The organism is Thauera butanivorans NBRC 103042, assembly GCF_001591165.1.
GTDB classification, from domain to species: Bacteria; Pseudomonadota; Gammaproteobacteria; order Burkholderiales; family Rhodocyclaceae; genus Thauera; species Thauera butanivorans.
In genome coordinates this window covers 1-42,179 of sequence record NZ_BCUG01000053.1, presented here as the reverse complement: position 1 = coordinate 42,179, position 42,179 = coordinate 1, and the positions used below count along the sequence as shown (strand labels likewise).

The window sequence follows — 42,179 nt, the reverse complement described above, 5'->3', positions numbered from 1 at the left end:
TCGTTTACAATGCCGCAGCCGATGCTGCCGGATGCAATGCCCGGGTGCGATGAGGGCACTGATATACTCGCGCCATTCTCCGTTCCAGACCCGGACCTTCCCCCGGCATGCCACTCAATATTCCCAATTCCCTGACTTGGGCCCGCATCGTACTCATTCCGATCTTCGTCGGTGTGTTCTACCTGCCGGACAGCCTGCTGTCCGTGCACAGCAAGAACCTGGTCGCGACCGCGCTGTTCGCCGCCGCGGCGATCACCGACTGGTTCGACGGCTATCTCGCCCGTGCGCTCGGCCAGACCTCGGCCTTCGGCGCCTTTCTCGATCCGGTCGCGGACAAGCTGATGGTGGCGGCGGCGCTGATCCTGCTGGTCGAACTGTCGCGCGTCGATGCGATCATCGCCGTCATCATCATCGGCCGCGAGATCACCATTTCCGCGCTGCGCGAATGGATGGCGCGGGTCGGAAAATCCGCCAGCGTGGCCGTGGCCTATGTCGGCAAGCTCAAGACTGCCGCGCAGATGGCGGCGATTCCGCTGCTGCTGTACGACGCGCCGCTGCTGTCGATCGACATTCGCATGCTGGGCAGCGTGCTGCTCTACGTCGCCGCCGCATTGACCCTGTGGTCGATGGGCTACTATCTGCAGCGCGCCATTCCATTGCTGACCGGCGGGCAGGACGGCAAGTAGCGGCCCCGGGGCGGGCAGGGTGCTGATTTCGTACTTGACAGCATGAAATCGCCGCCTATAATGGCGCTCTTTCCCGAGCGGGAATAGCTCAGTTGGTAGAGCGCAACCTTGCCAAGGTTGAGGTCGCGAGTTCGAGACTCGTTTCCCGCTCCAAGCATTCCGGCGGTAGGTCGACGATCTGCCGTACAAGCCAAAAGGCGCGATGGCAGAGTGGTTATGCAGCGGCCTGCAAAGCCGTGTACCCCGGTTCGATTCCGAGTCGCGCCTCCATAAATAGCAGTTGATTCAAGTATATAGCCCGCCATGAGCGGGCTTTTTGTTGCCCGCAATCAGCGTAAAACGGTATAAAGCAGTCCTGTGCCACTCAAATTTGATGGCAAAACCACGCGGCAGCATCACGATTTGCCGTGTACGCGAGTTGCTACCATGGCCACCAAACGTCCCCGCGGTTCTTCCTGGGAGTTCGTCGTCCGCCGCAAGGGCGTGCTCGACAAGCCGGTGTATCTGACCTTCGCCGATGAGGCCGAAGGGGATGCGTACTGCGCACGCCTCGAGGCGCTGCTCGACCGGGGCATTGTGCCCGACGAACTGCGCCGGCAGACGGGCGGGATCGTGACGATCGCGGACGCCATCGACGGCTACCAGGCGGCGCATGCGGTGAAGCCCTCCGACGACGACATCCTGCGCATACAGCGCGAGCGTGTGGGTGCGGTGCGGATCGCGTCACTGGATTATGCGTGGGTCGAAGCCTGGGTGCAGAAAATGAAGCGCGAGCAGGCGCTGGCGCCCTCGACGATCCGGCACCACGTCGGCGCGTTGGCACGGTGCCTGGACTGGCTGGCCCGCAAGCACCCCGAGCGCTTCCCGGGCAACCCGCTGCGGCTGCTGCCAAAGGGCTACGCCAGTTACAACGAGCACGATGCGATTGCCGTGCGCGCGGTGGGTGACGATGCGCCCAAGGACGAAGAGCGCGACCGCCGGCTGCAGCCCGGTGAGGAAGAGGCGATCAGGAAGATTCTGGCGGGCGAGAAGCCGGAAGGCCGACAGCGCCCGCTGGAGCTAAAGGAGGGCGCCGCGCTGGTGACGCTGTTCGACCTGGCGCTGGAAACCTCGATGCGGCTGTCGGAGATGTACACCCTGTCGTGGGCGCAGGTAGATTTCGCCGGCCGCACGATCTACCTCGACAAGACCAAGAACGGCAGCAAGCGCCAGGTGCCGATGACCTCCGTCGCGCTGCGGGTGCTGTCGGCGTACCGGCCGGAGGCGGAGCGGGTTGGGCTGGTGTTTCCTTGGTGGGATGGGCAGCAGACGCGGCTGTCTCGTCGCCGCACAACGTCGCTACTGTCGCGCCAGTTCGCGCGGATCTTCGACGCTGCCGGCTGTGTGGATCTGCGCTTCCACGACCTCCGGCACGAGGGCATCAGCCGGCTCTACGAGCGCACGACGCTCGAGAGCACGGTGATTCGCAAGATGGTGGGGCACATGAGTTCGCGGGCGCATGATCGGTATCTCAATCTGCGGGCGTCTACGGTAGCGGATCGGTTGTGGTGATCAGACCCGCTTGAACTCGACGACCCACACCCACGGGTTCGCGAGCCACGAGCCGGGGCCGTTGATGGACTCCCACAGTGACCTGTAAGAAATCTCTGCGGTGCTGCAAGGCGTCAGGCCAGCGGCCTCTTGCTCAATATCGGCGCAGTAGCGCCTCCACCCGTCTCCTGTGACGGTTTGCTCAATGCCCTCTGCGCGCGCATCCGCCTCGCTGATGTCCTGCAGCCGCTCGACGCGGACGGCGGTGATCTCGAGCAGGATGCGACTGGCCCAGCGGGGCATGTGGATGGACGGGCGCCATGTCTCCACGTGCGGCACGTCGTCCCATGCAATTGTGTCGATCAGGTAGTCATTGCCTTTCGGATGGTCCCGCCCGATTGCGATATTCCCTCCCGCGCGGTATGCGATTACCGGGGTTCCGTCTTCTCTGTCGGTTTCCGCCCACGCCTCACGCACCCACAGTCGGTCGCCGGGCTTTCCAAACGGGCAATGTACGCGCTTCGTTTTGCTGCTTGGGATCGGCGATGCGATTGCCTGGATGTGCGGGCCATTGAAGTCCTGGCCAAAGTTTCTACCGTTCCAACAAAAGTTTCCTTGATCGTCGATGTACGGCTGAGGCTTCACAATTCGCCGCGTCTGCGTCTTCCGACCTTCGAGTATCGCGCGCACCATCGGCGCGCTGAACAGGATGGGGCGCTCTTTCATGCTGTCGCCACCCCCAGACTCGGCAACCGCCCCCGACGCCCGTAGCGCGACTTGGCCGCGCCGCTTGCGGTCTTGACCGCCGGCCGCTCGCTGCGAGCCATCTCGCCGGCTGCGATCCGGCGGGCGTACTCGCGCCGCTCGGCGGTCTGGCGCTCGATCTCGGCACGCAGATAATCCCGCAGGTGCTCAATGTGGAACACGTAGGCCTTCCCGATCTTGCCGGCGGGAAGGCTGCCGACATCGACAAGCTCTTCAAGTGTTTCCGGGCTGGTGTTGAGGTACTCTGCAGCCTCGGTCAGGGATAGGGTTTCCTTGATCATGGTGATTCCTTCTCGATCTCTTTCGCCCATTCGGCCACGATCAGCCCGGCGTCGACCAGCTCGGCGGCATGCTTTGACATCGGGCCGTCGGACAGGCCTGCGTAGTAGTCCATAGCGGCACCGACCTCGATCATCTCGGTGCTCAGGGTGCGCAGGCGTGTGATGATTTCGGTCCTGGTCATTGGGGCTCCAGGCGCATCGCCCGCAGGATGGCGCCGGGGTACTGCTGTGCGGCGCTGATCGATGCATGGTCCTGCTGTGGATACCACGTGATGATGCGGCCGTCCTCACTCATGACTGCCCACCCGTCCGGCGGCCGAGGCGCGAGCATCTTGATAAGGTGTGCTGCCTGGCTGGCGGCGTCGCTCAGGGCATTGTGGTGGGTGCCGATGCGCTCGATCGGCACGTCCCGGTGCATTGCCTTGACGGTGCGATAGCAGCGGTCGTTCCACCAGGACCAGGGGCAAGTTTGTCCGGCGCGCTGGTAGGCGCCGCGCAGGATCACGTTGTCGAAGCTGGCACCGTTGCCCCACACCTGCACACCTTCCTCGCAGGTGTTGCCGATCCATTCCGCGGTCTGATGGAGTGCGTCGGCGATGCGCAGGCCACCGGGGCGTGCGATCTCCTGCCGGGCTTCGGCCCCCTGCTGCAGCCACCAGGACACGGTGCCGGCATCGATGACCCCGCCGCCTTGGACTGAGGATTCCAGCGAGACGCGGTTGTAGTAGCCGGGTCCGAGTTCGCCGCCCTCGATGTCAAATGTAATGACGCCGATCGCAACGATCGCGGCGTCGGGGCCGTTGCCCATTGTCTCGAGGTCGAGCATCACGTTGCTGTAGATCTTGCTCATGCTTGGGCCTCCAGCATGTCGAGGGTGTTCGGGCAGCGGCATCCGGGCGGGTCGTCGGCGGGTTGTCCCTTTCCTCCGGCCGCAGCGCGGCCGCTGGTATTTGTCTTTGCCTTGGCTTTTCTCGCCGCGGTAGCGGCCTGTTTCTTGGGGTTTGCCATGGACTGACCGCCAGCCGGCGCAGCCTTTTCAGCGGCGGCCGTCTTCTCCTCGCCGCTACCTTCGCCTCCCTGCGGAGCTGTGGTAGGGGGTGGAGCAAGATTCGCAGTGGGGGCGTTACCCCGTTTCGGGCTCGATTTTGCCCGGACGGATTCAGGGTCGAGGCCCGCGCGCCGGACGGCATCCAGCAGGGGCTCTGGCGTCGAGATGTTCTCAAGATAGGTGGGGACATCCAGCGTGCCGACCAGCGACAGATCCAGCAGAAGCAAGACCAGTTGGCCTTCGCTCAATTCGCCAATCATTTCGGTCATGCGGCGGATGCGGCGGTAATCGTCGTCTTGATAAGACGAGTCGTCTTCCCGACGTTCCGGAACGTCGGGCACGTACATCCGGGCGAGCTTTTTGCAGGCGTCCGACCCGCGCGATGCCCAAAACTGGCGGGTGACCAGCGCGAGGTCTTCACGGGACAGGGTCGGCTTCTTCGACATGTTGATGGCCGTCCGGCTGGCCTGGTGATGTGCATCGAACAGCGCCCGGCGGAATGCCAGCTCTTGCTTCCGAGCCTTTTCCCGCGCCAGGTCTCTCGGATTGCGGGTGCTGTTGCTCACCTCGATCCCGACGGCCTTCAGCGCCTGGTTCAGATCCTTCCGCGCCACGGCCGGCACCAGCGCGCCAGAACGGACGTCCTCGATCATCACGACTGGCACGTCTTGCCCCTTGATGGCCTTCCTCGCCGTTGTTTCCTTGTCGCCGTAGTAGCTCTTGTGATCCAAGGCGACATACTCGTTGCCGATGCTGCCGCCGTAGATGCCGTGGGGCGCCAGCTTTCTCGCCGCTTCGCCGGTGATGACCCGATGCCCTTGTGCTTCCTTCGCCTTGGCCTGCTTCTGGATGTGTTCGGCCTTCTTGTCGGCGTAGCACTTCGGGTCCGTGCATACGTCTGCACCGACATCCGGGAAGAGCTCCGGGCTATTGCCGGCGCGCTTCGGACAATGGGTGCAGTCGCCAGCGGTGCTGACCAGGGCCGCATCCTTCACGGGAAATGGCGCTTTCTTCAGGTCGAGCATGTAGTGGTTCTGAACGAACTGCGCTGCCGCACGGTAGGACAGCGGGCCGTTCCACCCGTCGAGAATCCTGTCGGCAGCTTCTTCCTGGAGTGCCGGCACGGGGATGCGGGCGATCAGCAGTGCGCGGCTGGCATCCAGATCGCCGGCACGGTAGCGCTCGCGCACCGTCTCGCACAGCGCGGTCAGCTTCAGCCGGCCATAGATGTAGGCGCGGCTCTTGCCGACCTTCTCGGCGAGCTGGTCGGCCGTGTAGCCGTGGTCGCGCATCATGAGCTGGTAGCCCTCGGCTTCTTCCAGCTCGGTCACGTCGCGGCGCTGCAGGTTCTCAACGATCTGCGCCTCGAGCACCTGGCGGGTGTTCAGCGGCCGCACCAGGGCGGGGATGCTGTCCAGGCCGGCGAGCTGTGCGGCCCGGTACCGCCGCTCGCCCGCCACGATTTCATAGGCGGGGCGGTCGGCGCGGCCGTCGGGTGCGGGGTAGTCGTCCGGCCACAGCCGCACCAGGATCGGCTGCATCACGCCTTGCTCGCGGATCGATGCGGCCAGGTCGTCGAGGTCGGCGAAGGTCTTGCGCGGGTTGGTTGGGCTGGGTGCGAGCCGCTGCAGCGCGATCTCGGCGAACGGCGAAAGCGTCTGTTCCATGGTACTCACCTCATCACGTGGCGCGTCACGGTGGCGCCCGGGGCCTGGGTCACGGTCTTGGTGCCATGTGCTGTGGGACTCGTCGTGGCGGCGCCCGGCAACATGGCATCATCACGCTCGGCCAGCGCAGTGGGTTCTTCAGGTGCGGGGAGGGCGCCCATAAAACCGGTGCCGCGGCCGCGCGTGATACGCATGTGCTCCAGCTCGACCTTGGCGGTGTTGATGATCGTCTGCGAGATTTCGCCCACGGCCTTGGCCCGGTCGACGGGCATGGGGTTCTCCGGGTCGTTGAGGCGCTGCAGGGTGTCGAACAAGACCGAGCGCAGGGCGGTGATGTCATTGTTCATGGCTGCTCCTTTCGAGGTAGGTGAGTTTTCGGGAGAGTTGCCGTTTCAGATCCACGACTTGCTTCAGATCGGGCGGCAGGCGGTGCACGGTGTTGCGCCGCATCAGTTCGGCGCGGGTGATCAGCTCGAGATTGTTGATGTCGAGGTTCAGGCGGTCGCCATCGCGGAAGACCAGCGCATGGCCGGCCGGCACGGCGCCGCCGTGCATGCGCCACACCAGGTGATGGATGTGGGCGTAGTCGCGGCGGGTGCATCCGGTGTCGGCGGTCTTGCGCTGCAGATAGCCGTCCTTGGTGACACGGGTGTGGCCGATCGGGTGCCAGGTGTGGGGGCGGTTCCCTTTCTTGAATCGGGTCTGTGCTGATTTGCCGCCCGCCGTGTAGCGGACACCCTTGTTCCATGGCTGTTGTCCTGCCAGAAAGCGGCCGCTGTTGGTGCCCTTGCGCAAGCCCAGGGCTGTGATGCGATTCCTGACTGCGCTACGCGTGCGCCCCAGGTGCCGAGCCACTACGCTGGCCGACAGCTCGGTGTAGAGGCGGCGCAGCGCATCATCGTCGGCTGTGGTCCAGGGGCGCGTTTTCATTGGAAGTTGGCCGCCTTGCACACCAGGCTGCGGATGCCCTGGGGACTGTTGCGCTTGCCGATGAACACGTTGCGCGGGGTGCTCTCGCGGTAGAGCAAGTAAGCGGTGGTGCCGCGCTGGTCGCGACGCTCGACCACGAACAGGCCGTGGTCCTTCGCGATCACCTTGGCTTCCTTCAATTGCTGAAGAGCGGAATGCTGGCGAGTCATCGTGTGGCTCCGGTGTGGGCGAACATCGCCCGGTATGAAGAAAGCGATTCGCTGTAGTCACGGGCGCCAGACTCATGGCGGCGCAGGCGCTGTAGGTAGCGGTAGCGGATGTAGCGGCCGGCGGAGACATGGGCGGGCCAGGCGACATAGCCGAGGAAGGGCACGCCCGCTGCGACGGGGGCCAGGCGGATCTTGTGCGGGTGGATCGTCAGGCCTTCTTCGGCCAGGCGCTGGGTGATCTCGCGGTCGATGTGCCGCAGTTCGTCCGCGGTGTCGGCGATGATCACCAGGTCGTCCACGAACCGGATGTAGCGCTTCACGCCCAGATCCTGTTTGACCCAGTGGTCGAAGTCGCTCAGGAAGATATTGGCCAGTAGCTGGGACGGGAGGTTGCCGGGAGGCATCCCCTTGTCGACGGTGCTGCGGTAGGCGCCGCCGGCCGGAAACAGCTCGTCATAGCGGCCGTCGGTGCGCCACGAATCGATGAGGTCGACGATCAGCCGGCGGATGTCCTGGTCGCCGATGTAGCGCAAGGCGCGTGCCTTCAGCGGGCTGTGCGGGACGGCGTAGAAGTACTTCGAGATGTCGAGCTGCAGGACGAAGCGGGCCGAGGGCGATCGGCAGAAGTTCGCCAGTCGCCGGACGGCTGCATGCGTGCCTCGTCCGGGAAGGTTGCCGTAGGTGTCGGCAATGAACCGTGGCATCCAGATCGACAGCAGATAGTCGTACAGCATCCAGTGCACGATCCGGTCCTTCATGGGGGCATCGACCACGTCGCGGAATTTCTTCTCCTTGACGGTGAATGAGCGGTAGGGGCCGAAGGCATAGGCGCGGCTGCGGAGCTGGTCCTGGATCGTCTTCAGGTACCGCAGCGGATCCTCGCCGAAGCGCTGAATACGGGCGCTGCCGCCCTTGTTGCGGCGGGCCTTGAGCCAGCACTGAAACAGATGGGGCAAGGCGGTGAGCTGCAGGAAGTGGCTGCCACGTTCCGCCGCAGCGCCCGTGGGCCACGCGGCGGTTCCTGGCTGGGCGTCCATGCGCCGTGCTTTCGGGGCGGCTGCCCCCGGAGACTCTCGACCAAGAGTTGGCCTCCCGTGGGCATGCCCATCGTTCAGGCGGTATTGCCTTGGGTCAGCGGAAGCCGATGTTGTCCCACTCGTTGCTCGGCCAGTCGTTGTTGAGGTTGAACGCGCCGGCATTGCGCTCCGAGTTCCAGCTGCCCCCGCGGATGAGGGCATTGCCGGACCTTCCAGAAAGTCCCCGATGTCGATCATGGCGCGCTCCGGGCGGCACGGAGAAGTCCGCCGACCAGGCGGCCAAGCTCGACGGCTAAGCCGGCTCGATGCTCGAAGTTGAGCTTGAGGTGGCTTAGCCGCGGGGTCTGGCTCAAGTAGTGCTTGATGAGGTCGATGTCGGCGGACAGCGCGCACAGCAATGCGGGCTTGTCGTCGGCCAGGCCATAGGCCATGGTGCCGTGGACGATACGGGCCATGCAGGCACGCAAGGGTTCGCCGAACACCGTGCGGATGTCGCGCGGCATCTTCAGAACGTCCTGCAGCAGCAGGGTGTCCAGGTCCTGGGCACGCGCCTTCAGCATGAACCCGGTGTTCTCCGGATTGGTCAGCATCTGCTTGGCAGCGGCTTTGTTCAGTTCGCCACGCTGGCGCAGTTCGACAATGACGTCCTGCAGGATCTGGTCGGACACGGCGTCGAGCACGTCTGCATTGGCTGTCGGCTGGCTGGAGACATAGATCGTGCGGCCGGTGGCCTGGGTGCCGAGCGCGACGGCATAGGGGATGCCGATTTGCGACACGATCGGCCACAGCCGCCGCTTGAAGTTGCCCGCGGGAAACCCGACACGCAGGTGCGGGTCTGCCGCGGTACCGACCAGCTTGAGCTGGTAGCGTTTGAGCGTGCTCAGGGCGTAGGCCGTGCGGTCGTAGCCGTGCAGGAACGTGCCTGCCTGCACCAGGATGAGGTGCCCCGGATACCGGGCTTCGAGCTTGCGCGCGATCTCTGCTGTCGGGTCGGCCTGGCCGAGGCCTGCGTCCACGCCCTTGAAGGCGCGCAGCGAGAATTCGGTCAGTTCGTCGGTGGTGGGAGTGTGTTCAGTCATGGTGCTTTCCCGGTGCGCCCTGGTCACCGCTACCGCGATGCCCAGGGACAGGAGGCCAGTGTCCAGATACCGTCAGCGGGTGCAGCGGAAGCCGACGCTGCCCCACTCGTCGCTCGGCCAGTGGTAGTTGAGGCCGAACGCGCCGGCACAGCGCCCCGAGCGCCAGCAGCCCCCGCGGATGAGGGCATCGCCGGACCAGTCGCCGCCGGGCTCGGGGCGCCAGCCCATGCCCTTCTCCATCGACGGGAAGGGCGCCTGCAGCGAGATGGAATCCGTAGCGAAGGGGCGCGCGATGAGGCCGTCGGCGTCGCCCTGAACGTCGTCGTGGATCCACGTGAAGGCGTTGCCGGCCACGTCGAACACCCGCTCGCCATTCGAAAGGACGAACCAGCGGCGCTCGTCGGGATCCGGCGATTCGTAGGTACCCGGCTGGGCGCTGTTCACGCTCCATTTGTGCAGGCCCTGGTGGAGCGCACCTGCACCGACCGCCCCGCCGGTCCAGTTCTCCGGCTGTTGGGCGACGTTCCAGGCCAGCGCCAGGGCCTGGCGCTCGGTGATCAATGCGAAGCTGGCATCCCGGCAGGCCTGCACGGCATCGCGGTAGTTGATTTCCACCCAAGGGGCGGCATCGGCGGTGACTTGGGCGCGGCCGTCTGCGCTGCGGCTGCAGAGGTAGCGGCCGACCTGGAAGGCAGGGACGATGCTGCCGTCGGGGAGGGTGGTATCAGGGACGATGGCGAAGGGTGTGGGTGCAGACGTCTGCATGGTGGGCTCCAGGTGGAGTGGAGAGGGGGGGGCGTGCTGCTCCTGTTCGGCAACAGCGAGTCCTCGGGAGAAAACGGTGTCGATGAAGGCGTGTTCGTCGAATGCCTGGGCCTGGTCGCGTTGCTTGGCGAGCAACAGTTCCAGGCGGCTGGCTTGGGCCGGGGTGAGGTATGCGGTAACGGGCACCATGTCGCCGTCCGGCTGAACAAGGGGGGCAGGAATCCAGCTCATTGCAAGCACACCAGGATGGCGAGGCCGACGACGGCGAGGACGATCAGGTAGCCGCGCCAGAAACGGGCAATCGCACGACGGGTCGTGGTATCCATGACCTTGCTCCCCATCAGGCCAGCAAGCTGGTCTTGGCCCGGTGCTCGACGGCGCGCCGGATTGCATCGGCACTGTCTGGCAAAGGGGGCAGGCCTGCGCGCGCCCGCAACTGGTCGACGCGGGCGCGCTGGTCGGCGATGACGATGGGCGCCCGCGCTTCCAGGAACGCCAGGTCAGCCTCGGCGGCCTGCAGGCGCAAGCGGCGCGCTGCGTTGATCAAACGGGTGATGGCGGTCATTGCGGTAGGCCTCCGGTCAAGTCGAGGGTGATGCGGCGGATGCCGCAGGCGTTGAGAAAAGCGACGGCGCGGCCGACGTTGGGGAACAGGCGGAACTGCCCGCTGGTGGAATGGAGCCAGCGCGGACGGTCTGCCGGGCCGACGGCCACGGCGTAGCCCTGCGGGCTTGCAACGAGGGTGATGGGCGTGCCGTCGGGCACGTGTCCTAGCGCCGGGGGCGTGATGGCGGTCCGGGCGTCCATGTCAGGCGCGCTCCACCGTTGTGGCGGTGGCGATGGCCGCCCGCAGCTTGCCGAGCGCCACTGCCTCGGGGTCGGTGCTGCTGGCAAGCCAGCCCTGGCGCGCCAGTACCGCCTCGGCCGCCCGGGCGGCATCGAGCAACTGCGGCGCGGCGGCGATCAGCGCCAGGTTGGCGTTGATCTCGGCATTGGTTTGATCGCGGTCAGAAAACGCGAAGCCCCAGCCCATGTGCTCGACATCCAGAATGGTGTGAACCGCGTACTGCCTGGGGTCCGGATCGGCCGGCTGCAGGCTGTAGTCGTTCCATTGCCAGGGGCCCGGGGTGTGTCCAGGCGTGTGCACTGCTTGGGTTTCCATGTGACGCCTCGCTGTGTTGTGCGGGGTCACTGCTGACGCAGCGACCCGAGACCAGGGATCAGGCACCAATGGGGAGGGTGCAGCGGAAGCCGATGCAGCCCCACTCGTTGCTCGGCCAGTCGACGCTGAGGTAGAACGCGCCGGCATTGCGCCCCGAGTTCCAGCTGCCCCCGCGGATGAGGGCACTGCCGGACCAGTTGGCGCCGACGGTGGGGCGCCAGCCCATGCCCTTCTCGAGGCTGGGGTGGGGCGCTTGCAGGGAGATCGAATCGGGCGCGAACGGGCGGGCGACAAGTCCCTCGGCGTCGCCCTGGACGTCATCGAAGATCCAGGCGAACGCGTTGCCGGCCACGTCGAAAATCCGCTGGCCGTTGCTGAGCTGATGCCAGCGCCGTTCGTCCGGATCGTCGGACTGGTAGTCCGGTCCCTGGGCGCAATCCACGTTGCCCTTGTGCAGGCCCTGGTAGAGCCGGCCTTCGCCGACCTTGCCGCCGGTCCAGTTGATGTCCTGTGCGGCGATGTCGAAGGCGATGGCCAGCGCCTGGCGCTCGGTCAGCAGCTTGGTGCCGGCGCGCTCGCACGCGGCGATGGCATCGCGGTGGCTCACTTCCACCCAGGGCGTGCCGTCCGCGCGCTTGCTGCACAGGTACTGCCCGACCTTGAAGCTCGGCACGATGCTGCCGTCCGGCAAGGTGGTTTCCGGCATGGTCACGAATTCACCGAGCACGATGGGGTCCGCGATCAGCGTGCGCAGGTCGCGGGCGAGCAGGGGGTAATCGTCCTCGCAGGAGTCGATATAGGTCCGCACCGCTTCTTTGGCGTGCGCGTCGTGGTCCAGATCGAGCACGAAGTAACGTGCGCCGTGGCGGTCGCCGCCGGGGGCGTCCCGACCGTCGAGGCGGCTGACAGAGAACTTGTTGAGCAGGCCCTGCTCGGTGGCGGGGTGCGGGGTGTGTGCAGACGTCTGCATTGCGGTCTCCAAGAGTGGAGGCCCGCCTACCGGCGGGCCGGTAGGGTTAAGCGGTCTGGAACACGAAGGACGAAGCGCGGTAGCCGTATTGGCGGGCTGCGTATTCCAGCCCCTTGGCGATGATGAGCGCGTACTGCTTGACCATCTCGGCCGAGGGCTTGCCGTTGCCGCTGTAGCGCTTGGTGTCGCGCTGGATCAGGCGGACGAAGCAGTCGGCGCCGATGGTGCCCTTTTCCGGCGTGACGACACCCAGCTTCAGCGGGCGGCCGCAGTGCTCGCAGTTGCAGTCGCGGGTGTAGCCGGTGATTGAGAGGGTGTTCATGTTGGCTCCATCTCCTGAGCGCCGGCCCGGTGGGCGCGGTGCGGTGGGGTGCGGTGGGGTGCGGTGGGGTGTTGGTGTAATTATCACGATCGCGATTGGTGATGTCAATCGCTATCGTGATAATTTTCGGCGACATGGCTCAGACGCAAGAAAGCCCGCACTCAGCGGGCTTGCATTTTTATATAAATACTTAGATAATCTAGTGCATGAAAACACTGCGCTTCGTCGGTTCGAGCCTGGACGATCTGAAGAATTTTCCGGCAGAGGCTCGCCGGGATGCAGGCTTCGAGCTGGATGCGGTGCAGCGCGGGCTGATGCCCTCCGACTTCAAGCCGATGCTGGCGGTCGGGCCGGGGGCTTACGAAATCCGGGTGCGGGTGCTGGGTGAATGGCGGGTCATCTACGTCGCCAAGTTCGAGCGTGCGGTGTATGTGTTGCACGCCTTCCAGAAGAAAACCCAGAAAACGCGCAAGGAAGACATCGAACTTGCGGCGCGCCGTTACAGGCAGATCGAGGAGTAAAACATGCAGACCGAATCCGTCGTCGAGTCCTCGGGCAACGTGTTTGCCGATCTTGGTTTCTCACCCGAAGAGGCAACGCTGCTGGCAATGCGTGCCGAGTTGATGGCGCACCTGCGAGAAACCATCGCCCGCGAGGGCTGGACTCAGGCGCAGGCGGCGCAGCGGCTGGGAGTGGGGCAGTCCAGGGTGTCAGACTTGGTGCGTGGCAAGTACGACAAGTTCAGCCTGGATATGCTGGTGACGCTTTCTACCCGCGCCGGGGGGCGTGTGGAATTGGCGGTCGGCTGATTGGCTGTATCTCGTCCGCCCATGTCCGCAGGCCTATGCGGCCAGCAAGCTACCATTGACGGGGAGTTTGAGTGACTCGATCTGAGGGGGGGGATTCAGGCGAGGGTCGAGGATCAGCAACTCGCAGCCGACGCGCTTGACTTGGGCCGAGTAGTTCAACTGGCTGCTGTAAAGAGGGTAGCGTGCGTACAGTTCGCGTATCTCCGGCGTGTCGTCATAGGTCACGATCCACCGCCGCTCGATTGAATGAACAGCCTTTGCCAGCACTGCATGATCGTCTTTCTGGTAGGCATTGGTGTAAAGCTCCTGCCCTTTGTTGAAGTAGGGCGGGTCCAGATTGACCAGTGTGTTTTTCCCCGTTTCTGGCAAGACTGTGCTGATGAACTCGACCGCATCGAGCTTTGACAGGCCGATGCGTTGCCGGTTGGCAGCGATACGCTTTATCTTGCGGATCAGGTCCTTTCTGTTGAAGCGGCAATCCAGTTTGTAGTTGCCATCCTGCTTCAGTCCGCCGATGACGCCTGCCTTCAGAATGCCGGAGCGGTTGGTTCGGTTCAGAAACAGTGTCGAAAACCCTCGGGCGAGTAGGTCATGCCCGGATGTTAAATGGATTTCCCGCTGGCGGTGCCACTCGTCCATGTCTACCTTGACGGTTTCGACCAAGGTGCATAACTCTTCGCTCTGGTTCAGCACCGAATGCCAAAAAGCATAGATGGATTCGTCGAAATCGTTCAGATGGATGCGATGGACGTAGCCGTTCAGCAATAGCGTCATGGCAATGCCGGCGCCGCCGGCAAAGGGCTCTGCGTACTCGCCATAGAACAGGCCATTGCTGCGCAGAACCTCGACGATCAAAGGGGCAAGTTGGGACTTGCCGCCAGGGTAGCGGAGGGGAGTGTCGGTGGTAGGCATGGCCGGATGCTACTTCTTGTCAGTGCGTTTGGCCAGCCCCTTACTCGATCTCCTTGAGGACGTGCCTGATCACCTCTTCAAGGGAGTCCCACATCCGTATTGCATTTTCTCTGGTCGGAATTGCCCCGCCATGCACGAAATGACCGATAGTGTCAGGTGAGTAACGGTTGTCCTTCTCACTTGCTATTGTGCGTAGAAACTTTAGCTTGCCTTCAGTTAACCCGTCTGTCTGCAGGATGTCCGCCATCGATGTGAGTTTGGCGTGCAATGCTTGTGGATTCTTCCCGCCGCGCTTGGTGAGGAAGAGTACGGTCATCCGCTCAATGACTGCGCGAAGCAGATAAGTGGCCGCAAAGCTGAACGTGCCAGCATGCAGCTCGCGAAGCTCGTCGTACAGGCGCTTGAGGATGGGGTCGTTTATTCTGGCGCCGAATGCCTTGGGAATGACGATATCGCGATCATCCGGGCTTTTGTTGTTACGCCGGCGGGTCCCGCGCTCTTCAGCCTGCGATGGCGCTGGTTCCGGGGCCGCATTCAGGTCATTTGGTTTTTGCCCACGCGTTATGGGGGCTTCACCTTCTGCGCGTAGCTTCTCAGCATAAGCTTTCCTCTCGTCGGCGTCCGTTCTTGAGTGAACGCCAGACTCAGGGTTAAGCGCATCGGTCAAGAAGCGTGTCACGGCACGGTCGAACTCTCTTTGGGGAACGGTGATCGTCAGCGTCTTGTTGTCCTGCAGCCCTAGAGTGTCTCGAAACACAGGGTTGCTCAGAAATCGGGTAACGGTGGTAACGCTGATTTTCGCCAGTTCTTGTGGCGTCAGCAGGTTATAACGCCGGGCATAGTCGATGAGCTGGGTCGCCTGGATGTTAGGGTTCTTCGGTTTGTCGCCGCTGGCATTGAACCGGGCCTTCTGCTGAGAATTCCATTGTCGCGTGCCAACACCATCTTGCTCCCCCTCGTGCCGTAGTGACATCCAGGGGCGTACTTCCTGAGAAGAACGAAAAATAACAACTTCAAGGGTATTGAGCCTGCCAACCTGATTGGACAAGTCGCGGAAGTATTTCTTGTTGGCTTCAGTGTCTGCTTTGTCCGGGTCAGCGAGCAACTTGAGGGCGCACAGGCGTCGATTTCCCTCCGCGCTGACATATGCACCGGTAATCGTCGGGTGTGGAACGACACCCATTCGCTCCAATGGGCTGGTTCCACCGGCGGCAGCGATGTTGCGCGCCAACTGCTTGACGGATTCGTGCTTGATGAGGTGGGCAATGATCTCCGGCTCTGAAGCGATGGGCTCATGGCGCGGGTTGTTGTTGTCCAGGTAGATCTGGTCGATTGCGATGGTACCTACTTTGTACGTCATTCATTCCCCCTCGGCATCAAGGCATCGCCTCTACAGGCGGGCATGTTCTGATGCTCTTATTCTATGGTGATATTTTTTTGTCAACCCGGTAGCTTGTCACGAACCCACACCAGCCAGTGCTGACGGGTGGCCGTTCAGCCCTTCCTCAGCGTCCACCATGCCATGACCTTGCCGCACACCGTGATGGTGTCGGTGGCGTGGGCGAGCGGGTAGCGTTCTTCGTCAGGGAATTCTGTGGTGTTGTCACTGCGGATGATGACGGTTCCGTCGGCCTGCATCATCACCTTCTTGAGCAGTAGCCGGCCGGCAACGTCGATGACGTAGATGCCCGGTGCGTCGAAGTGCCTGTGGCCGACATCGACGAAGACCAGGTCGCGATCCTGGATGGTGGGCACCATGCTGCGGCCGACGGCGGTGAGCACTTTGATCCGACCGGGGTTGGCGCTGCCGACTTCCTCGCGGATCCACGCTTCGAGCACGTCGAGGTGCCGTACCACGTGAACGGGTTCCTCCACGACCGCGCCGGCGCCCATCTGCGGGGTAGGGGAGAGATGCTCCAGGCGCACGTAGCCGTCGGCGGGCAGCGGCCCTGCCTCGAGCACAGGGCGGGGCTCGGGCAGGTCGCCGGGATAGCGCGGGCCTCTGCCCTCGGCAAGCCAGAGGGCGTTGACGCCGAGAGCCGTGGCAAGGGCAGGGGTGTGCGACGAATTCTTTCGGTGGCCTGATTCTAGGCTACCGACGATCGACTGATTTTTCAGTCCGGCCGCTTTGGCTAACTCTGCCTGAGTCAAATGGGCTTCTGTTCTGGCGGCTACAAGACGAGTGGCTAATGATTTCATATCGCAATTGTGATTATTTAGATTATCGCGATGGCGCTTGACTGAAAGAATCGCGATGGTGATAATCGGCCATGGACTGGAAAGCACTCATCCTCGATCTGGGCCGGGCAGGGGTGACGCAAGCCGAAATCGGGCGGGCGGTCGGACTGTCGCAGCCCGCCGTTTCAGACTTGGCGCGCGGCCGCACGACCACGATGCAGTGGGAAGCCGGTGAGGCACTGATCAGGCTGCATGGTCAACGCGGCACAACCCCACATGTAGAACAGGAGACCGCCTGACATGACCACCGTCATTCATGGTCCGCAAGGTTGCGGGAAAACCTTCCACGCCCAGGCGCTGGCCCGCCATTTCGGATGCGCGCGCATCGTCGATGACTGGGACGGGAAGACGGCCCTCCAGCCGGGCGATCTGGCGCTGACCAACATGCCGGCGTGCCAGTTGTCGGCCATCAATGATGTGCATGTGATGTCGTTCGGTGTGGCGATCTGCCGGGCAGGCGCGGCGCAGACGGTGTTCCTGTCCGAGGAGTGTCAGCCGGTGGCGCTGGCAGAAGCTCCAAAGACTGCCCGCCTGGATACGACAACCTACTGCGGAGACGGCTACGACCGGGCGGGGTGCCGTGCCGCCATCGATGTGACGCAGGATCTTTCGTGCTACCCCGAGGCGCGGGTGCACGGGATGTCCCAAGGCATCCTCGCCGGCCACGATCACGTGAAGGTCTCCTTCGCCCTGGAGGGCGGAAAGGTAGTCCGTATGCGCTTTGCGCCGGATGAGCTGCGCTACCTCGCGTTCTACGTCACCGCCACCTGCATGGGGCTGCCCGGACAGCAGTTCGAGGCCTTGATCGATGGCATTCATCCGCCCCTGCACCAGTCCCAGTCCGCCAGATCGGCCGACATCCCGAGCGATTGCGGCGAGCCGGCCGCAGGGGAGTCCGTATAACCGTCTGCGAGCGCATCTAGCGCCTCGTCCGGAGTTCGGAAGAGTCCGCCAAGGTGCTCGCCTTCGAACGTTGGCAGCCATCCCTTTGGTGTTTGCACGATGCGAAAGATGCCGGCAGACGTTTCGAACTGGTAGTACCAGCTCATGGTGCGCTCCTGTGGTGAAGATGATGTGGTGTAGGAGCCTTGATTCTAACCGCATGGAGCGTGCCTCCCTTTCAACCGTGTGCAGGGCTCCATCGTATGGGGGCGCTGCCGTTCAACGCAGGTTCGATACGTAATGGCCAAGTCCAGGGAGGACGGGGCGCTGTCGCACAGCGAGCGCCTCAAGATCGAGTACGCGCCGGTGGTCCGGGCGCTCTATGTATGCATGCAGCGATTCTGCACGCCGGGCATCGAGTCCGGCGTGGCCGAGGTGGCCGAGCTGATCGGCCGCAATGAAGGCACGCTGCGCAACCAGTTCGGGCCGTCCAAGTACGACCACGCACCCACGGTGCATGCCTTCCTGCAGGTGATCGAGGCGCTCGGCCCCGGTGCGCGCCAGGCCGTGGCGGAGATTGCGGACCTGGCCGAATGCGTGACGATTCCACGGTCGCCCAGGGCGGCCCATGTCGGGGCGCCGGCTGGGGTAGGGGAGGCGTTCTCCGCGTTTCCGCCGATGGTGGAGCGCAGCCTGCGCGCCACGATTGCCCGTCTGCAGGCTGGCAAGACGCTGAGCGTCACCGAGCGTACCGAGGCACGCGACGCGCTCTTCGATCTGGTGGCCTATGCCACCTATCTCATCAGCCGAGTTCGATAACCATGGCCGATACCGCAGACCTTGCCGCTGAGCGAGAGCAACTCGACACCGCTCGTGCTATCGAGGCAGCCCGCCGCCGTTCTCCTGGCGCGCCGGTTCCATGTGGGCAGTGCTACAACTGCGATGAACCTTTGGTGGAGGGGCTTACGTTCTGTGACGCCGACTGCCGCGACGACTGGCAACTGCGCAAGCGTATGCAGGAGATGGCATGACGCCTCGGCCCAGTTTCCCCCGCTCCCCTTTGGGCGGAGCTACGGCGATGTCGCGGTTCTGTTTCAGTTGCCCCGCCTGGCCCTGCGGTGATGCGAATGATTCCTGCCAGGGCGGGGGCCCCTGGGGAATTCGGGATGCACAAGGGGGCGGAGAGCTCGAAGTTAGGGTAGGTAGCGGGGGCGGAAGTTACTGAAATGGCCTCCAACTACGATGACGTCGTCTGCCAGTTGGAGTCGGTCGGCCTGATCTTCGACAGCCTGGTGGTGGGCAAGCTCGCCCGCTGCAAGGTCGAGGGGGAGGGCGAGAAGCGCGGCTGGTATTCGCTGCACGAGATCACGCTAGACGGTGGTGACCAGGTGCTGGTCGGCAGCTATGGCGTCTGGTACGGCGACGACAACGGCCACCGCAAGATCGAACTGCGCCGGCGCACGCTGACCGACGAGCAGAAGGCCGCGCTGCGTGCCCGGCTGAAGGAAGACCGCAAGCGCGCCGAAGGCCTGCGCCTGGCCCAGGCCGAGGCCGCCTCGGCGAAGGCCGAACGCAAGTGGGGCGAACTGAGCCCGAGCGGCGAGCATGATTACCTGACCCGCAAGGGCGTGGGCGCGCACGGCGTACGCTTCGCGCCCGAGGGCACGCGCATCGACTTCGAGGCGGCCGACGGCAAGATCCACGAAGTGGACGTGGCCGGCGCCTTGGGCGTGCCGATGTGCGACACGGCCGGCCGGGTGTGGGGGCTGCAGTTCATATTGTCGCGCGAGCACTCGGCCGAGCGCATCCAGCGCCTCGGCCGCGACAAGGAATACTGGCCGCAGGGCCTCGACAAGATCGGCAAGTTCCACTGGCTGGGCGGCGTGCCGGAAACGGTGGTCCTGGTCGCCGAAGGCTATGCCACCGGTGCCAGCGTGCATGCCGCGACCGGCTTGCCGGTGGCTATCGCCTTCGACGCCAACAACCTGGGCCGTGTCGCCCAGGCCATCCACAAGAAGTACAAACGTGTGCGCATCGGCTTCCTGGCCGATGACGACGCCTTCGCCAAGTGCCGCGAGCGGTCCTGCCAGGCGCGCCTGGTGGTGGCCGATTCGCCGAACTGCCCGGCCTGCGGGCAGATGCACGGGCGGCAGAACACCGGCGTGGCCGCGGCCGACACCGCCTCGCTGGCGGTCAATGGCTTCGTGCTGGCGCCGCGCTTCGCCGACGAAGCGGCGCGGCGGGCCGCCTGGTTAGAGCACGCCCAGAAACTTACGGACTGGAACGACCTGCACGCCCGTGCCGGCCTGGCGGTAGTTCGTTCGCAGATCGAGGAAGGGCTCGCCGCAGTGGGGCTCACCTCCGCCCCGGCACGCCGCGCGGCGGCACCACCCAGGGGGGAGGGGGGAAGGGGCTCTGCCGCCCCGGTCGAAATCCGGCCGGTTTCCTCGCTGTCCGAACTGCTCGAACGCTTCGTCATCATCTACGGCGAGGGCGACGTGGTCTTCGACCGCGAGCTGCACAAGCTCGTGAAGCTCAAGGACGTGCAGAACCTCACCCTCAGCCGCGAGGTGTACGCGCGCTGGACCGAGTCCGCCGACAAGCAGTTCGCCATGCTGAACAATGTCGGCTTCGACCCGACCGGCCGCGACACCATGGTCACCTGCAACGTCTACGCCGGCTGGCCGACGGCGCCGAAGCCCGGCTCGTGCGAACTGCTGCTCGAACTGCTGTGGTACCTGTGCAGCGGCGAGCGCAACGCGGAAGAGGTGTATGGGTGGCTGCTGAAGTGGCTGGCCTACCCTATCCAGCATCCAGGCGCCAAGATGGCCTCGGCCGTGGTCATCCACGGCAAGCAGGGCACCGGCAAGACCATGTTCTTCAAGGCCATCACGCGCATCTACGGCATCTACGGCCTCACCATCAACCAGTCCGCGGTCGAGAACCCACGCAACACCTGGCTGGCCAGCCGGCTGTTCGTGCTGGCCGAAGAGGTCATCGCGCGCAAGGAACTGCACCACGTCAAGAATGCGCTCAAGGATCTGATCACCGGCGACACCGTGTATGTCGACCCAAAGTTCGTCAATCCATACCCCGAGCGCAACCACGTCAACATCGCCTTCCTGTCCAACGAAACCCAGCCGGTGATTCTGGAGGATGACGATCGCCGGCATCTGATCGTCTGGACCCCCGAAGCGCCCCAGTCCGAGACTTTCTACCGCATGGTGGAAGAGGAGATCGAGGCCGGCGGCATCGCTGCCTTGCACGACCACCTGCTCAACCTTCCCCTGGGGGACTTCCACAGGCACACCCGGCCGCCGATGACCCGGTCAAAGGAAGACCTGATCGGCCTCTCGCTCGACAGCACGACCCGGTTCTGGCGCGCGCTGGTGCAGGGTGAAATCGAGGGAGTACGGCCCAAGACGATCGCACTCAGCACCGACCTCTACAAGCTCTACGCCTATTGGTGCAGCCAGATCGGCGTGCATGCCGCGCCCATGCCCAAGTTGATCAACACGCTGGAGAAGAAGCACGGCATGAAGGTTGCGCGCAAGCGGTGGTCGGATGACTACAAGACGCATGGCCCCCACGGCGTCTGCATGATTCCCGAGCACCAGCCCGGCGGCGGCACCGTCACGGTGATCGAGCCCGAGCGCCCGCCGGACATGCAGGAACCGGCCTGGATTGGCCGCCATGTCGAGGCCTTCCGCGCCGCAGTTCTCGACTACAAAGGGGGTGGCCATGTATGACTCGCCCCGGTCTGTGCGGCATGTGCGGCAAGCCGTGCGGCATCCTGTGCGGCATGAAACCCGCGCCGCTGCTGGGCTGTGCGGTATGTGCGGCATCTTCGCGCGCCCGCTTACGTGCAAAACGTTTGTCAAGAAGCGCGCACGCGCATTGCCCCACATGCGCGCAGGTATGCCGCACATACCGCACATACCGCACACCCGCCTATTTACGCGGGTTCGGGCGGGTTTCATGCCGCACACCCCATCCGCACATACCGCACACACCTTTGTTCACCCGCTGTTCTGGAAAAAAGGGGAAGAAGTGGAAGAAGGAATCGAAGGGAAGGGCGTGATGCAGTGCGGTCAGCAGAACGTGGCCGAATTCAATGCCCGGCTCCGCGCCGAGTTGCCGGAGTTCTACGCCCTGGCCAAGGCCTTTCACTCCCTCGGCATGATTGACGGTCTGCGCGGGGCCCGCATCGGCCCGGCGGGCAGTCTGGGCAATGACGGGGTGGTGCCGGAACTCTCGAACGCGGCGGAAGAGCGGCTCAAGACGAAACGCCTGGCGCAGGAGGGAAGGAAATGACCTATCCTGCAACCGCCACCTTCAAGGCCTTCGCCGAAATCATCGGCTGCCGGCCCAGCTACGTCACCGAGCTGCGAAAGTCCGGCCGCCTGGTGCTCACCGACGACGGCCGCGCCGTGCGCGTGGCCGAATCCATCGCCCGTATCGAAGCCACCCGCGACCCATCTCGCGCCGGCGTGGCCGAGCGGCACGCCGCGCAGCGCGGCGCCCCGCTGGCCACCGGTGCCGACGATGTGCCGGGCGGTGAGGGCGATGTCCCGCCGGAAGTCGACACCGAAGGCAATCCCGACTACCAGCTCTGGAAAGCCCGCCGTGAGCGCGCCGCGGCGCTGCGCGAAGAAATGCGCCTCGCCGAAGAGGCCAGGGAATACCTGCGCCGCGGTGACGCGGCCGCCATCGTCGCCGAGGCCTTCGTCATGCTCCGCGCCGGGCTCGAAGCCATGCCCGACAACCTGGCGCCCGTGGTCGCCGGCGAAAGCGACGAAGGTCGGGTGCGCGTGCTGCTGGCCGAGGAAATCGAAAGCATCCTCGGCAACTGCGCCGCCGAGCTGCGCAAGCTCGGCCAGGGGGAGGGCTGACGCATGGGCGCACCCGAGCAATTCACCCTGGACGAACTGATTCCGCAGGCAACCGTACTGTGCGACGTCATCGCGCGCGCCATCGAACCGCGCAAGGCGATCACCATGTCCGAATGGGCGGACGCCAAGCGCAGCCTCAGCAGCAAGAGCAGCCCCAAGCCCGGCCGCTGGCGCACCAACAACAACCCGCCGCTGCGCGAACCCATGGACTGCATGAGCGTGCGCAGCCCGGTGCAGGACATCGTGCTGATGTTCCCAATCCAGTTTGGTAAGAGCGAAGTGGAAACCAACGCCCTCGGCTACATCATGGACCAGGCCCCCGGCCCCGTCATGGTCGGCCTGCCGGGCGAGGTCTCCATGAACAAGTGGATCAACCAGAAGCTCAATCCGCTCATCGAAGAAACCGCCGCCGTCCGCGAATCCCTCACCAGCAACAACAGCCGCAACGCCGCCAACCAGAAAGAATTCAAGGATTTCGCCGGCGGCCAGCTCTACGTCGAACACGCCGGCACCGCCGCGCGCCTCAAGCAGACCACCGTCCGCTACCTGCTGGTCGACGAACTCACCGAGTTCGCCAACGCCCTGCGCACCGGCGACGACCCGCTCAAGATGCTCGAAGGCCGCACCTCCGCATTCCCCGACCGGTACAAACGTCTGTACGTCTCCACGCCCGGCGTAAAAGGTGCCTGCCGCATTTCGGAAATGTGGGAACGCTCCGACCAGCGCCTCTACCACGTCGACTGCCCCCACTGCGGCCACAGCCAGCCGCTGGAATGGGACGGCCTCATCTGGCCCCAGCACGCCACAGCCGAAACCCTCGACCGAGTCTGGTACGTCTGCCGCGACTGCGCCGCCATCATCGAAGAGCACCACAAAACCCAGATGCTGCGCGACGAAAAGGCCGGCGGCACTGCGCGCTGGGTGCCCATGCGGCCAGGCCGGCGCATGCGCGGCTACCACATCAACTGCCTGTACTACCAGATCGGCATGGGCCCGCGTTGGCTCGACCTCGCCCGCATGTGGCTCGAAGCCCAGGGCGACCCCGCCGCGCTCAAGACCTTCACCAACGACCGCAAGGCCCTGCCGTGGGAAGACCGCAGCCTCAAGAACGTGCGCGCCAACCTCATCCAGGACCGCGCCGAACCCTACCCGCTGTTCTTCGCCCCCATGGGCGTCGTGTGGATCACCGCCGGCGTCGACACGCAGGATGATCGCCTGGAGGTGCAGATCGTCGGCTGGGCCAGGGGCCGCCGCGCCTTCATCCTGGGCTATGCCGTGCTCACCGGCGACCCGCAACACGAAGAGGTCTGGACCGAGCTCACCGACCTCATCAACCGCGGCATCCGCCACGCCTGCGGCCGCGTGCTGCCCATCAGCGCCACCGCCATCGACGGCCGCGGCCACCGCACCCAGGCGGTCAAGGACTACGCCCGCAAGGGCCTCATCCGCCGCCCCATGCCCATCTTCGGCGCCAAGGCCGCCAACGCCGTGCCGCTGTCAAAGCCCAAGATCGAAGACACCGACCACAAAGGCAAGGCCGACCACACCGGCAACGCGCTGCGCACCTGGACGGTCGGCACCATCGCCATCAAGCACACCCTGTATCGCCGCCTGGCCGCCGATGCTGAAGAGCAACAGGGCAGGGCGGACGATGCTCCGCTGGATCTCTCCCGCCGGTACTTCCGCTTCTCCGACCAGTTGCCGGACGGCTACTTCGCCGGCCTGGTCGCCGAGATCTTCGACCCCGCCAAGGGGCGCTACGTCAAACGCAAGGGCGCCGCCCGCAACGAACCGCTCGACACCCTGGTGTACGCCTGGGCCGCTACCCAGCACCCCGAGCTGCAGTTGGAGAAGAAATCCGCCAAGGACTGGGAAACCGACGAACAGCGCATCCTCAACGGTGCTCCCGCCTTGCCGGCGGACGGCGAACCGCCGGCCTCGCAGGCCTGCGCCATGCCGGCTCCGGCCGAAGTGCCCGTGCCGCCCGCTGCAGCCGTTGAACAAGCCGTCGAATCATCGCTGGCCGTGGCGCCGTCTGCCACTCCACAGCCCCAGGCATCACCGCGCCGCGCCCGCCGTGCCGCCACCTCCCGCTACCTCAACAACCGATAAGGCCACCACCATGCAGACCAACATCATCGACGACATCGGCGCAGCCATCGGCACCGCCGCCACCCTGCGCCTGCTGGCGCTGTTCGGCGGCACCCGGCTCTACGTGCCCGAGCACATCGGCGCGGACCACCCTATCGCCCTCGCGCTCGGCCTGGCGCCCGCGCGGCTGCTGGCCGAGCATTTTGGCCGCGAGCAGCTCGATCTGCCGGACGGCGAAGATTTCCACCGCCTGCGCCGCGTGCGCTGCGTGGCCGGCCTGCTGCGCGGTGGTGCGGCGCAGCGTGATGTGGCGATGATGGTGGGCATTTCCACCAAGCAGGTGGGGCGGTATCGGGCGGAAGCCGAAGGGCTGGGACTGCTGCCGTTGGTGTTTGAGGGCAAGGGCGAGTGAGGGAGCGGTAATGGCCTGGCCCTGGCTATTCTTTGGCGTCTCCGTTCAACTCGCGCAGCATTTCGAAAGCGTCGATGACGAGTCCGCCGTACGGGTCTATTGTGCGATCGGAAACACCGAGAATACTGAAACTGCCGAGGGGCAAATGCCGGCGGCCCGGCGCTTGGTCTTCGGTGCTGGCGAAGTAGATGCCTTCCGGCTCCATCTCGCAGACAACGCGCACGCCGCTCGCGTGATTCACGAATCGGGACGGTACGATGAAGCCATGCCACGGTACTTCCTCCATGTTCTCGTCCCAGGCGCTCCCCATTTCGATGTGCAGGGTCTGGCCCTTGGCAATGGCTTCCTTCAGGCGCTGATGCTGGGCTTCCTCTGCGGGGCTCAATGGCGGCGGCGCCTTCTTGACTTTGGCCGGGCCGGGGGGTGGGGCATCCGCATTCACGAAGCGGCGCCCATCCGAAAATTCCACCCAGGCCACCTGTTCCAGCTTGTACAGCTTGCGCCGTCCGCCAGGCTCCTTGGCGCCGATGTTCGGCCCGTCGATCTGCAGAAGCATCAGTGCGCGGGCCTCGCCGGGCCGCGATCCGGCGTTGTAGCACACCGTCAGCACCTCGCCGGTTTCTGCAGCCGCCTGCAGGGCTTCATGCATCGCCGTATCCATGCTCGCCTCCTGGAGAAATTCTCAGTTTATCCCGTAGGGATTGAATTGACATCGTGCCTTGCTGGGGCCAGAATTTCCCCCGTCGTCGGCAAACAACCGGCGACCGGGATTGGCGTCCCGAACATTACGGCGGCGGAAGCCGTCATTGCGTTGCACGACGGCTTTTTTTGCGTCTGGTGTGTCCTCTATGGGCGGCCGGGCGGGAGGAGCCTTCGGGCTCGCCGGTTGCCGTAGCCGGTACGCCAACTCCCGTTTCGGTCGCCCACCCCGATTGGCGTCGGTCGTGGGCGGTTCAAAACCGCATACGGAGTTGCACACCATGGCCACCAACGCCCAAGGCGCGTCCGCGCTCGTCTTTCACGACACCACCTTCACCCCCATTGATCGTTACGACGGCCAAATCTGGCTCACCTCGGCCGAGATTGCCCTGGCACTCGGTTACAGCCGAGATGACAAGATCGGCCGACTCTACGACCGTCACGTAGACGAATTCACCCCGGCAATGACGGTACTTGCCGAGAACCCCACTTCGGGGGCCTCGAAAAACCTGCGCACCAAGGTCAGGCTCTTCTCTCTTCGCGGCGCGCACCTGCTGGCGATGTTCTCCCGCACGCCGGTAGCGGCCGAGTTCCGCCGCTGGGTGCTGGACATCCTGGATCGGGAGGTCGGCGCCACGGCACAGCTGGGCACCGAAGCGCAGCCCACCATCGCCGCCGACCCCCATGACCCCGCCTACCGCTCCGCCTGGATGGCGTCTGCGGTGTTCTGCGCCTCGATCCAGATCGACTTGTTCAGGCACTTCATGGCCGGCGGCGAGCATGCTGCGTTCCGTCCCCGCTACGTCCTCGAGATCGACGGCGACAAGCCCCGGATCCAGCCGGTTGCGCCCGACGCCTGCGTGTTCCCGTGGCGCGAGGCCCCGCGCATCCTGCGCGACCCGGCCACGATGCTCAAGACCTCGCTGCTTGCCGACATCGCCGCCGCGGCGGCGCAGCGCATCGCCGACCGCGCCGCTTATCAAGAACACAAGGCCGAATGCGAAGCTGCGTACAGGAGGCTGTGATGTTGCTTGAGCCGCAAATGCCAGAAATCACCGTTTTCGCCTTCGATGCCGCCGCCGTGCGCACGCTCATGATCGATGGCGAACCGTGGTTCGTCGCCAAGGACATTGCCAGTGTGCTCGGGATTACATGGAAGGGGTCCGACAGTACCGGACCCCTTGGGGATCTAGATGAGGACGAAAAGGGTACTCAGATTGTGCGTACCCCTGGCGGCGACCAGCGTGCCACCATCATTAACGAGTCGGGTATGTACGCTTTCGTGCTCAAGAGTCGCAAGCCAGCAGCCAAAGCCTTCCGCAAGTGGATCACCAGCGAGGTGCTGCCCGCACTGCGCCGCGAGGGCAGCTACGCCCTGCCCGGCGCGGGGCAGGGCACCGCCCCCGGCCCCTTCCTCACCGGCAACCCGGCCCATGCCGCCGACCAACTCGTCAGCGCGGACCGCATCTTCCGCAGCATCCTGCGCAGCAGCCGCAGCGCCGGCCTGCCGCTGCCGCGCGCACTGCGCCGCGCCAACGAAGTCGCCCGCCACCGCACCGGCATCGACATGCTCGATGAACTGGACGCCCCGGACCTCGCCACCGCCAACACGCCCGCGCTGCTCGACCCGCTCGGCGTCCACGCCTTCTGCGACGCCTGGCTGGCCGGCACTCTTCCGCTGCCGGTGGTGCCCTGCCGCAGCACGGACCTGTATGCCGCCTACTGCCACTGGCGGGCGGGCGGCGGCGAACCCGCCGGCTCCTTACCCCGCGTGGTGGGCGCCATGACCCGCCGCCCCGATCTGCGCCACCGTCGCGCCCGCTATCTGGATGAAGCGGGCACGGCAATGATGGCCGGCTTCGTGCTTCCCGAGCATGAACTGATGCCGCCGGCTGGGGTGTCGCAGGCTGAGTGGCTTACCGTTCGCGCTGATGAGTTCGTCCAGGCGCTCGATGGATGGACAGACTGCCGGGCATGAAAAACCCCGCCGAAGCGGGGTGGTGGATACGATTACCAGGAGGATTTTTTTGTGCTCAAGCGAAACTTCGGTGCGTTGGCGGCGGATACCGGGCCGGGCAGGGCCAGGATCACTTTATCTAGGTAAGGCAGGGATACCGGGTCACGTTCTTTGAAGTACGTGGCCGAACGCTTCGGCAGCCACTCGGACTGGATGATGCGGCGGAACTCGGCCAGGTACTCGTTGGGGTACAGCTTTGCTTCGACGATCCGCCCGTCCGGATAGCAGTGGCTGTAGACCGGCAGGGTGCTGGTATCGACCCCGAGCTGATCCCGCAGATGCTTGCACAAGAACATTCCCATGCTGATGTCTGGCACCATGCGTTCCGGCAGCTCATACCCTGCCTGTTCGAGCGGGGCGATGAGCATGAATGTCATCTCCTGCAGGATGCTGAAGTAGCCGGCGGGAACGCCAGACTGGTTCATCATATGGCGGCGGATGTGGTACGGGAGGGCGCGGGCATACGGAGTTCCCCTGCCAGTCATCCAGTCGTGAACCCATTTCGACACTTGGACGGCGAACTTTCCGGACGCCCATTGACCGAGGTGGATGGCGACCTGAGGATGTACCCAGCTTCCGCCTCCGGTAGAGGGGGCGCCGGGAAAGGTCTCTACAAGTGCCTGTTTTTGTTCAACTAGGGATTTTTCCACCAATTGAATCTGCAGCCCTGTGTCTGCAGACAGTTCGTTCAGGAACTCCATGGTGCTCTTGTTCGCCATGTAGTCCTTGAACTGCTTGCTTACCGCTTGGCACAAAGCGGTGGCGTTGATGTAGCCATCACTGGCGCGCTGGCTGATAACTGCGTTGTTGACCTCGTGTTGGATTAGGGCGAGGGAGTACTGATGAGACTGGGCCATGAGCATAGCTCCTATCAAAAGGCCTCAGCTTGGGCGGGAGCGCTTCCATGTTTCGTGCAGTTTGCTTAGAAAACAAAAAGCGCTTATAATCCCGCTTCGCTAGCGTGTAGTGAATGCACTGGTTTTAAACGTCTTTGGAAGGCAACCAGTGCGCCAGGCTCGGCCGAATTCGTTGCAATAAAAACACCCAGCCCAGTGTTCCACCACTAGGGCTGGTTTTTTTCGTCAGAATTCAAACCGAATCTTCATGTTAGCACTCTTCCATAGCGAGTGCCAATGGGGCGGCGGTAAATACCCTATTTTCTGCACGCAGCACTACTACATATAGTGATTTCGGATGCCTTGACAGGCTTAGGACATCCGTCCCCTGCCCATAGTCCCACCCCTTCGCCATCCTGTGCCGGTCTCCACCCCGGCACAGCGCCATGGCCGTATCCCAAGCCGATATCGATGCACTCACCTCCGCGATCGCCAACGGCGAGAAATCCGTGCGCTTCCGCGACGGCCGCGAGGTGCAGTACCACTCCCCGCGTGACCTGATCGCAGCGCGTGACTACCTCGTCCGCCTGAAAGCCGACGAGGATGCGACGACGGCCGGCCAGCCCCGGCGCCGTGCGGTGCGCCTGTATCACGCCGGGCGGGGCTTTCGATGAGCAAGCCCGGCAAAAAGGCCCGCAAGGCCGAGAAAAAAGCGGTGCAAACGTCTGCATCCGCCCCCGCTGCGATGGCAGACGTCCGCCTTGTGGCCCGTGCCCAGTACGAGGCCGCCGGCCACGGCCGCCGCACGCGCGGCTGGCGGGCGCCCAGCACTGGCCCGAACCGTGCAGCGGCAGGGCTGGAAACCATCCGCAATCGTGCCCGCGACGCCGTGCGCAACACCTGGACCGGGGCGGCCAACGCCCGTGTCTGGGGCACCAACCTGATCGGCGTCGGCATCATCCCGCGCGCCGAGGCCAAGACCGCCCGCCGCAAGCAGCGCTACGCGGAAATCTGGGATGCCTTCGCCGCTGCGTCCGACGCGGACGGCGTGCTGGACTTCTACGGCCAGCAGACCCTGGCGGTGGAAACGGTGAAATCCTCCGGCGAAATCTTCATCCGCTTCCGCCCGCGCCGGGCGGACGATGGCCTGATGGTGCCGCTGCAGATCCAGTTGCTGGAGTCAGACATGGTGCCCACGCTCGATGCCGATAGCTGGCCCGGCATGCCGGTGGGGCATCGCATGCGGCAGGGCATCGAGCTGGACCGCATCGGCCGCCGGGCGGCCTACTGGTGCTACCGCGAACACCCCGGCGATGGTCCGTTTATCGCCGTCAGTCATGCCGACCTCGTCCGCGTGCCCGCCAGCGAGATGCGGCACATGTACAAGCCCACCCGCCCCGGTGCGCTGCGCGGCGTGCCCTGCAATGTTGCCGTGATGACCAAGCAGCGCAGCGTGGACAACCTGGACGATGCCGTGGTGCTGCGCCAGGAACTGGGCAACCTCTACACCATGTTCATCACCCGCCAGCCCGAAGGTGGCGCGCCGGAGATCGACCCAATCACCGGCGCGCCGATCGAGCTGGACCACGACGGTAGTCCCATGGTCGGCCTGGAGCCGGGCATTGCCCACGAACTGGCCCCTGGCGAAGACGTCAAGTTCTCCGCCCCGCCAGACTCCGGCGCCAACTACGCCGACTTCATGCGTCAGCAGCACCTGGGCATCGCCGCCGGCGGCGGCACGCCTTACGAACTGCTCACCGGCGACATCCGCGACGTCTCCGACCGCACCCTGCGCATCGTCCTCAACGAATTCCGCCGCGCCTGCGAACAGGAACAGTGGCAGATCATCATCCCGCAGTTTTGCCAGCCAGTGCGGGATGCCGTCGGGCGGGCTGCCGTGCTGGCCGGGCTGCTCACGCCCGCCGAACTGCCGGAGTTCGTCCGCTGCACCTGGGCGCCGCACGCCTGGCCCTACATCCACCCCACGCAGGACGTACAGGCCAAGAAGATGGAGGTGGAGGCCGGATTCCGCAGCCGCGCCGGCGTGGTGGCTGCCAACGGCGACGACGTGGAGCAGGTGGATGCCGAGCGTGCAGAGGATGTCGCCCGCGAACGCCGACTGAAGATCAATGCCGCAGACAGCAAGGGAAAACTGTGACCGACAAGGGCATGTCCATCACCAGTTACACCGGCGCGGCCTTGTCGGTACTGTCGTCTCTCACGCTGACCGAGTGGGGCATCCTCACCGGCATCCTGACGGCGATCGGCACATTCCTGCTCAACGCCTGGTGGGGGCGGCGCCGTGACTTGCGCGAGCAACAGGCCCACAAGCTGAAGCTCGAACGCTACATGCATGACCGGCGCCAGTGCGACCAGCCCGTGGTGCTGAATCGCCGGCGGCAGGACGGCAAGATCAACCGCAGCCTGGTGTCCGCCATGTCGGCCGCTTCCCTGGTTGCCGCGCTTGCAACTGCGGTCGTTATCCACGAAGGCGACGGTCCCACCAGCGTTTTGCCGGACACCGGCGAAACCATCCACCACGCCTACCCGGACCCGGCCCACGGCTGGCGTGTGCCGACTATCTGTCAGGGGCGCACGCGCGGCGTCGTGCCGGGCATGACTGCCACTGCCGCGCAGTGCCGGCTATGGCTGGAAGCCGAACTTAGCCAGGAAGTAATCAATTCGCTGGCGCGTAACGTCAAGGTGCCTGTCACCTTCAGCCAGGCAGTGGCGCTGGGCATGTTCCGTGACAACGTGGGCGAGGGCAACTTCACCGCCTCCAAGCTGCTGCGGGACGTCAACGCCGGCCGCTGCCATGCCGCCGCGCGCGAGTTCAATGCTTCACCGCAGATCGCCAATGGCCGTCCGCGCATCTGGCAGGGGCGCCCCATCGTCGATCGCCGAACGGGTGTTGTGCTGCTCGCCACCGGCGCACCGGTCATGAAATGGACCACCGGCGGCGGCATCCCGCTGCCCGGGCTCATCAAACGCAGGGCGGAAGAGCGGGGGCTCTGGGAGCCCGACTGCACCGCATGGGAGGACGAAAAATGATGAAAGTGGATCACAAGGGCTGGTTTGGCATTTGTCCGGTGTATTTCGGCGGCCTCGATACCGAGGCGCCGCTGATCGTCGAGCGCCATTGGGTATTCGTACCGCTGATGCGACTCTCCGAATTTTTCTACGGCCTCGCATTTACCGTGTGCGGCTTCATCAACCCGGCATTCGAGCCGGAATGGCCGCTGAAGGTGACGGGAGAAATCGAGCCCAGGGAGGTGTGATGTGCAGTCCATCGTATTGGTTGCGCTTGTGGGGCTCATGGTGGGCCTGGGCTTGGGTGGCTGGGGTGGGCATGAGCTGGCCGCCGGGCGAGCTGCCCGCGCACAACTGGACAACGCCCACGTCGCGCTTGCCGATGCCGCGGCCGCACTTGGTACTGCTGGTGAGCAACTGCGTGCCACGGCCACCCGAACCGCCACGATCGCTCGCCAGCAGGCCGAAACCGCATCTCGTCATCTAGCCGAGGCCTCGCGCCATGAACAGATCATCACCTACGCTGCGCGCCTGGAGTGCGCTCGCGATCCTGAGTCTTTCCGCCTGCTCCTTGACGCCATCGCCCGGGCCAACGGTCTGCATCCCGGCGGCGGTGCCGCCCGAATGCCTCCAAACCTGCGGCCCGATGCCGGCCCCGACGGGGCCCGGTGAGGCGGAAATGATGCGCTGGGAACTCCAGGCCGTGCATTGGGGCGAACGCTGCCTTGCCATCAATCGCAGCTGTATCCCCGCTTTGCTGCGGGGACATCCGTCCCCTGCCGATGGCGCGGCGTCGCGTTGAAACTGCGCCTATCATCCACGGACGCCCGCCCCATGAAAAAGAAACCCTGGTACGCCTACAACCTGGCCGACGACGGCCGCAGCGCCACCATCCGCATCAACGGTGTCATCGGCAACAGGATGGAAGGCCGCACCATCGAAAGCCTCGACTACGAACTCAAGTGGGCAGCGGAATCGGTCAACGAAATCATCATCCGCATCACCTCGTTCGGCGGCTCGTTGGCTGAAGCTCTGGCCATGTACGGCGCGCTGCGCCGGCACCCGGCCCGCAAGGTCGCCATCATCGAAGGCGTGGCGGCCAGCGCCGGCACCATCGTGGCCATGGCCGCCGATGAAATCCGCATCTACGCCAACGCCAGCATGATGGTGCATGGCGTGTCGCTGGTCACCGAGGACGGTGAAGAGGTCGAAGACGCCGAGGCCGCCCGCGTGCTCAACGCCAGCATCATCGAAACCTACGCCGCCCGCACTGGCAAGACGGCTGATGATCTGGCGGATGCGATCGCCACCGACACCTGGATGACCGCCCGCGAGGCCGTCGCCGCTGGCTGGGCCGACTCCGTGATCGAGATCGCGGAGCAGGGCGCCGCAGTCTCCGCCACTGCCGCCAGTCCGCTGCAGGCCATTGCCGCAGCACTGGAAATCCCCGCCGACGTTATTGCCCGCGCAACTGCCCAGGCCGCCACAGCTGTCCCGGCTCCGGTGCCTGCCGCCGCGCCCGCAGTCGTCACCCCTCCGCCTGTGCAGCCAGCGGATGCCACCTTCGCCGCCCAGATCAACGCCCTGGCCGTGGCCGAGGGGCTGGGTGACTACGTTGCCGCCTGGCTGCTCGACGGCGGCATCACCACCACCGCCCAGGCCGCTGCCGCAATCAAGGAGGCCCGCGAAGTCCGCGATCTCTGCGCCTTCGCCAGCGCCGCCGACCGTGCGGGCGGCTTCATCAGGCAACGGCTCAGCCTGGACCAGGTCCGCGCCGAACTCATCAATGCGCTCGCAGCCAACGCCGACGAGCGCCATACCGACACGCACCCGCGTGCTCACCAGCCGGGCCAGCCCTCGCGGCCCGCCGTGCCGACCGTGTCGGTCGACAGCATCTACGCGGCCCTCAACCGCAACGTCCGTTAATCCAGGAGATCGCAAACATGCTCACCGAAAAGTCCCGCGCCGGCCAGTTTCTGCTGGCCGAAGCCAACGGCACCCTCAGCCGCGAGCGCATCATCATCGCATCCGGACAGGGCGTCCTGCCCGTCGGCCAGGTGCTCGGCAGAATCACTACCGAAGGCGCCAACCAGGGCAAATACGGCAAATACAGCAATGCCGACTCCACCACGGGCCTCGGCACGGCTGTCGCCATCCTCTACGACGAAGTCGATGCCACCACTGCCGATGCGCCCGGTGTCGGCGTGTTCCGCCATGCCGAAGTCAAAGAATCCGAACTCACCGGCATCGACGCGCACGGCAAGGCCGATCTTGCCCCCGCCCACATCATCTTCCGCTGATCGCCAGCCACACAACATAGGAGATAGCCCACATGGCTACCATGGACGTTTTCAACGACGACGCCTTCCGCGTCACCACGCTGTCTGCCGCGATCAGCGAAGTGCCGTTCCGGCCGACGCGTTTGCTCGACCTCGGCCTGTTCCTCAACGACCCCATCGAAACCACCGACGCCTGGTTCGAGCTCGACGGCGACGTGCTGCGCCTGGTCAAGGCCGGCGAACGGGGCCAGCCGGGCGAAACCATCGCCCGCAACAAGCGCCGTGCCGTGGCTTTCAAGGCCAAGCACCTCAAGCGCGACGACGCCATGATGGCGGATGAAGTCCAGAACGCCCGCGCCTTCGGCCAACAGTCGGAAGTGGAAACCGTGCAGGGCAAGGTGCTGCGCATCGGCAACCGCCACCGTCGCGACATCGAGACCACCATCGAATTCCATCGCATGGGCGCGCTCAAGGGGCAGATCCTCGATGCCGACGGCACCACCGTGCTCGAAGACCTGTACGACAAGTTCGGCGTGTCCCAGATCTCACACGACATGAATCTGGACGATGACACGACCGACTTGCTCAAGACGGTGGTGCAAGCCAAGCGCAAGTCCGAAGACGTGCTCGGTGCCGCCTTCATTCGCGGCTGGCGCGCATTCTGCGGCGACACCTTCTTCGACGACTTTGTCGGGCACCCGGAACTCAAGGCTGCCTACGAGCGCTGGAAGGACGGCGAAGCCCTGCGCACCGACGCCCGTGCCGGCCTGAGCTTCGGTGGCGTCACCTGGGAAAACTACCGGGGCAGCGTCGCCGGCCAGCCCTTCGTGCCCACCAACGAAGCCATCCTCGTCCCCGAGGGTGTCCCCGACATGTTCCTGGTCCACTACGCCCCGGCCGACTACATGGAAACGGTCAATACCCCGGGCCTGCCGTTCTACCTCAAGACCGAGCCCAAGCGCATGAACACCGGCGTGGACATCCAAGTGCAATCCAACCCGCTGGCCATCAACACCCGCCCGCGCGCCGTCATCCGCCTGACTCGCACCTGATATGGCCCGCGCCTCGGCCGCATTCAGCCGCGCCCGCAACCGCCTCTTCGCCCACCTGGGCGAGGAGGCGGTCTTGTCCTCCCATCCCGTTCCGGTGCCGGCGGTCATTTCCCGCAACGTCGAGTTGATTGGCGAAGATGGCCTGGTCGATCGCGTCGTCACCACCGCCACACTCCCCGAAGAATGCGCCCCCCGGGCCGGTGACAGCCTGACGGTGGGTGCAGACGTGTGGACGCTCGATGCCCCCTTGCGCTCGGATGCCGACGTGCCGGAATGGGTGTTGCTGCCGGCATGAAAATCGAGGGCATCGATGCGATCCGCAGCGCCGCCAAGCGGCTGCGCGCCGTGCCTGAAGCCTCTGCCAGGGCGGCGTACCGAGCGGCCAACACGGTCGCCGCGCGGGTGTCCACCATGGCAAAACGAGACATTGCCAGTCAGATCAACCTGCCACAAAGCTACATCGCGCAGCAGATGCGTACCCAGCCGGCCACAGCGGCCATGCCGGTCGCAGAGGTGCGCATGCGTTTGCGAGCAGTACGGCTTGCGCGCTTCTCCGCCGCGCAAATCACCAAGCCCGCCCGGCGTGCCAAGGGCGACCCCCGTCGCGGCATTGGCGCCGGCCGCAAACAGGCTGGGGTGGCGGTCAAGGTGGCGCGCACCGGTGGCCGCAAGATCATGCCCGGCGCCTTCCTGGTGCCGCTTCGTGCCGGCAATACGGCCGGCGGAAACGGCATGGGCGTGTTCATTCGACAGGGCAGAGACATCAAGCATCTCTATGGTCCGTCGCCGGATCAACTCTTCCGGCGTTGGCGGGCCGAGGCGGTACCGGACATCAAACGCATGCTCGCCGACGCCTACGCGTCGCAATTTCGCTACGAACTCAAGGGCTCTCGCAAATGAGCAAGGCCAACGACATCGCCCAGCGGATCACCGAGCGCCTGAGCAGCATTCGGTCCGCCGACGGCTACCAGACAGATGCCGGCCTCAACGTGTTCCGGGGTCGCAAGGCCGTTCCCGAGCTGCCTGCCCTGATCCTGTTCGAGCCCGAAGACCTGGTCGAGGGCCAAGCGGCCGACGGCTCCGGCAGCCATGCAGGCAGCGCGGTCAATGCGCAGATCCTGCTGCCATTCGACATTCAGGCTTTGGCTGAATGTGATCCTGCTCAACACATGACGACCGGCCATGCCCTGGTGGCGGACATCAAACGCGCGCTGTTCGGCGGCGACATGCGCTGGGGCGGCCTGGCCACCCATACCCGCTACATCGGCCGCAGCATCGAGCCGCGCACCGATGGCGACACCACCGTATCGGTGCTGGTGCAGATCAGGGTAGGCGTCGTGGAAGACCTGGCGCGGCCGTAGCAACTGTTTTCCTGCGGCCCGGACATCCGTCCCCTGCCGTCCTCATCGTCCAATCCACACACTGGCACCTGCACCACACTCACAGCAGGAGCCAGTCCATGCCCATCGTATCCAGCACGCGCGGCTTCAAGGGCCGCGCCATCGTCAACGTCCGCCCGCGCAGCGGCCTCGGCCGCAAGTTCCAGCTCGGCAACACCACGTCCATCACCGAAAACACCGAAGTCGAGCGCACCTCGCGGCAGAACTTCCAGCGCTCCGGCGGCGGCGAACTCGACGTGGACGAAGCCATCACCTCGATCACCGTCGAAATGGTGGTCGATGACATCAAGCCCGAGTCCATCGCCATCGGCATGCGCGGCGAGTACGAAAAACTGCTCAGTCAGGCCATTACGGGCGAAAAGCACCCCGCCTGGGCCGGTGAGCGCGTCAGCTTCAGCTACATTCCCGACCCCGATGTAGCCGTGACGGTCAGCATCGACGCCACCGCCGCCCGCGAAAACGAAACCGACTATCCCAAGGGCGCCCTGGTCATCGATTCCGGCACCGCCTACCTGGCCGTGGTCGGCGGCACCACCGGCAGCGCCGCTCCGACCTGGCCCACGGACGGGGGAACCGAAACGGACGGCTCCGTCACCTGGCGCCACATCGGCGCAGCCGCGCTGACGCAAGACACGCATTTCGAGCGCACCCGGCAGGGCGTGGCGTTCATCGCAGGCGCCAATGCCCTGTTCGTCGACGATGAGCCCCTGCCCATCGTTGTCGGCTACACCCGCAATCCGCAGTACGTGATCCAGAACTTCGTCAACTCCGGCGCGGAATTCGAAATCGAGGTCGACGGTGAAAACGCCGCAGACAACGGCGCGCCCAGCATCGTCCGCTACTTCCGCGCCAAGTTCTCGCCGTCCAGCGGCCGCAACCGGGTCAGCTCCGACTTTGCCTCCATGACGCTCACGGCCACCCTGCTCGAAGACCCCAACCGCACCGGCACGGGCAAGAGCAAGTACATGGAAGAGCTGATGGTCTGATCCGCGAGGGCCAAGACCAGGCCGCCTTGCCCATGGGGCAGGGCGGCCGAGCCTTGTCCCATGCAGGTCGATCATGGCACTCGCCGAATCCCAAGAAGTCGCGCTCCGCATCAATGCTGAAACGTCCGGGCAGTCGGACGTATCCGCGCTGGTCCAACAAATCGAGGCCCTTGCTCGTGAAGGCGGAGAGGCTGGACCGCGTTTTGCTGAGCTTGCTGAACAGTTAAAAAAGGTCGGTCGACAGCAGCAACTAGTAACCTCATTCGTTGAACTTAAGCGCGAGACGCGAGGGTACGCCACCGAACTACAGAAGGCCCAGGCCGCGACAAGTGCGGCAATGAGTGTGCTGCGCGAGAAGAGGGTGGCGGTCGACGCTGCAACAAAGTCCGAGCGAGACGCAGCGGCTGCGCTTGCCTCGGCTGCTCGTGCCCACGAACGCCTGAAGGCAGAGGTCGCGGCTGCAAGGGATGGGCTACAGAGCCTGACTGCGAGATCAAAGGAAAGTGGTACAGAAACAGCCGCTTTTGCAAACCAGATCGCGGCTGCAAGGGCTCGCCTTGCCGATTTGAGAACAGCCAGTACTGAGGCGGGGAAAACCGTTGGTGCGCTCAAGCAGGCCTATGATCCGGTAGCGCAAGCGATGCGCGAGGCGGGCAAAGCATCGCGGGAAGCAGAATCTGCGTTCAAGAAGAACGTGGCTGAGGCACAGCGCCTGAAGCCGGCATATGAAAAAGGCCGTGAGACGCTGCATCGACTTCGCCAAGAGATGCAAGAGGCGGGCATCAATTCTCGTTTCTTGGGGGCAGAGGAGAAGCGCCTTGTTTCCGAGATGGCGGCTGCCACTGTTGCGGCTAACGCACAGGTATCTGCTGTCGCTATGTTGGCTCAGGCTGGGAAAGAACGCGCCGCTGCCGCCCGCCAGCAAGCCCAGGAAGAAGACCGCCTTGCCGCCATCGTCGCTGCATCCAAAGCCAAGCTGGCTCGCGCAGCTCAAGAGCAGCTCGCAGCGGAAAAGCGCGCTTATGCGGAATCCGAGGCCGCAGCCAAGCGCTATGCCGAGCAGACGCGTGCACTCGCGGCTGTCACGCAAAACGCCTTCAATACGATCGGCATCCGTTCTTCGAAGGTGATCCAGGCGGAAATTCTGGGCATTCAGCAAGGGCTGCAGCGTTTGGCAGTCGATGCCAAGGCAGCGGGCACCGATTTCGACCGCGCCTGGAGTGCCGGGCAAAAGCGTATTGCAGCTCTGAAAGCCGAAATGGCAGGCGGTGTCGATCCCTTTACCGCATCTGTAGCACGGGCGAGTGGTGGTATCGGCACTTTCATTTCACGGCTGAGTCCTGTGTCCCGCGAAATTGCGGCGGCGTTCAGTGTGGACCGTGTTGCCCGTGCTGCAGTCGAATTCGATAGCCTCAACCGTACCTTGGCGGCAATCAAGGGCAGCGGCCAGGCAGCGGCCGCTGAGCTTGGCTACATTACTGCCACGGCGAACCGCCTGGGGCTGGAGTTGGGGTCGGCCTCAAAGGCATATGCGTCGTTCCTTGCGGTAACCCGTGGCACAGCCCTGGAGGGGCAGGGCGCCCGCGACGTATTCGAGGCTGTGGCAGGTGCAATGGCCCGGCTCGGAAAATCGGCAGCAGATACGGATGGTGCGATGCTGGCGCTGTCCCAGATGGTCAGCAAAGGCGTCGTCAGCATGGAAGAGCTGCGCCAGCAGCTCGCCGAGCGCCTGCCTGGCGCCTTGAAAGCGGCGGCAGATGGTGCTGGCCTGACCGAGGCGGAACTCATCAAGATGGTCGAAACCGGCCAGGTGCTTGCTGAAGATCTGCTGCCGGCGATGGCAATGCAACTGAACAAACTGTATGGCACGGGCAGTGACGTCCAGGGTTACGCGGCGAGCTGGGGCCGGCTGACGAGCGCGATCACGAATGCGATCGGGACGTTCACTCAGGTCGAGATTGTCATGACGGCAGTGACGGGCGTCATGGCTGGGCTGCGTGAGGGAGTCCTGACAATTGGCACAGTTTTCGTCGTAGCGGCAGAAGGCGTCACCTTCTTTGCCCGGGCGCTGGGCACGGCTGTTGGGGCGATCACTTCTGGAAATTGGCGGGATTTGCGCGGCGAAATTGGCAAGCTCGCCGATGAGTCACTGGAGCTGATCAACCAGATCGCGAGCCAGACGATGATTGCAAAGGGCATTCAGGATGCTTTTACAGATTCTGTCGCAGGAACGGGGGCTGCAGCAGAAAAGAGCAGCAACGGCTGGCTTCTGATCACCAATGCTTACGCACAGGCCAATGCCGCTGCGGAAGGCTATATCAAGCAAAGTGAAAAGGCATTGAAAGCGCGTCAGGCTGAATCCAATGCTGTCAGCCAGTATGCGCAGGCGATGGGGGATGTGCAACAACGGCTCGATGCCGAAGCACATGCCGCAGCAGCCGTCGCTGCAGCAATGTCCACGGTGGCTGAAGCCCGAGCTGCCCAGCTTGCGACTTTGCAGTCACAACTGGCTGCTCAGGAGCAGGCAGTTGCGGCGGATGTTCAGGAGTCCGATGCAAAGCGCAAGATCATTGAGCAGACCCGGCAGAAGATCGAGTTGGCGCGTGAAGAAGCCGAGGCAGCATCCGCCGCGGCGCAGCAGTCCCAAATGGAAGCTGCCGCCCGCGAGGCCGCAGCCGCAGCCGTTAAGGATAATTCTGATAGGTTGGATGACTTGCGAGCGGCATATGAGGCTGTTCAGCGAGAGGTGCGAAATCTTGAAGAGGATGAACGTGCGGGGATCGCCACCCAGGACGCGGTAACTGCCGCTCGTGCCAGGGCGGTGCGTGCTGCTGGCCTGTACCGTGATGCTGTAGCTGACACCTTGCGCAATATCGACGCCGAGTCACGCGCCCGGCAGGCGCAGTTATCGACAGAAGAGCGGCTGGGACAGCTCAAGCTGGCTCAGATTCGCAGGGCAGAGCAGTCTGCCCGTGCAACAGAAAACGAAGTTGCAGCGGCCTGGCGCGCGGTTGAAGCAAAGCGGCAGGAAGCCCGTATGGCTGAACTGAAGGCGCGCGCCCAGCATGAAGAGGCGACGGCCCAGCTCGCAAAAATCGAAGCGCAAGAAAAGGAACTGACCGAAACCGAGCGGCTCGACAAGGCCAAGATGGCCGAGCTCGAAGCCGCCAAGGCCTCGGCCACGGCCAAGCAGATAGAAGGGCAGATCAGTGCCGAGTTGGCCAAGCAGTTGCACGCGGAAGCAGATGCCGCGATTCGGGCCATGCAGGCGAAGGCGGGTGCGGCAGATGTAAATGGCGAGGTTGGTGATTCGGCGGCCAAAGCTGCGGCCGGAGTGACTGCGCTGAACACTGCCACCAGTGCGGGCGGGGATATCGCAAAATATTTTGCCGGCATCTGGACAGACGCCAAGGAGCGGGTTCGCGAAGCCTCTGAAGCCGCTTATAACGCAATTACAAAAATCGAGGCACTTACCGACGGCCCCATCGAAAACAGGATGCTGGGGCAATTTACGAAAAGTGTTGACGCACTGCGATTGAGTGCGAATCAGCTAGTCGCCGAAGACCCGATCAGCAAACTGGAGGCAGACATTACCGCCGCCGAAGCCGCAGCAGATCGGGCTGCAAGCACTGTTGAATCATTCGGAAAAAAGATTCAGAACTCCAGCCTGACATGGAAGGGCTTCTGGGAAGACACCCAGTCGATGTACAAACTGGAAGAGTCGATCTACCGTGCGCGAATCGAGCATATCAAGCTCAACGTCGAGGTCGAGCGTTTCAGCCAGGCCGTCGACGAAGGGAGCGTGGGGCTCAAGGACCAAGAGCGCACATTGTCTTCTCTCGTGCGACAGGCTGAGGCACTAGGCTCGCAGAATTTGTCCGAGCTGCGCAGTGCCCTGGCCGATGTCCGCAATCAGCTGCGGCAGGCTGCTGACGATGCACGGGCCGCCAACGACGCCATCGCGGATGAGATCGATAATCTCCTTGGCCGCTATGAAGACGTGGAGCGTCGCCGCTTTGCGGCTCGCCGCGCAGACTTGGAGTCCCGTCGCGATGAGGCCAAGGCAGACGGGAATACTCAGGCTGTCGCCGATTTCAACCGGGCGTTAGGCAAGCTGGCTGAACTGGAGCGCCTGCAACTTGAGCAGGCCCGGCAGCGCGAAAAAGAATCTGCGCAGCGCCAAACCCCCACTTCTGCCGCGCAGCCTGCACATGGCTACACATCTGTTCACCGAGTTGAAATTGGGTCTGGCTCCAATTCAGGCCGAAGAACGGCCATCAATACCACCGACAAGAACAGCGCTGACGCTCTGGTCGATCTGCTGCGCCAACTCGAAGCCGACATGGCGAGGTCCTGAACCATGCTGCGCAATCATACCCTTGGCGCCATCCAGATCCCTGAAGACGTGTGGTGGAGCGATGAGTTCGCCTGGTCAGCCGTCGAGCAGAGCACGGAATACAGCCTGACCGGGGCGCTGATCGTGCATGTCGGCCTGCGGAGTTCGGGCCGGCAGATCACGCTCGCGAGCAATCCGAACGGTGGATGGGTCGAGCGGAGCGTGGTCCTCGCACTGCAGGCCCAGCGGGCCATGCCCGACGAACGCTTCATTCTCACCCTGGCCGACGGTCGCCAGTTCATCGTCATGCACGACAACGCCCGCGCGTTCGATGCCGCGCCGGTGCGTCCTGCCTGCGACCTGACCGCTGCCAGCAACTATCGCATCACGCTCCCTCTGATCGAGGTGTAACCCCCATGCCCATCCACGCCCAAAACATTGTCTTCGTCGCCAGCCAGGTCATGGACGACGTGCCCGAGGGCGGTGGTGCCGCGACCGGCACCGTCATCGTCGACGGCCAGATGAACAACGTCTTCCCGGACATCTCCGACCTCGACCGCGCCTACGGCCGCTTTCGCCTGCGCAAGCTCTTCGTGGCCATCCGCTCGCTGTCGACCGACCTGTACGGCGGCGCCAAGGTCGTCATCACCGCCTTGCCGCAGGACTCGGCACTCGGCTACGCGCTCTTCAGCAACGGCGACCCGTTCGACACCCGCGTCCAGGCCGCCGATCGCGTGTCCTCGTACCTGTTCGCCGGCAGCGAATGGCACGGCTACCTGCTGGAGAACCACGTCGCCGGCCAGCGCAGCATCGAGCTCTTCCAGCGCCCGAACACGCCGCTGCCGGCGATCGGCCGC

50 protein-coding genes, 2 tRNA genes and 1 pseudogene are annotated in these 42,179 nt (G+C 64.4%); 32 read left to right on the top strand and 21 right to left on the bottom strand.

The annotated features are described in order from the left end of the window. Positions 1–107: 107 nt before the first annotated feature. From pgsA to TBU01S_RS18300, 4 genes are all read left to right on the top strand, one after another. A complete protein-coding gene (gene pgsA / locus TBU01S_RS18315) occupies positions 108–686 on the top strand; it encodes a CDP-diacylglycerol--glycerol-3-phosphate 3-phosphatidyltransferase (protein WP_068638772.1) in 579 nt (192 codons plus the stop codon). 77 nt (positions 687–763) lie between these two features. Next, positions 764–839 (top strand) — tRNA-Gly (locus TBU01S_RS18310). Positions 840–882: 43 nt separating this feature from the next. Further along, positions 883–956, top strand: a tRNA-Cys gene (locus TBU01S_RS18305). A 156-nt stretch (positions 957–1,112) separates the two neighbouring features. Then, on the top strand, positions 1,113–2,237 hold the full coding sequence (locus TBU01S_RS18300) for a site-specific integrase (RefSeq protein ID WP_068638770.1): 1,125 nt from the start codon (positions 1,113–1,115) through the stop codon (positions 2,235–2,237). On the opposite strand, the gene TBU01S_RS18295 is transcribed toward TBU01S_RS18300, so the two are convergent. The 16 genes from TBU01S_RS18295 to TBU01S_RS18220 all read right to left on the bottom strand — a co-directional run bounded on the left by TBU01S_RS18295 (position 2,238) and on the right by TBU01S_RS18220 (position 12,451). Continuing rightward, positions 2,238–2,942 (bottom strand): hypothetical protein, encoded by a 705-nt coding sequence (locus tag TBU01S_RS18295; RefSeq protein WP_068638768.1) that lies wholly within the window; start codon positions 2,940–2,942, stop codon positions 2,238–2,240. Beyond that, the gene (locus TBU01S_RS24040; protein WP_068638766.1) at positions 2,939–3,262 is read right to left on the bottom strand and encodes a helix-turn-helix domain-containing protein; all 324 of its coding nucleotides are present in this window, start codon (positions 3,260–3,262) and stop codon (positions 2,939–2,941) included. Before TBU01S_RS24040 ends, TBU01S_RS18295 begins: the two co-directional genes overlap by 4 nt. Then, positions 3,259–3,444 carry a hypothetical protein gene (locus TBU01S_RS24035; protein ID WP_068638764.1) on the bottom strand — a complete coding sequence of 62 codons (186 nt, stop codon included), beginning with the start codon at positions 3,442–3,444 and terminating at the stop codon, positions 3,259–3,261. Before TBU01S_RS24035 ends, TBU01S_RS24040 begins: the two co-directional genes overlap by 4 nt. After that, a complete protein-coding gene (locus TBU01S_RS18280; RefSeq protein ID WP_068638762.1) occupies positions 3,441–4,112 on the bottom strand; it encodes a 3'-5' exonuclease in 672 nt (223 codons plus the stop codon). The genes TBU01S_RS24035 and TBU01S_RS18280 overlap by 4 nt, the downstream gene beginning before the upstream one ends. Next, positions 4,109–5,977 (bottom strand): ParB/RepB/Spo0J family partition protein, encoded by a 1,869-nt coding sequence (locus TBU01S_RS18275; protein WP_068638759.1) that lies wholly within the window; start codon positions 5,975–5,977, stop codon positions 4,109–4,111. The genes TBU01S_RS18280 and TBU01S_RS18275 overlap by 4 nt, the downstream gene beginning before the upstream one ends. A gap of 5 nt (positions 5,978–5,982) precedes the next feature. Next, positions 5,983–6,324, bottom strand: a complete 342-nt coding sequence (locus tag TBU01S_RS23250; RefSeq protein WP_083953708.1) for a hypothetical protein — start codon at positions 6,322–6,324, stop codon at positions 5,983–5,985. Next, positions 6,314–6,907 (bottom strand): HNH endonuclease signature motif containing protein, encoded by a 594-nt coding sequence (locus tag TBU01S_RS18265; protein ID WP_068638757.1) that lies wholly within the window; start codon positions 6,905–6,907, stop codon positions 6,314–6,316. Before TBU01S_RS18265 ends, TBU01S_RS23250 begins: the two co-directional genes overlap by 11 nt. Continuing rightward, positions 6,904–7,116, bottom strand: coding sequence for a hypothetical protein (locus TBU01S_RS18260; RefSeq protein WP_068638755.1), 213 nt, complete (start codon positions 7,114–7,116; stop codon positions 6,904–6,906). The genes TBU01S_RS18265 and TBU01S_RS18260 overlap by 4 nt, the downstream gene beginning before the upstream one ends. Then, positions 7,113–8,153, bottom strand: a complete 1,041-nt coding sequence (locus TBU01S_RS18255; protein WP_083953707.1) for an RNA-directed DNA polymerase — start codon at positions 8,151–8,153, stop codon at positions 7,113–7,115. Before TBU01S_RS18255 ends, TBU01S_RS18260 begins: the two co-directional genes overlap by 4 nt. Before the next feature lie 233 nt (positions 8,154–8,386). Then, positions 8,387–9,232: a four helix bundle protein gene (locus TBU01S_RS18250; RefSeq protein ID WP_068638753.1), complete on the bottom strand. Its 846-nt coding sequence runs from the start codon at positions 9,230–9,232 to the stop codon at positions 8,387–8,389. Positions 9,233–9,304: 72 nt separating this feature from the next. Further along, a complete protein-coding gene (locus tag TBU01S_RS18245; protein ID WP_068638751.1) occupies positions 9,305–10,186 on the bottom strand; it encodes a hypothetical protein in 882 nt (293 codons plus the stop codon). Positions 10,187–10,337: 151 nt separating this feature from the next. Then, entirely contained in the window at positions 10,338–10,562 is a 225-nt protein-coding gene (locus TBU01S_RS18240; RefSeq protein WP_068638749.1) for a hypothetical protein, read from the bottom strand. Beyond that, a complete protein-coding gene (locus TBU01S_RS18235) occupies positions 10,559–10,804 on the bottom strand; it encodes a hypothetical protein (RefSeq protein WP_068638747.1) in 246 nt (81 codons plus the stop codon). The genes TBU01S_RS18240 and TBU01S_RS18235 overlap by 4 nt, the downstream gene beginning before the upstream one ends. A gap of 1 nt (position 10,805) precedes the next feature. Beyond that, complete coding sequence (locus tag TBU01S_RS18230) at positions 10,806–11,159, bottom strand: XkdD/Y8K6 family phage-associated protein (protein WP_068638746.1); 354 nt, start codon at positions 11,157–11,159, stop codon at positions 10,806–10,808. A gap of 58 nt (positions 11,160–11,217) precedes the next feature. After that, positions 11,218–12,129 (bottom strand): hypothetical protein, encoded by a 912-nt coding sequence (locus tag TBU01S_RS18225; RefSeq protein ID WP_068638744.1) that lies wholly within the window; start codon positions 12,127–12,129, stop codon positions 11,218–11,220. Positions 12,130–12,175: 46 nt separating this feature from the next. Next, positions 12,176–12,451 carry a hypothetical protein gene (locus TBU01S_RS18220; protein WP_068635047.1) on the bottom strand — a complete coding sequence of 92 codons (276 nt, stop codon included), beginning with the start codon at positions 12,449–12,451 and terminating at the stop codon, positions 12,176–12,178. A gap of 206 nt (positions 12,452–12,657) precedes the next feature. Between TBU01S_RS18220 and TBU01S_RS18215 the strand changes: the two genes are divergently transcribed. Next, positions 12,658–12,972, top strand: a complete 315-nt coding sequence (locus TBU01S_RS18215) for a type II toxin-antitoxin system RelE/ParE family toxin (RefSeq protein WP_068638742.1) — start codon at positions 12,658–12,660, stop codon at positions 12,970–12,972. Between the two features lie 3 nt (positions 12,973–12,975). Next, complete coding sequence (locus TBU01S_RS18210; RefSeq protein WP_068638740.1) at positions 12,976–13,260, top strand: helix-turn-helix domain-containing protein; 285 nt, start codon at positions 12,976–12,978, stop codon at positions 13,258–13,260. 33 nt (positions 13,261–13,293) lie between these two features. Here TBU01S_RS18210 and TBU01S_RS18205 read toward each other — a convergent pair whose 3' ends face one another. The 3 genes from TBU01S_RS18205 to TBU01S_RS23245 all read right to left on the bottom strand — a co-directional run bounded on the left by TBU01S_RS18205 (position 13,294) and on the right by TBU01S_RS23245 (position 16,458). Beyond that, a complete protein-coding gene (locus TBU01S_RS18205) occupies positions 13,294–14,172 on the bottom strand; it encodes a DNA adenine methylase (RefSeq protein ID WP_068638738.1) in 879 nt (292 codons plus the stop codon). Between the two features lie 40 nt (positions 14,173–14,212). Continuing rightward, a complete protein-coding gene (locus TBU01S_RS18200) occupies positions 14,213–15,532 on the bottom strand; it encodes a hypothetical protein (RefSeq protein WP_068638736.1) in 1,320 nt (439 codons plus the stop codon). Positions 15,533–15,666: 134 nt separating this feature from the next. After that, a complete protein-coding gene (locus TBU01S_RS23245) occupies positions 15,667–16,458 on the bottom strand; it encodes an XRE family transcriptional regulator (protein ID WP_157659200.1) in 792 nt (263 codons plus the stop codon). Between TBU01S_RS23245 and TBU01S_RS18190 the strand changes: the two genes are divergently transcribed. The 9 genes from TBU01S_RS18190 to TBU01S_RS18155 all read left to right on the top strand — a co-directional run bounded on the left by TBU01S_RS18190 (position 16,443) and on the right by TBU01S_RS18155 (position 24,687). After that, positions 16,443–16,649: a helix-turn-helix domain-containing protein gene (locus TBU01S_RS18190; protein WP_068638733.1), complete on the top strand. Its 207-nt coding sequence runs from the start codon at positions 16,443–16,445 to the stop codon at positions 16,647–16,649. The genes TBU01S_RS23245 and TBU01S_RS18190 overlap by 16 nt on opposite strands. A gap of 1 nt (position 16,650) precedes the next feature. Beyond that, positions 16,651–17,313 carry a hypothetical protein gene (locus TBU01S_RS18185; RefSeq protein ID WP_068638730.1) on the top strand — a complete coding sequence of 221 codons (663 nt, stop codon included), beginning with the start codon at positions 16,651–16,653 and terminating at the stop codon, positions 17,311–17,313. Between the two features lie 279 nt (positions 17,314–17,592). Continuing rightward, the gene (locus TBU01S_RS18180; protein WP_068638728.1) at positions 17,593–18,111 is read left to right on the top strand and encodes a helix-turn-helix domain-containing protein; all 519 of its coding nucleotides are present in this window, start codon (positions 17,593–17,595) and stop codon (positions 18,109–18,111) included. Between the two features lie 2 nt (positions 18,112–18,113). Beyond that, positions 18,114–18,323 carry a hypothetical protein gene (locus TBU01S_RS24030; protein ID WP_157659199.1) on the top strand — a complete coding sequence of 70 codons (210 nt, stop codon included), beginning with the start codon at positions 18,114–18,116 and terminating at the stop codon, positions 18,321–18,323. Positions 18,324–18,518: 195 nt separating this feature from the next. Continuing rightward, positions 18,519–21,041: a DUF5906 domain-containing protein gene (locus TBU01S_RS18175; protein WP_068638726.1), complete on the top strand. Its 2,523-nt coding sequence runs from the start codon at positions 18,519–18,521 to the stop codon at positions 21,039–21,041. Positions 21,042–21,270: 229 nt separating this feature from the next. Then, positions 21,271–21,606 (top strand): hypothetical protein, encoded by a 336-nt coding sequence (locus TBU01S_RS18170; protein WP_157659198.1) that lies wholly within the window; start codon positions 21,271–21,273, stop codon positions 21,604–21,606. Beyond that, positions 21,603–22,184, top strand: a complete 582-nt coding sequence (locus TBU01S_RS18165) for a hypothetical protein (RefSeq protein ID WP_068638722.1) — start codon at positions 21,603–21,605, stop codon at positions 22,182–22,184. The genes TBU01S_RS18170 and TBU01S_RS18165 overlap by 4 nt, the downstream gene beginning before the upstream one ends. Positions 22,185–22,187: 3 nt before the next feature. Further along, positions 22,188–24,296, top strand: a complete 2,109-nt coding sequence (locus TBU01S_RS18160; protein ID WP_068638720.1) for a phage terminase large subunit family protein — start codon at positions 22,188–22,190, stop codon at positions 24,294–24,296. A gap of 10 nt (positions 24,297–24,306) precedes the next feature. Further along, positions 24,307–24,687, top strand: a complete 381-nt coding sequence (locus TBU01S_RS18155; protein ID WP_068638718.1) for a hypothetical protein — start codon at positions 24,307–24,309, stop codon at positions 24,685–24,687. A gap of 25 nt (positions 24,688–24,712) precedes the next feature. Here the strand turns inward: TBU01S_RS18155 and TBU01S_RS18150 are convergent, their stop codons facing one another. Continuing rightward, positions 24,713–25,348: a hypothetical protein gene (locus TBU01S_RS18150; RefSeq protein WP_068638716.1), complete on the bottom strand. Its 636-nt coding sequence runs from the start codon at positions 25,346–25,348 to the stop codon at positions 24,713–24,715. Between the two features lie 319 nt (positions 25,349–25,667). Between TBU01S_RS18150 and TBU01S_RS18145 the strand changes: the two genes are divergently transcribed. Continuing rightward, positions 25,668–26,411, top strand: a complete 744-nt coding sequence (locus tag TBU01S_RS18145) for a BRO-N domain-containing protein (RefSeq protein WP_068638714.1) — start codon at positions 25,668–25,670, stop codon at positions 26,409–26,411. A gap of 17 nt (positions 26,412–26,428) precedes the next feature. Further along, on the top strand, positions 26,429–27,364 hold the full coding sequence (locus TBU01S_RS18140; RefSeq protein WP_157659197.1) for a BRO-N domain-containing protein: 936 nt from the start codon (positions 26,429–26,431) through the stop codon (positions 27,362–27,364). Positions 27,365–27,396: 32 nt separating this feature from the next. Here the strand turns inward: TBU01S_RS18140 and TBU01S_RS18135 are convergent, their stop codons facing one another. Further along, entirely contained in the window at positions 27,397–28,260 is an 864-nt protein-coding gene (locus TBU01S_RS18135; RefSeq protein WP_068638776.1) for a KilA-N domain-containing protein, read from the bottom strand. Between the two features lie 425 nt (positions 28,261–28,685). Between TBU01S_RS18135 and TBU01S_RS18130 the strand changes: the two genes are divergently transcribed. The 15 genes and pseudogenes from TBU01S_RS18130 to TBU01S_RS18060 form a co-directional block, all read left to right on the top strand. Then, positions 28,686–28,913: a phage head-tail joining protein gene (locus TBU01S_RS18130; protein ID WP_068638710.1), complete on the top strand. Its 228-nt coding sequence runs from the start codon at positions 28,686–28,688 to the stop codon at positions 28,911–28,913. Next, positions 28,910–30,397 carry a phage portal protein gene (locus tag TBU01S_RS18125; protein ID WP_068638708.1) on the top strand — a complete coding sequence of 496 codons (1,488 nt, stop codon included), beginning with the start codon at positions 28,910–28,912 and terminating at the stop codon, positions 30,395–30,397. The genes TBU01S_RS18130 and TBU01S_RS18125 overlap by 4 nt, the downstream gene beginning before the upstream one ends. A gap of 11 nt (positions 30,398–30,408) precedes the next feature. Then, positions 30,409–31,290 carry an HP1 family phage holin gene (locus TBU01S_RS18120; RefSeq protein WP_083953711.1) on the top strand — a complete coding sequence of 294 codons (882 nt, stop codon included), beginning with the start codon at positions 30,409–30,411 and terminating at the stop codon, positions 31,288–31,290. After that, on the top strand, positions 31,287–31,517 hold the full coding sequence (locus tag TBU01S_RS18115) for a hypothetical protein (RefSeq protein ID WP_157659196.1): 231 nt from the start codon (positions 31,287–31,289) through the stop codon (positions 31,515–31,517). The genes TBU01S_RS18120 and TBU01S_RS18115 overlap by 4 nt, the downstream gene beginning before the upstream one ends. A 1-nt stretch (position 31,518) precedes the next feature. After that, on the top strand, positions 31,519–31,941 hold the full coding sequence (locus TBU01S_RS18110; RefSeq protein ID WP_068638702.1) for a hypothetical protein: 423 nt from the start codon (positions 31,519–31,521) through the stop codon (positions 31,939–31,941). A 162-nt stretch (positions 31,942–32,103) separates the two neighbouring features. Then, positions 32,104–33,195 carry a Clp protease ClpP gene (locus tag TBU01S_RS18105; protein WP_068638700.1) on the top strand — a complete coding sequence of 364 codons (1,092 nt, stop codon included), beginning with the start codon at positions 32,104–32,106 and terminating at the stop codon, positions 33,193–33,195. Positions 33,196–33,212: 17 nt separating this feature from the next. Further along, on the top strand, positions 33,213–33,569 hold the full coding sequence (locus TBU01S_RS18100) for a head decoration protein (protein WP_068638698.1): 357 nt from the start codon (positions 33,213–33,215) through the stop codon (positions 33,567–33,569). Positions 33,570–33,601: 32 nt separating this feature from the next. Beyond that, positions 33,602–34,600: a major capsid protein gene (locus TBU01S_RS18095; protein ID WP_068638696.1), complete on the top strand. Its 999-nt coding sequence runs from the start codon at positions 33,602–33,604 to the stop codon at positions 34,598–34,600. Between the two features lie 73 nt (positions 34,601–34,673). Beyond that, the gene (locus TBU01S_RS18090) at positions 34,674–34,895 is read left to right on the top strand and encodes a hypothetical protein (RefSeq protein ID WP_157659195.1); all 222 of its coding nucleotides are present in this window, start codon (positions 34,674–34,676) and stop codon (positions 34,893–34,895) included. Then, the gene (locus TBU01S_RS18085; RefSeq protein ID WP_083953704.1) at positions 34,874–35,500 is read left to right on the top strand and encodes a phage tail protein; all 627 of its coding nucleotides are present in this window, start codon (positions 34,874–34,876) and stop codon (positions 35,498–35,500) included. The genes TBU01S_RS18090 and TBU01S_RS18085 overlap by 22 nt, the downstream gene beginning before the upstream one ends. Then, entirely contained in the window at positions 35,497–35,961 is a 465-nt protein-coding gene (locus TBU01S_RS18080) for a hypothetical protein (RefSeq protein WP_068638690.1), read from the top strand. The genes TBU01S_RS18085 and TBU01S_RS18080 overlap by 4 nt, the downstream gene beginning before the upstream one ends. Positions 35,962–36,059: 98 nt before the next feature. Next, positions 36,060–36,986: a hypothetical protein gene (locus TBU01S_RS18075; protein ID WP_068638688.1), complete on the top strand. Its 927-nt coding sequence runs from the start codon at positions 36,060–36,062 to the stop codon at positions 36,984–36,986. Between the two features lie 73 nt (positions 36,987–37,059). Then, positions 37,060–41,343: a tape measure protein gene (locus tag TBU01S_RS18070; RefSeq protein WP_068638686.1), complete on the top strand. Its 4,284-nt coding sequence runs from the start codon at positions 37,060–37,062 to the stop codon at positions 41,341–41,343. 3 nt (positions 41,344–41,346) lie between these two features. Continuing rightward, positions 41,347–41,733 (top strand): hypothetical protein, encoded by a 387-nt coding sequence (locus TBU01S_RS18065; protein ID WP_245650976.1) that lies wholly within the window; start codon positions 41,347–41,349, stop codon positions 41,731–41,733. Between the two features lie 5 nt (positions 41,734–41,738). Next, positions 41,739–42,179 (top strand): annotated as a pseudogene (locus TBU01S_RS18060) (hypothetical protein); the annotation flags it as partial.

Excerpts from the sequence above, each read along its gene's own strand:
- pgsA (WP_068638772.1), top strand. The coding sequence starts at position 108 with ATGCCACTCAATATTCCCAATTCCCTGACTTGGGCCCGCATCGTACTC.
- TBU01S_RS18300 (WP_068638770.1), top strand. The coding sequence starts at position 1,113 with ATGGCCACCAAACGTCCCCGCGGTTCTTCCTGGGAGTTCGTCGTCCGC.
- TBU01S_RS18295 (WP_068638768.1), bottom strand. The coding sequence starts at position 2,942 with ATGAAAGAGCGCCCCATCCTGTTCAGCGCGCCGATGGTGCGCGCGATA.
- TBU01S_RS24040 (WP_068638766.1), bottom strand. The coding sequence starts at position 3,262 with ATGATCAAGGAAACCCTATCCCTGACCGAGGCTGCAGAGTACCTCAAC.
- TBU01S_RS24035 (WP_068638764.1), bottom strand. The coding sequence starts at position 3,444 with ATGACCAGGACCGAAATCATCACACGCCTGCGCACCCTGAGCACCGAG.
- TBU01S_RS18280 (WP_068638762.1), bottom strand. The coding sequence starts at position 4,112 with ATGAGCAAGATCTACAGCAACGTGATGCTCGACCTCGAGACAATGGGC.
- TBU01S_RS18275 (WP_068638759.1), bottom strand. The coding sequence starts at position 5,977 with ATGGAACAGACGCTTTCGCCGTTCGCCGAGATCGCGCTGCAGCGGCTC.
- TBU01S_RS23250 (WP_083953708.1), bottom strand. The coding sequence starts at position 6,324 with ATGAACAATGACATCACCGCCCTGCGCTCGGTCTTGTTCGACACCCTG.
- TBU01S_RS18265 (WP_068638757.1), bottom strand. The coding sequence starts at position 6,907 with ATGAAAACGCGCCCCTGGACCACAGCCGACGATGATGCGCTGCGCCGC.
- TBU01S_RS18260 (WP_068638755.1), bottom strand. The coding sequence starts at position 7,116 with ATGACTCGCCAGCATTCCGCTCTTCAGCAATTGAAGGAAGCCAAGGTG.
- TBU01S_RS18255 (WP_083953707.1), bottom strand. The coding sequence starts at position 8,153 with ATGGACGCCCAGCCAGGAACCGCCGCGTGGCCCACGGGCGCTGCGGCG.
- TBU01S_RS18250 (WP_068638753.1), bottom strand. The coding sequence starts at position 9,232 with ATGACTGAACACACTCCCACCACCGACGAACTGACCGAATTCTCGCTG.
- TBU01S_RS18245 (WP_068638751.1), bottom strand. The coding sequence starts at position 10,186 with ATGGTGCCCGTTACCGCATACCTCACCCCGGCCCAAGCCAGCCGCCTG.
- TBU01S_RS18240 (WP_068638749.1), bottom strand. The coding sequence starts at position 10,562 with ATGACCGCCATCACCCGTTTGATCAACGCAGCGCGCCGCTTGCGCCTG.
- TBU01S_RS18235 (WP_068638747.1), bottom strand. The coding sequence starts at position 10,804 with ATGGACGCCCGGACCGCCATCACGCCCCCGGCGCTAGGACACGTGCCC.
- TBU01S_RS18230 (WP_068638746.1), bottom strand. The coding sequence starts at position 11,159 with ATGGAAACCCAAGCAGTGCACACGCCTGGACACACCCCGGGCCCCTGG.
- TBU01S_RS18225 (WP_068638744.1), bottom strand. The coding sequence starts at position 12,129 with ATGCAGACGTCTGCACACACCCCGCACCCCGCCACCGAGCAGGGCCTG.
- TBU01S_RS18220 (WP_068635047.1), bottom strand. The coding sequence starts at position 12,451 with ATGAACACCCTCTCAATCACCGGCTACACCCGCGACTGCAACTGCGAG.
- TBU01S_RS18215 (WP_068638742.1), top strand. The coding sequence starts at position 12,658 with ATGAAAACACTGCGCTTCGTCGGTTCGAGCCTGGACGATCTGAAGAAT.
- TBU01S_RS18210 (WP_068638740.1), top strand. The coding sequence starts at position 12,976 with ATGCAGACCGAATCCGTCGTCGAGTCCTCGGGCAACGTGTTTGCCGAT.
- TBU01S_RS18205 (WP_068638738.1), bottom strand. The coding sequence starts at position 14,172 with ATGCCTACCACCGACACTCCCCTCCGCTACCCTGGCGGCAAGTCCCAA.
- TBU01S_RS18200 (WP_068638736.1), bottom strand. The coding sequence starts at position 15,532 with ATGACGTACAAAGTAGGTACCATCGCAATCGACCAGATCTACCTGGAC.
- TBU01S_RS18190 (WP_068638733.1), top strand. The coding sequence starts at position 16,443 with ATGGACTGGAAAGCACTCATCCTCGATCTGGGCCGGGCAGGGGTGACG.
- TBU01S_RS18185 (WP_068638730.1), top strand. The coding sequence starts at position 16,651 with ATGACCACCGTCATTCATGGTCCGCAAGGTTGCGGGAAAACCTTCCAC.
- TBU01S_RS18180 (WP_068638728.1), top strand. The coding sequence starts at position 17,593 with ATGGCCAAGTCCAGGGAGGACGGGGCGCTGTCGCACAGCGAGCGCCTC.
- TBU01S_RS24030 (WP_157659199.1), top strand. The coding sequence starts at position 18,114 with ATGGCCGATACCGCAGACCTTGCCGCTGAGCGAGAGCAACTCGACACC.
- TBU01S_RS18175 (WP_068638726.1), top strand. The coding sequence starts at position 18,519 with ATGGCCTCCAACTACGATGACGTCGTCTGCCAGTTGGAGTCGGTCGGC.
- TBU01S_RS18170 (WP_157659198.1), top strand. The coding sequence starts at position 21,271 with ATGCCGCACACCCCATCCGCACATACCGCACACACCTTTGTTCACCCG.
- TBU01S_RS18165 (WP_068638722.1), top strand. The coding sequence starts at position 21,603 with ATGACCTATCCTGCAACCGCCACCTTCAAGGCCTTCGCCGAAATCATC.
- TBU01S_RS18160 (WP_068638720.1), top strand. The coding sequence starts at position 22,188 with ATGGGCGCACCCGAGCAATTCACCCTGGACGAACTGATTCCGCAGGCA.
- TBU01S_RS18155 (WP_068638718.1), top strand. The coding sequence starts at position 24,307 with ATGCAGACCAACATCATCGACGACATCGGCGCAGCCATCGGCACCGCC.
- TBU01S_RS18150 (WP_068638716.1), bottom strand. The coding sequence starts at position 25,348 with ATGGATACGGCGATGCATGAAGCCCTGCAGGCGGCTGCAGAAACCGGC.
- TBU01S_RS18145 (WP_068638714.1), top strand. The coding sequence starts at position 25,668 with ATGGCCACCAACGCCCAAGGCGCGTCCGCGCTCGTCTTTCACGACACC.
- TBU01S_RS18140 (WP_157659197.1), top strand. The coding sequence starts at position 26,429 with ATGCCAGAAATCACCGTTTTCGCCTTCGATGCCGCCGCCGTGCGCACG.
- TBU01S_RS18135 (WP_068638776.1), bottom strand. The coding sequence starts at position 28,260 with ATGGCCCAGTCTCATCAGTACTCCCTCGCCCTAATCCAACACGAGGTC.
- TBU01S_RS18130 (WP_068638710.1), top strand. The coding sequence starts at position 28,686 with ATGGCCGTATCCCAAGCCGATATCGATGCACTCACCTCCGCGATCGCC.
- TBU01S_RS18125 (WP_068638708.1), top strand. The coding sequence starts at position 28,910 with ATGAGCAAGCCCGGCAAAAAGGCCCGCAAGGCCGAGAAAAAAGCGGTG.
- TBU01S_RS18120 (WP_083953711.1), top strand. The coding sequence starts at position 30,409 with ATGTCCATCACCAGTTACACCGGCGCGGCCTTGTCGGTACTGTCGTCT.
- TBU01S_RS18115 (WP_157659196.1), top strand. The coding sequence starts at position 31,287 with ATGATGAAAGTGGATCACAAGGGCTGGTTTGGCATTTGTCCGGTGTAT.
- TBU01S_RS18105 (WP_068638700.1), top strand. The coding sequence starts at position 32,104 with ATGAAAAAGAAACCCTGGTACGCCTACAACCTGGCCGACGACGGCCGC.
- TBU01S_RS18100 (WP_068638698.1), top strand. The coding sequence starts at position 33,213 with ATGCTCACCGAAAAGTCCCGCGCCGGCCAGTTTCTGCTGGCCGAAGCC.
- TBU01S_RS18095 (WP_068638696.1), top strand. The coding sequence starts at position 33,602 with ATGGCTACCATGGACGTTTTCAACGACGACGCCTTCCGCGTCACCACG.
- TBU01S_RS18085 (WP_083953704.1), top strand. The coding sequence starts at position 34,874 with ATGGGTGTTGCTGCCGGCATGAAAATCGAGGGCATCGATGCGATCCGC.
- TBU01S_RS18080 (WP_068638690.1), top strand. The coding sequence starts at position 35,497 with ATGAGCAAGGCCAACGACATCGCCCAGCGGATCACCGAGCGCCTGAGC.
- TBU01S_RS18075 (WP_068638688.1), top strand. The coding sequence starts at position 36,060 with ATGCCCATCGTATCCAGCACGCGCGGCTTCAAGGGCCGCGCCATCGTC.
- TBU01S_RS18070 (WP_068638686.1), top strand. The coding sequence starts at position 37,060 with ATGGCACTCGCCGAATCCCAAGAAGTCGCGCTCCGCATCAATGCTGAA.
- TBU01S_RS18065 (WP_245650976.1), top strand. The coding sequence starts at position 41,347 with ATGCTGCGCAATCATACCCTTGGCGCCATCCAGATCCCTGAAGACGTG.